Consider the following 57,671-nt stretch of genomic DNA (forward strand, 5'->3'; position numbering starts at 1 on the left):
GCGGACGAGGAGAGCCGTCTTGCGAGTTGAACTGGGACCCGTCGGCTACTGGCGGCACGAGCTGTCGCACTGCCTGCACACGACGGCCGGGGTCCTGCTGGGCTTCCACGGCCTGGACCCGGTGCAGGCGCTGGGCGCCGGCTGGGGCTTCGACTACCCGGCGGGCGACATCCGCCGCGAGGAGTACTACTTCCCGGGCGCGGCCGAGGACCTCTTCGGCGGGCTCGCCCCCTTCCACGACGTGCACTCGCGCTGGCACGAGCCGGCCGACGCCCGCGAGGGCTGGGAGCAGGTGCGGGCCGCGCTGGCGGCGGGCACCCCGGTGGCGGTGGCCGCCGACAACTTCCACCTGCCGTTCCGGCCGGCCTACCGCGACGTGCACACCAACCACCTGATGGTGCTGTACGGCTTCGACGACACCACCGGCGACGTGTTCGTGGCCGACCCGGTGCCGCCCGCCTTCCAGGGGACCATCCCGCTGGCCGCGCTGGGCGCCGCCCGGGACTCCGGCAACCCGGTCCACCACGACCGGGACCTGTTCTTCACCGCGAACCCGATCGGCAACCGCTGGCTGGAGCTGCGGATCGGGCAGGACCAGCCGGCCTTCGACCCGGAGTTCGTGGACCGGGTGACCGCCGCGAACCTGCGCGCGCTGCGGGCGGAGCCGGCCGCCGCCGACGCCGCCTCGGGGCACCTGCGCGGGCTCGCGGGGCTGCGCACCTTCCTGACGGAGGCCTTCGACCGGCTGCCCGAGGACCCGGCCGTCGGGGACGAGGTCTTCGTCGTCATCGGCCCCGTCCTCGCGGTGACCGGGCTGCACGCCGAGTTCCTGCGCGAGGCCGGGCGGCGCTTCGGCGAGCTGCGGCTGGCCGAGCTGGCCCGCGAGGTGGACCGGGTGGCCCACCACTGGTCCGCCCTGCGCATCGCGGTGGCCACGGCGGGCCCGGACCGGGCCGCGGCGGTGCCGGGGCTGCTGCGCCGCACGGCCGCGCTGCTCGATGCGTACGACCGGGCCCTGGAGGGACTCCAGAGCCGTCTCGAAGCCCGCGGGCACGCCCTTCGGGGCGCGTAGGGGTTATCCCCGACTGACTGCGCGGGACCCCACCCGGCAGGCTCGACCTGCGGTGGAAACGCCCGCGGAAAACATGCCGAATACCGCATGGAAAGGAATGCTGTCTTGCTCAAGGAAGCATGCCCGGAATGCACCGGAGACGTCTCCGTCGCTCCCGAGGTGGAACTCAACGAAATCGTCGAGTGTGCGGAATGCATGGCGGAACTCGAAATCGTTTCGCGCGAACCGCTGATCATGGCCCTGGCCCCCGAGGCCGAAGAGGACTGGGGTGAGTAGTTGAAACCTCCCCGTCATGAAGGACGGGGATTCCTGGCTCACTTTGCCCAGCCCCTGGCAGGGGCAGGTCTTACAAGATCAGCACCAGCCGGGTTGAGACCAGCCCGGACGAGCATCACGCGAGCGGAGTTCTTATCCCTGGGGGACACCGCTCCGCACGCGGTGCACGTATACGTTCTCTCGGAAAGAGGTAGTGCGTGCTTGGCTCTCGCTCCGCACTGCGCGCAGTCCATGGTGGTGTGCGCGGGGTGGACCAGGTGGATGGTCCGGCCGTGCTTGCGGCCCATCTCGATCAGGGCCGTCTTGACGGTACCGATCGCGGCGTCCGCCGCCTTGCGGGCCATCGTGGTGCGGCTGAGGAACTTCGGCTTGAAGTCCTCGACCGCGATGTGGTCGAAGTCCCTGGCGACCGTCTTGGCCCACTTGCGGGCGGTGTCCTGGCGCTGCCGGGCGATCTTCTTCGACACCTTCGCCGCAGCCTTGCGGGCCTTGCGGTAGGCAGCGGTGTCGGGCCGGTTCTTCGGGGTGCGACGGCGGGACATCATCCGCTGGTAGCGGGCGAGCTTGGGGGCGGTCTTCTTCCCGTGCTCGGAGTGCGGGAGGTCGTGGGCGCCGGAGGTGGTGGTCGCGGTCTCCTTCACGCCCCAGTCCACACCGATCACCGCTCCGGTCCCCGGCAGCGGCTCGATGGCGGCTGCCACCACGAAGGAGGCGTACCAGTGGCCGAGGTTGTCCCGGTACACGCGCACCGACGTGGGATCGGACGGCAGCTCCCGCGACCACACCACGGTCAGCACGATCCCGCCCGCCAGGTGGAGACGGCGGTCCTTGATGGAGAACCCGCGCCGAGTGTAGTTCAGCGACGGGGCGGCCTCGCGCTTGCGCTTGACGCGGGGCATCCCGGCCCGCTGCCGCATCGGCAACCCGGCCTTGCTGTCCTTCAGAGCCTTCGCCCTCGACTTCGCGAAGTCCCGGATGATCTGCTGCTGCGGCACCGAAGCACCCTCACGCAGCCAGCCCATCGACCGGCGGGCTTCCGTCAGCATCCTGTCGAGCTGCGTCGGCCCACACGTGATCTTCTCCGTGGCGTTCTTGTTGAGGACGTGAACCTTGCGGGACAGCGCCACGCACTCGTTCCACACCCACCGGCAGCGCGCCCACTCGGCTTCAAGCCGGGCAAGCGCGGTGGACGACACCCGAAGCCGGTACGTGTACCGGGCGATCCCGGTCACGTCGTCGGCCAACTTGGTCGTCGTCACGACCGCAACGTAACAGTCCTCACTGACAACCAGAGAAGGTGCAGGTCAGGCCAGATGTGCAGAGAACACCGGCGCTCCGCGCCTGTGAGCCTCGAAGGAGAAATGCGGTGATCCGCGCCGGGATCGTCGGTGGGGCCGGGTACATCGGGGGCGAACTGCTCCGGATGCTGCTCGGCCACCCCGAGGTCGAGGTCGTGGCCGCCACCTCGACCCGCCTGTCCGGCAGGCGGGTCGACGGCAGCCACCCCAACCTCCGGGGTCTGACCGACCTCAGCTATGTCGCGCCGGAGCAACTGCCCGAGTGCGACGTCCTCTTCTTCACCGCGTCCAGCCTGGACGACCCCGCCGGGCGGGCCGAACTCGCCGCCCGCGGCAAGGTGGTCTTCGACCTCAGTGCCGACCTGCGGCTGAAGGACCCCGCGCTGTACCGCAGGCACTACGGCCGGGAGCACCCGGTGCCGGAGCTGCTCGCGGACGCCGTGAGCGGCCTGCCCGAGTTGCACCGCGAGAGCCTGCGCACCGCCGACCTGGTGAGCGTGCCCGGCTGCATGGCGAGCGCGTCGATCCTGGCGCTGAACCCGCTGGCCGCGGCGGGCCTGATCGAGTCCCGGGTCACCGTGGACGGCCGGGTGGGCTCCAGCGGTTCGGGCGCCTCGGCGGGCGAGATGAACCTGCACTCCGAGCGCAGCAACGTGCTGCGGGTGTTCGCCCCGCTCAATCACCGCCACCAGGCCGAGATCAGCCAGGCCACCGGCCTGGACGCGCTGATGACGGCCACCGGTGTGGACGCCGTCCGCGGTGTGCAGGTCGTCATCCGGGCGACCGCGCAGCCGGGGGTCACGGAGGCGGCGATCCGCGCCGCCTACCGCACGGCGTACGCGGGGGAGCCCTTCGTCCGCGTCGTCGCGCAGAAACGCGGCAACTACCGGTTCCCGGAGCCGAAGCTGCTGCTCGGCTCCAACTACTGCGACGTCGGCTTCGCCTACGACGCGCCGAGCCGCCAGCTGCTGGTGATCGGGGCGCTGGACAACCTCGTCAAGGGCGGCGCGGGCAACGCCGTGCAGAGCATGAACATCCGCATGGGCTGGGACGAGCGGACCGCCCTGGGCTTCCCGGGACTGCACCCGATCTAGACCGTGCCGGGCCCTGTACGAGGCCCGTACGCCCGCACCGGCGCCGGCGGGACTCCCCCGGCGGCGCCGGGCCCCCGCCCGCCCGGCCGACGCGGCCGGCCCCGTTCCGATCCGAGAGGCAGCGACACATGATTCACCCCGTCACCGTCGTCAAATGCGGTGGCAGCCCGGCGATCGACCGGGAGGCGATGTGCGCCGACATCGCCTCCCTGGCCGCCGCGGGCCGCCGTGTCGTGCTGGTGCACGGCGGGGCCGCCGAGGTCGACCTGCTGGCGGAGCGGCTCGGTGTCCCCCAGCGCCGGCTGACCACGCCCAGCGGCTCCTCCAGCCGCTACACCGACCCCGCCACCCTGGAGGTCCTCCAGCTGGCGCTCGCCGGCAAGGTCAAGCCCGCCCTGGTGGCGGCGCTGGGCCGCTACGGCGCCCGCGCCGTCGGGCTGACCGGCCTGGACGGGGGCACGGTCCGGGCCCGGCGGACCGCCGCGCACCGCGCGGTGCTCGACGGCCGCACCGTCATGATCCGCGACGACCACAACGGCCGGATCCGGAGCGTGGATCCGACCCTGCTGACCCTGCTGCTGGAGCACGGCATCGTGCCCGTGCTCTCGCCGCCGGCCCTCGCCGAGGACGGCACCGCGGTCAACGTGGACGCCGACCGCACCGCCGCCGCGGTCGCCGCGGCCCTGGGCGCCGAGCGGCTGGTGCTGCTGACGGGGGCGCCGGGCGTACTGGCCGACCACCGCGACGAGTCCTCGCTGCTGCCCGAGTACCGGGTGCCGGCCGAGGGGCCCGTCGGGGACGCGGCCGTGGGCGGCATGAAGGCCAAGCTGCAGGCGGCCCGGGAGGCCCTGCTGGGCTCCGTGGCCGAGGTGGTGGTGGCCGACGGCCGGGTGAAGCACCCGGTCTCCGTCGCGCTCGGCGGCGCGGGGACCACCGTACGGCTGGCCGCCGTACACGAGACGGGCGGCGCCGCGCCGCTGACGACGACGGGGAGCTGACGGCGATGGTCGAGACGACGACCGGAACGAGCGCAGGGCCGACGGCCGGTACGGGAACGGCGGCGGCCGGCGCGGGTGCGCGCAGCCTCGCCGACACCCGCAAGGCGCTGCTGGCGCTGCGCGAGCGCCAGCGGACCACGGTGCGGGCGACGAGCACCTCGATCACCCCGGCGGCCCGGGACCGGGCCCTGCCGCTGTCGTTCACCCAGCAGCGGCTGTGGTTCCTGAACCAGTGGTCCCAGGGCAGGCCGGTCTACAACGCGCCGTCCGTGCTGCGCCTGCGGGCGCCGCTGGACCTGCCGGCGTTCCGGCGGGCGCTGACCGCCCTGGTGGGGCGGCACGAGATCCTGCGCACCCGCTACCCGGAGCTGAACGGGGTGGCCTACCAGCACGTCGATCCGGCCCCCGCCGAGGTCGCGCTGCCCGTCACCGACCTCGGCGCGCTCGCCGGCGCGGAGCAGGAGGCCGCGGTCGAGGCCCACGTACGGGCCGAGATCCGGCACTCCTTCGACCTGGCCGCCGAGCACGCGCTGCGGGTGTCGCTGGTCCGGCTCGGGCCGCAGGAGCACGTCCTGGTCCTGGCCATGCACCACATCGCCACCGACGGCTGGTCCACGGACATCCTGACCCGCGAGCTCGTCGCCCTCTACCGGGCCGAGGCGGCCGGGTCCGCCCCCGTACTGCCCGAACTGCCCGTGCAGTACGCCGACTTCGCGGTGTGGCAGCGCGGCCACCTGACCGGCGAGGTGCTGGACAAGCAGCTCGCGTACTGGCGGGAGCGGCTGGCGGGGGCCGCGACCCTCGACTTCCCCGCCGACCGGCCCCGGCCCGCGGACCCCACCCGCGACGGCGCCACGCTGACCGAGATGCTGCCGGACGAGCTGCTGCGCGGACTGCACCGCACCGCCCTGGCCGAGCGGGCCACCCTGCTGACGGTGGTGCTCGCCGCGTTCACCGCGCTGATGTCCCGCTACACCGGCCAGGACGACATCGTCCTCGGCTCGGTGTTCTCGGGCCGCACCCGGCCGGAGATCGAGAACCTCATCGGCTTCTTCTCCAACACGCTGGTCCTGCGCACCTCCACGGAGGGCGACCCGACCTTCCGCGAGCTGCTGCGGCGCACCGGCGAGACCGTGATGGGCGCCCACTTCCACCAGGACCTGCCCTTCGGCACCCTGGTGGACGAGCTGGCCCCCGAGCGCGACCCGAGCCGCAACCCGCTCTTCCAGACCTGCTTCACCCTCCAGCACGCGGCGGCCGCCGAGGCCGAGGCGGGCGGGCTGTCCGCCGAGCCGTACCCGGCCGACCCGGGCACCGCCCGCTTCGACCTGGCCGTGCAGCTGACCGAGGTGCCGGGACAGGGCCTGCGGCTGTGGGCCGAGTACTCCACCGAGCTGTTCGACACGGACCGGATCGAGCGGCTGTTCGGGCACTACGCCCGGCTGCTGCGCGCCGTCACCGACGACCCTGAACTGCGCCTGAGCGAGCTGCCGCTGCTGACGGACGCGGAGCACCGGCAGCTGGTCCGCGGCTGGAACGACACCGCGCGCACGTACGGCACGGAGGAGCTGTGCCTGCACCAGCTCGTCGAGTCCGTGGCCGACGCCCACCCGGACGCGGTGGCCGTGGTGTACGAGGGCGCGGCGCTGACCTACCGGGAGCTCGACGAGCGGGCCGACCGCCTCGCCCACGCGCTGCGCGCGCAGGGGGTCGGGCCCGAGTCGGTGGTGGGCGTGCTCGCGCGGCGCGGCCCGGCGCTGCCTGTGGCCTTCCTCGCCGTGCACAAGGCGGGCGGCGGCTACCTGCCGCTCGACCCGGACCACCCGGCCGCCCGCTGGGAGCTGCTGCTGGAGGAGGCCGGCGCCCGTACCGCCGTCACCACGGCCGATCTGGCCGGGGAGCTGCCGGCCTCGGTCACCGCCGTGCTCGCCGACGATCCGGCGCTCGCCGACGGGCCCGCGCCCGGCCGGCTGCCGGCCTCGGCGGGTCCGGAGAACCTCGCGTACGTGATCTTCACCTCGGGCTCGACCGGGCGCCCCAAGGGCGTGCAGGTGGAGCACCGCTCGATCGTCAACTTCGCCCGGGCCATCACGGAACTGTTCCGGATGGGACCCGGGGACCGGGTGCTGCAGTTCGCCAACCCGTCCTACGACGTCAGCCTCTTCGACTTCTTCTCCGCGCTGACCAGCGGCGCCGCCCTGGTGCAGGCGCCGCGCGAGACGCTGCTGGACCCCGACCGGCTGACCGCCCTGATGCGGGACGAGCACGTCACGGTGGCGGACCTGCCGCCGGCGGTGCTCGGGGCACTCGACCCGGCGGCGCTGCCGGAGCTGCGGATGCTCTTCGTCGGCCTGGAGGCCTTCCCCGGCGAGCTGGTCAACCGCTGGAACACCGGCGGGCGCGAGTTCCACAACGGCTACGGGCCCACCGAGGCCACGGTCGCCTGCATCGACTACGCGTGCCCGCGGACGGTGCACGACTCGATGCCGCCCATCGGCACCCCGCTCGCCAACTACACGGCGCACGTGGTGGACCGGTTCGGCGCCCTGGTGCCCGTCGGGGTGCCGGGCGAGCTGCTCGTCGGCGGCGTCGGGGTGGCCCGCGGCTACCTGAACAGCCCGGAGCTGACCGGGCAGAAGTTCGTACCGGACCCGTACGGGGACGGCGGCGACGGCGGGGACGGCGGCACGGACCCCGGGCGGCTCTACCGCACCGGCGACCTCGTGGTCCGCCGGGCCGACGGGAACCTGGAGTTCCGCGGCCGCGTCGACCAGCAGGTCAAGATCCGCGGGTTGCGCATCGAGCCCGGCGAGATCGAGCAGGCGCTGACCGCGGAGCCGGAGATCGCCGAGGCGGTCGTCGTGGCCCACGGCGAGGGCGCCGACGCGCGGCTGGTGGCGTACGTGGTCCCCGTCCCGGGTACGGCCGCGCCGGACGAGGGGGAGCTGCGCCGCCGCCTCGGCGGACGGCTGCCCGCGCACCTGGTGCCCGCGCTCTTCGCGGTCCTCGCCGAGCTGCCGCGGGCGGCGAGCGGGAAGCTGGACCGGGCCCGGCTGCCGGAGCCCGAACAGGCCGCGGCCGCGGTGGAGTTCGAGGCCCCCTCGACGCCCACGCAGCTCGCGCTGGCGGGCATCTGGGAGGAGATCCTGGGCCGGGGCGGCTTCAGCACCCACGACGGCTTCTTCGCCGTCGGCGGCAACTCGCTCAAGATCACCCAGTTCGCGGCACGGGTCCGGGAGCGCTTCGGGGTGGAGCTGGAACTGCGCGACCTGTTCGTCAACAGCACCCTCGGGCAGCTCGCCGACCTGGTCGAGGAGCGGGAGCTGGCCTCGGCCGACGATGCCGAGCTGCTGGCCCTGCTGGAGCGCGCCGAAGCGGCCGAAGCGGCGGGAGCCGCCGGAGCCGGTCAGGGCGGTGCGCTGTGACCGGCGGACACCCGGGCGCCCTCACCCCCGCCGAGGAGGAGTTCCGCGGGCAGGTGCGCGCCCTGCTGGCCGAGGAGCGCGTACGCGCCCTGGCCGCCGAGATCGCCGCGTACCCGCCGGACACCGAGGCCACGCACCTGCCGGTGCACCGCTGGCTGGGCGAGCGGGGCTGGCTGGCCCCGAACTGGCCGCAGGAGTACGGCGGGGCGGGCCTGGGCGCCGCCGAGGCGGCGATCGTCACCGAGGAGATGACGCTCGCCGGGATCCCCGACGACGTGCACGTCCTCAGCATCGACATCGTCGGGCGGTTCCTGCTGGAGGTCGGCACCGAGGAGCAGAAGAAGCGGCACCTGCCGGCGCTGGCCGCCGGCGAGGAGATCGCCACCGTGCTCTTCACCGAGCCGGACGCCGGATCCGACCTGTCGGGGCTGCGCACCACCGCGCGCCGCGACGGCGACGGCTGGCGGCTGTACGGCCAGAAGGTCTACAACATGAAGTCGCAGTACGGCGAAGTGGCGCTGTGCGCGGCCCGCACCACCGAGTCACCGGTGGCGATGCACGGCATCACCCTCTTCCTGCTGCCGCTGCGCTCCCCCGGCGTGCACGTGGAGCCCGTTGCGACGCTGTGCAACGACCGGTTCAACCTGGTCGTCATCGACGGGGTGCGCCTCACGGAGGCCGACGTCCTCGGCGAGGTCGACAACGGCTGGGCCCTGATGAACGAGCTGCTCCAACTGGAGCGCACCGGGGTCGACTTCCACGCCAAGGCCCGTCGCCTGCTGGACCTGGTGACCGAGCGGGCCGCGGCCGCCGGCCGGCTGGCGGACCCGGCGTACGCGCTGCCGCTCGCCGCGCTCGACGCCCGGCTGCGCGCCGGGCACGCCATGGCCTGGCAGCAGGTGCGCAACCTCGGCGCGGGCCGCCCGGACCCGGTCGGCTCGGCGATGGCCAAGTGGTACGTCACCGAGCAGATCCGGCCGGTGCTCGACCTCGGCCTGGAGGTCTGCGGGCTGGAGGCGGTCCTCACCGCCTGGGACGGCGCCGCGCCGGACGGCGGGGTGCTGGAGGCGGGGCTGCGGATGGGCCCCTCGCACCGGCTGGCCTCCGGGACCTCCGAGGTCATGCTCACTCTCATCGCCACCAACGGTTTGGGGCTGCTGTGACGACGGCCGTGCTCGACGAGCTGAGGGAACTGTTCGGGCTGGAGCTGGCGCCCGTGCTGCGCCGGCTCGGGGAGCGGCCGCGCGGCGCCGCCGCCGGGCCGGCGGCCCGGCTCGGGGAGGAGGACGCGGGCACCCGGGACGCCGTGTGGGCCACCCTGGCCGAGCTGGGCGCCTTCGGCCCGCACACGGAGGACGAACGGGCCGCCGTCGCCGAGCTGATGGGCGCGGCCCTGTACCAGAGCCCGTACGCGGACACCGTGACGGCGGCCGCGCTGCTGGCCGCCACCGGGGATCCGGCGTACGGACCGCTGCTGGAGCAGGTCGCCCGCGGCGCGGAGCGTCTGGCTCTCGCGGCCCGCGAGGACGGGCTGACCGGGCCCGCCCGGCCCGGCCCGCTCACCGTGCACCGGGAGGGGGACGGGTACGCGGTCACCGGCCGCCGGCCCTTCACCGCCTTCGCGGCCGACTGCGGCCACCTGGCGGTGGTCGGTACCGGGCCCGACGAGGAGCCCGTACTGGCCCTCGTACCGCGCGAACAGCCCGGGGTGCGCCTGACCCGCCGCGACGACATCGGCCGCGGGGACCTGTACGCGGTGGACCTGGACCGGGCCGCGGTGTCCGGGGCGCTCCACCCGGTGGGCGCGGCCTGGCCGGCCGTGCTGGCCGCGGCCCGGATCCGGCAGGCCGCCGCGCTGGCGGGAGCCGCGCGGGCCGCGGTGGAGCTGGCCGCGGAGCGGCTGAGGTCCCGGCAGGCCTTCGGGCAGCCGCTGGCCCGCCGGCAGGCGCCCGCCCACCGGCTGGCCGCGCTGGCCGCGGAGGCGGCGACCGTACTGGCCTTCGCCCGCTCGGGGGCCACGGCCGCCGACCGTGGGCAGGACGTACGCCGCACCGGCGCGCAAGTGCTGTACCTGGCGGGCGATCTGGCCCGGCGGGCGGCCGCCGAGTCGGTGCACCTGCACGGCGCGTACGGCATGACGGAGGCCTGCGACGCCCAGCTGTTCCTGCGCCGCGCCGCCGTGGACTCCCAGTGGCTGGGCACGGGCACCGAGCTGCTGCGGGAGGCGGCGCCCCCTGCACCCACCCCGAACCCCCGCTGATCCGAAAGGCCGCCCCATGCACGACTCCCACCTCCTGGACCCGGTGCCGCTGCTGCGGGACCTGATCCGGATCGAGACCGTCAACCCGCCCGGCGACGAGGGCCGCCTGGTCGCCCACCTCGAACGGCTGCTGATCGCCGAGGGGATCACGGACTACAAGGTGGTCGGCCCCAGCGCCGAGCGCACCAACCTGGTGGTGCGCTTCCCCGGCCGGGGCGAGGCCCCGCCGCTGCTGCTGCACGCGCACTCCGACGTGGTGCCGGTGACGGGCCAGGAGTGGACGCACCCGCCGTTCGAGGGCCGCCTCGTGGACGGGGAGGTGTGGGGCCGCGGCGCGATCGACATGAAGGGCGGCCTCGCCATGATGCTGTCCGCGCTCTTCCGGCTGCGCGCGGCCGGGGAGCGGCCCGCGGGGGATGTGGTCCTCGCGGTCGTCGCCGACGAGGAGGACGGCAGCGGGGCGGGCGCCGCCTTCCTGGTCGAGCAGTACCCCGAGCTGTTCGAGGGGGTGCGGTACGCCATCGGCGAGGAGGGCGGGGCCGGGATCGAGCTGGCCGGGATCCGCTTCCACCCGGTAGTGGTGGCCGAGAAGCGGCCGGGCTGGCTGCGGCTGACCCTGCGCGGGCCCGGCGGGCACGCCTCGCGGCTGGCCGCGCCGGGCAATCCGACGGCCCGCCTCGGCGCGGTGCTGACCGCGCTGAGCGGGGCCCGGCTGCCGCGCCATCAGATGCCGGCCGCCGACCGGATGCTGGCCGCGCTGGCCGGGGCGCTGCCGGAGCCGCTGGCCGGGGCGGTGACCCGGCTGCGGGAGGACCGCGGGGGCGACGCGCCGCCGGCGGGACTGCCGCTGAACGAGGCGCTCCAGCTCGACTCGGTGCTGCGGCACACCGTCAACCCGACGGTGGTGCGCACCGGACACAAGATCAACATGATGCCGGCGGAGATCACCGTCGACGTCGACGGGCGGATCCTGCCCGGGGAGTTCGAGGTGGCCGACCTGGTCGCCGAGATCCGCGCCCTGATCGGCGGGGATGGCGAGGACGCCGACGCGATCGGGATCGAGCTGCTGCACGAGGACCCCCGGGTCCGCCCCGAGCTGATCGCGGAGCCCGAGTTCGGGCCGTTCTACGACCGGCTGGAGGCGATCTTGCGCGAGGCCGACCCCGAGGCCGTGCCGCTGCCGGTGATGAGCCCGGCCACCACCGACGCCACCGTCTTCGCCCGCCTGGGCATCCGCTGCTACGGCTGGCTGCCGCTCCTGCTCCCCGCCGGGGCCCCGCACCGCCGACTGCTGCACTGCGCCGACGAGCGGATCCCCGTGACCGCCCTGGAGTTCGGCACCCGCTGCCTGACCGAACTGCTGCGCACCTACCCCTGAACCGCCGGTCCCCTGACGACGAAGGCCAGTGACGCCATGTCCTCCGAGTTCCTCTCCCCGCAGCGCGCCGCGCTGCTCGCGCAGCTGCGCCGCGGGCGCGGCCTCGGCTCCGCGCCCGGCGGCATCACGCGCCGGCCCGACCCGGCCGCCCCCGCCGCCCCGTCCTCCGGGCAGCGCCGGCTGTGGTTCTTCGACCAGCTCCAGCCGGGCAGCGCCGCGTACACCATCGCCTGCGGCGTGTGGCTGCGCGGCCGCCTCGACCAGCCGGCGCTGGAGCGGGCGCTGACCCGGATCACCGAGCGGCACGAGGTGCTGCGCAGCGTCCTGCGCGCCGATGGCGAAGGCGGCGTACAGGCGGTGGTCCTGCCCGCCACGCCCGTCGCCGTCCGCACGGTGGATGCCCCCGGCGAGGCCGGGGAGGAGCTCGTACGGCGGGCCGGGCGGATCGCCGCCGAGCCCTTCGACCTCGCCGCCGGACCGCTGCTGCGCTGCACCCTGCTGCACGGCGCCGGCGATGCCCGGCTGCTTGTCCTTGCCATGCACCACGCCGTGTCCGACGGCTGGTCGCTCCAGGTGCTGATCCGCGAACTGGTCGAGCTGTACGGGGCGCAGGCCGAGGGGCGCGAGCCGCGGCTGCCCGAGCTGCCGGTCCAGTACGCCGACTACGCGCTGTGGCAGTCGCAGTGGCTTTCCTCCCCGGCGGCGGCCGCGCAGCTTGAGCACTGGCGGGGGCGGCTCGACGGGGCCGTCCTCGCCGACCTGGCCACGGACCGGCCCCGGCCGGCCCGTTCCGACTTCTCCGGGGCGCACGCCCGCTTCGAGGTGGGCGCGGCGGCCGGGGCCCGGATCGGCGCGCTCGCCGACCGGCTGCGCACCACGCCCTTCACCGTGGCGATGGCCGCGTTCGCCGCTGTCCTCGCCCGCTTCACCGGCCAGGACGACCTCGTGGTGGGCACGCCGGTGGCGGGCCGCGGCCGGGCCGAGACGGCCGCGCTGGCCGGGTTCTTCGTCAACACCCTGCCGGTGCGCATCGACCTGTCGGGCGACCCCTCGCTGGAGGAGCTCGTCGGGCGGATGCACGGCGAGGTGCTGGACGCGCGGGCCAACGCGGAGGTGCCCTTCGACCACCTGGTCGAGGAGCTGCGCCCGCAGCGGGACGCGGGCGGCCGCACCCCGCTGGTGCGCTACCTGTTCCAGTCCGACGAGCAGGCCCAGGAACCGGTCGTGGTGGGCGGCCTGGAGATGCTGCCGGTCCGGCTGGACACCGGCACCGCCAAGTTCGACCTGGCCGTGGACCTCTCCCCGCGCGCCGACGGCGGCTTCGACGGGCTCGTCGAGTACAGCACCGAGCTGTTCGACCCGGCCACCGTGGAGCGGATCGCGACCGCGCTGCGGCTGGTGCTGGAGGAGGCCGGGCCCGCGCGGGCCGCCGCCGCCCTGTCGGAGCTGCCGGTCATGACGGCGGCGGACCGCGCCGGGCTGCTGGAGCGGTGGAGCGGGGCGGGCGTGCCCGCCGTACCGACGGACACCGCCACCGTGCACGGGCACATCGAGGCCCAGGCCGACCGCACGCCGCGGGCCACCGCCGTCCAGTACGGCGAGGAGCGGCTCAGCTACGCCGAACTCGACGAGCGGGCCAACCGGCTGGCCTGGGAGCTGCGGGCGCGCGGCGCCGGCCCGGGCGCGCTCGTCGGGGTGGCGCTGCCGCGCGGCCTGGACCTGATGGTGGCGCTGCTCGCGGTGCTCAAGTCCGGCGGCGCCTACCTGCCACTGGACGCCGGCTACCCGGCGGCCCGGATCGAGATGATGCTGGAGGACGCCGGGGCCCGGGTCCTCGTCACCGACACGGACGCCGTACCCGCGGAGCTGACGGCCGCGGCCACAGCCGCGGGGGCGCGGGTGCTGTGCGTGCGGCGGGACGCGGCTGCGGTCGCCGCCCGTCCGGCGCACCGCCCACAGGCCGGCGCCGGGGCCCGCGACCTCGCGTACGTGATCTTCACCTCGGGGTCCACGGGACGGCCCAAGGGGGCCATGAACGAGCACGGCGCCGTCGTCAACCGGCTGCTGTGGATGCACCGGGCGTTCGGGCTCGCCGAGGGCGAGGGCGTGCTCCAGAAGACACCCATCGGCTTCGACGTCTCCGTGTGGGAGCTGTTCTGGCCGCTGATGGTGGGCGGCCGGTGCGTGCTCGCCCGGCCCGGCGGCCACCAGGACCCCGAGTACCTCTGCGACCTGATCGCCTCGGCCGCGATCACCACCGTGCACTTCGTCCCCTCGATGCTGGCCGCTTTCACCACCGCCGGCCGGCTGCCCGCCGTACGCGACACCCTGCGCCGCATCGTGTGCAGCGGCGAGGAACTGCCCGCCGCGCTGGTCACCGAATGCGCCGGACTGCTGCCGGACACCGGGGTGTTCAACCTGTACGGGCCCACCGAGGCCGCCGTGGACGTGACCTGGTACCCCTGCGCCGAGGGGTACGGCAGCCGGGTGCCGATCGGCCGCCCCATCGACGGCGCGCACGTGTACGTCGTCGACCGCGCGGGCCGGCCCGTCCCCGTCGGCGTGGCCGGCGAACTGCTCCTGGGCGGCCCGGCCGTGGGCCGCGGCTACTGGCGCCGGCCCGGGCTGACCGCGCAGCGGTTCGTACCGGACCCCTTCGGCGCGCCCGGGGCCCGGCTCTACCGCACCGGCGACCTGTGCCGGTGGCGGGCGGACGGCACCCTGCAGTACCTGGGCCGGATCGACCACCAGGTCAAGCTGCGCGGGATGCGCATCGAGCCGGGCGAGATCGAGGAGGCGCTGCGCACCCACCCGGGCGTGGACTCGGCGGTGGTCTCGGTGCGCACCGGCAGCTCCGGAACCCCGGTGCTGGTGGCGCACGTCCGCCCCGCCGAGGGCCCGGACGCACCGGACGCGAACGGGCTGGCCGCCGTCCTGCGCGCCCACCTGCGGGAGCTGCTGCCGGCCCACATGGTGCCCACGGCCTTCGCCGCCGTCGCCGAGTGGCCGCTCGGCCCGAACGGCAAGCTCGACCGGCGCCGGCTGCCGGACCCGGAGCCCGCCGCCCCCGACGCCGGCCGGGCCCTGCCCGCGACGCCCGTGGAGAGCGAGCTGTGCGCGATCTGGGCGCAGGTGCTGGGCGTCCCCGCCGTCGGCGCCACCGACAACTTCTTCGACCTCGGCGGGCATTCGCTGCTCGCCACCCAGCTGCTCGCCCGGATACGGGCGCGGTACGGGGTGGAGCTGCCGCTGGGCCGGCTGTTCGCGGCGCCGACGGTGCGCGCGACGGCCGAGGCCCTGGCCGCGGCCGGGCGCCGTCCGGCGTCCGCACCGGCCCTGCGGCGCATCGACCGGTCCGCCTACCGCGTACCCGCCCCTTCGATTGCGGAGTGAGTCCTTAAATGACCGACACCGAGACGACCGAGACCGAGACACGTGAGGAACTGTTCGCCCTGCCCGCCTCGTTCGGGCAGAAGCGGATGTGGCTGCTGGAGCAGGCGGGCAGCGGGACCGCGCTCTACACGATGCGCGCCGCCCTGCGGCTGCGCGGCCCGCTGGACCACGGGGCGCTGGAGCGCGCCCTGACCGAGGTGGTCGCCCGGCACGAGGTGCTGCGCAGCGTGCTGCGGCTGGACGGCAACGACATCGCGCAGGTGGTGCTCGCCCCCGGCCCGGTGGCCCTGCCCGTCGTGGAGGTGCCCGGCGGCCCGGAGGCGGCCGTGGCCCTGGCCGCGGAGCTCAGCCGGGAGCCCTTCGACCTGGCCGCCGGCCCGCTGCTGCGCTGCTCGCTGCTGCGGCTGTCCGACGAGGACCACGTACTGCTGGCGCTGGTCCACCACAGCGTCTGCGACGGCATGTCGCTGGGCGTGCTGCTGCGCGAGCTGACGGCCCTGTACGAGCCCTGCCTGCACGGCACCGCGCACCCGCTGGAGGAACTGCCGCTCCAGTACGCGGACTACGCCGTCTGGCTGCGCGAGCAGGTGGCCTCCGGCGCCCTGGAGGAGCAGCTGGCCTACTGGGGCGAGCGGCTCGCCGGGGTGCGCGAGCTGCGGCTGCCCGCGGACCTGCCGCGCCCCGCCGTACGGGCGTGGTCGGCGGTGTCGGCGCCGGTGAAGGCGGCGGCGCCGGTGGTGCGCCAGCTGCGGCTGACCGCCCCCGGCGGCGGAGTGACCGCCTCCATGGTCGCGCTGGCCGCGTACGCGGTGGTGCTGTCGCGGTGGAGCGGACAGAACGACCTGGTGGTGGGCCTGCCCGTGGCCGGGCGGCCCGAGGTGGACCTCGAACCGCTGGTCGGGTTCTTCGTGAACACCCTGCCGATCCGCGTCGACCTGTCCGGGGACCCGTCCTTCGGCGAGCTGCTTGCCCAGGTCCGGGACCGGTGTGTGGAGGCGTACTCCCGGGCCGACGTGCCGTTCGAGCTGATGGTGGAGCGGGCGCACCCGGACCGGCGGGCCGGCCGGCTGCCGCTCGCGCAGACGCTGCTGAACGTGCAGCAGTCCGTACCGCCGGTCCTGGCCGCGATCACCGGCGTGACGCTGGAACCATTCGAACTCCCCGACACCGCGCTGCAGTTCGACGCGGTCGCGGACCTGGTGGAGCAGGGCGACGCGGTGACCGGGCACGTGTCCCTGTCCGCGGACCTCTTCACCGCCGAAACGGCCGCCCTGGTGGCGCGCTCGCTGTCCTCGGTGCTGCGGGCCGCCTCCGCGGCTCCCGGCACCGCTCTGTCGGCGCTGCCCTGCCCGGTGGCGGACGCCCGCGCGGCCGCGCCCGTCGAGGCGTACGAGGCGTACGAGGCGTACGAGGAAGTCCGTACGGCCGTCCCGGCGGGCGGCGGGAAGCCGCAGACCCCCGGCGAGCACCTGCTGGTCGCGCTGTGGCGCGAGGTGCTGGAGGTCTCCGAGGTCGGGGTCCACGACGAGTTCTACGCCCTGGGCGGGAACTCGATGCGGGCCGTACGGATCGTGACCGCCGCCCGGGAGCAGGGGTTGGAACTTCCCCTGGACCGGATGCTCGGCCAGCACACCATCCGCGAGGTCATCGCCCACACCGAGGCCGCCGCCGCGGCGGCCGGGCACCGCACCACCGCCGCTCCCGCGGCCGCCTGACAGGAGAGACCCACCCCGTGACCACCCAGACCACCGCCGCCGGGGCGCACAGCGCACCCGCCGGCAAGGACTACTCCGTACCGGTGCTGCCCGGCACGGGGGACACGGACTACGCCCGCTACATGCGGACCGACACCCTGCTGTCCCTCCAGCGCCGCCCGGAGGAGGTCATCCACCGCGACGAGCTGCTCTTCCAGGTGGTGCACCAGTCCACCGAGCTGTGGCTCAAGCTCGCCTGCCAGGAACTCACCGACAGCACCCGGCTGATCGGCGAGGGCTCCTTCGACACGGCCGTACGGCTGCTGGAGCGGGCCCGGCTCGGCGTCCGGCTGGCCACCGACCAGCTGGAGATGATGCGCCGGCTCTCCCCCTGGGACTTCCAGACCATCCGCACCGTCCTGGGCCACGGCTCCGGCTTCGAGTCCCCCGGCTGGGCGGCCGCCCGGCGCGCCACCGCAGTGCTCGGCGAGGCCTTCGACCGCGCCGTCGAGGAGCGGGGCGTCGACCTCGCCGAGGTCTACCGCACGCAGCCCGACACGCCCGTGCACCGCCTCGCCGAGGCCCTGATCGGCTGGGACGAGGGGATCTCCCTGTGGCGGGTGGAGCACTGCAAGATGGCGCTCCGCCTGCTGGGCGAGGACGTCCTGGGCACCAAGGGCATCCCCATCGGCGTGCTGACCAAGCTGATCGGCCACCAGTTCTTCCCCCGCCTGTGGCTCGTGCGCACCGAGCTCACCCGCACCGGCCCGATGGGCGACGCCGCCCCGACCGCGCCCCCGGCGGCTCCCTGCCCGGCGGCCCCCCTTCCCGAGGAGAAAGACCGCAAATGAAAGCGCTCACCGACTGGCTCGCAGCGCCCGAGCCGGACCGTTTCCCCTACGCCGGCGTGGTCGCGGCCTACCGGGAGGGCGGCAAGCACTTCGTCTCCGACTCGCTGCTGGCGCTGCTCGACCGGGCGCGCGGGGAGCTGACCGCCGCGCCCGCCCCGGCCGGGGCCGGCCAGGAGGCCGCGCGCGAGGTGCTGGACCGGTTCCTGGACACCGCCCTCGACAAGTACGACGGCCGCTACGACTACCCCACCTACACCGCGCTGTCCCTGCTGGCCCCGCCCGCCGGAGCCGGTCCCGAGGAGATACGCGGGCACCGCGACCGGCTCGTCGTACACCTCCTGGGCGACCTCGCCCGCTTCGAACTGGCCGCCGTGGCCGGGGAGAGCGCTCTCCTGCCGGAGCTGCGCCCGTCCCCGCTGCTGGTCGGCAAGCGCCACCGGCTGGCGCTGCGGGTGGCCGCGCCGGCGCTGGCCCGCCTCGGGCTGCCCGGCCCCGTACCGGGCGATGAGCCCGAGAAGGCGGCGCGCCGGCTGTGGGAGACGGCCGACGCGTCCATGACGGCTCGGGAGCGGCTGGTGCTGGACCTGAGCATGCTGCCGGTGCACGTCACGCACGACGAGTACCTGTTCATCCGCGTGCTCCAGGCCTTCGAGGCCACCTTCACCCTGCTGGCGGCCGAGTTGCGGGCGGCGATCGAGGCCCTCGACGCGGGCCGCGGGCCGGCCGCCGCGGACCGGCTGCGCCGCGCGGCGACCGCCCTGACGGAGTCCGCGCCGCTGTTCTCGCTGCTCGCCACCATGCAGGCCGAGGCCTTCCGGGTGTTCCGGGAGTTCACCGAGGGGGCGAGCGCCATCCAGTCGCGCTCGTACAAGCTGGTGGAGTCCCTGTGCCGGACCCCGGACGCCGAGCGGCTCCACTCGCACGCCTACCGCTCCGTGCCCGAGGTCCGCGAACAGGTGCTGGCCGGGCAGCGGACCCTGGACGACGCGTACGCGGACGCCCTGGCCGGGCCGCGCGCCGGCCGCGGCTGCGTGCTCCCGGCCGCCGCCGCGATGGAGGAGTTCGCCTCCGCGCTGCGCCGCTGGCGCCAGACCCACTACCGGCTCGCCGTACGGATGCTGGGCAACCGCAGCGGCACCGGATACACGGAGGGGACCCCCTACCTCGGCGAGGTGCGGAAGATCCCCGTGTTCGACTCCGTGCACCGCGCTCAGGAGTCGGAAGCCTCCTCCGCGGCCTGATCCGCGGCCTGATCCACGGCTGGCCGCTCCGGGATGGCGCGCAGCGTGCGTACGGATCGTCCGGCGATCGGCGCGACCGAGAGCAGCAGCAGGACCGGTGCGACGGCGAGGGCGGTACGGGCCCCCGCGTACTGGGTGAGCAACCCGGCGCAGGTGGTGCCCAGTGTGAGCATCCCGAAGCTGATGAGCCGGTAGGTGGCGGTCATCCGGGCGTACAGGTGCGGGGCGGTCAGCCGCTGCCGCATGGTCACCGCGATCACGCTGCCCGCGGAGGCCCCTCCGGTGCCCAGCAGGTAGGCGAGGGCGCTCACGGGCAGGTCGGCGCCGCCGCCGTCGGCGGTGAGCAGCAGCAGGTAGGGCGTGGTCGAGAAGGCCAGCACGGTCAGGAAGGCCGGGCCGAAGCCGAGGCGGCGCAGCAGCGGCGGGGCGGTGAGCGCCCCGGCCACGGCGCCGAGCCCGCCGGCGACCATGACGAGCCCGAAGTCGGCGCTGTCGTGGCCGAGTTCGCGGACGAAGCGCATCAGGAAGGCCAGGTTGAGCAGGGCGATGCCCGCGTTGTAGATGCCGGCGTGGACGGCGACGGCGCGCAGCGGCGGGTTGTCGAGGACCGAGCGCAGCCCCTCCCCCAGTTCCCGGCGCAGGTCGCGCGGGGCGGCGGAGCGGACGGTCTTCTCGCGGTGGCGTACGAGCATCAGGGCGCTGGCGGAGGCCAGGTAGGACAGGGCGTCGAAGACGAGGGTGGCGGCGGGGCCGAAGAGCGCGGCGAGCCAGCCGGCGAGGCCGGGCCCGGCGGTGCCGCCGACGGCCTGGTTGGCCGTCACCAGGCTGTTGGCGGCCGGGAGCTGGGCGGCGGGCAGCAGTCGTGGCAGGTAGGCGGTGGCGGCGATGTCGTACACCGCGCTCAGGGAGCCGCCAAGCAGGGCGATCAGCCACACGTGCCACAGCGCGAGCCCGCCGAGCAGCGCGAGGACGGGGACGGCCAGGACGAGCGCGAAGCGGGCGAGGTCGGCGGCGATCATCACGGGGCGGGCGGGGCGGCGGTCCAGCCAGACCCCGGCGAACAGCGGCAGCAGGAAGAACGGCGCCATGTAGAGGGTCTGGAGCAGGCCGACCTGGGTGCCGCTCGCGTGCAGGCCGGTGACCATCAGCAGCGGCAGTACGAACTCCGTGATCTTGGAGCCGAACTGGGAGACGGCGTCCCCCGCCCACAGGGCCCGGTAGTCGCGGGTGGTGCGCAGCGGATGGCGGGGGCGGACCGCCCCGGGGCCGGGCTCGGTGCGTGGCTCGGTACTCGTCATGGGTGACCTTCCCCAGGTTCTCGGCGTTGTCGGCGTTCTTCGGCGTTCTTCGGCGTTCTTCGGCGTTCCTCGGCGGGCTGCGGGAGTCCGGGGTACGGGCACCCTGACGGACTCTCACAGCCCCTACGCGCACGGGGCAGTCGGGGAAAGCCCCGATCGAGGCGGGACCGGCGACTGCGCCAAGGTGTGCACCGTTGACCACGGTGTGATCGAGGTGAGGTCATTACATGAACTGGCGAGACGTACTTTCCGGTACGGCACAGGAGCGCCCGCACGCGACGGCCTTCCGCTTCCACTCCGAGGAGCCGGGCGAGCCCGAGGTGCTCGACTGGGCCGGGCTCGACGCCCGGGCCCGGGCCGTCGCGGCGCACCTGGCGGACCTCGGGCTGGGCGGGCGCAGTGCCGTCCTGCTGTTCCCCGCCGGACTGGACTACGTGGCCGCCTTCTTCGGCTGCCTGTACGCGGGGGTCGTCGCGGTCCCCGCTTACCCGCCGAGCCGCAACGCCCGCTCCACCGAGCGGCTCGCCGCGATCGTGCGCGACAGCGGCGCGGAGGTGGCCCTGACGACGGCGGTGATCCGCGACCGGCTCGCCCCGCGCCTGGCCTCCGCCGACGGGGTGCCGCCGCTGCGGCTGGTGGCGACCGACGCGATGAGCGCCGAGGACGCGCCGGCCTGGCGGGCCCCGCGGATCGGCGAGGACGCCACGGCCTTCCTCCAGTACACCTCCGGCTCCACCTCGACGCCCCGCGGCGTCGTCCTCAGCCACGGCAACCTGCTGCACAACACCGCGATGATCGCCCGGGTGTTCGGGCTGGACACCGGGATGCGCGGGGTGTCGTGGCTGCCGATGTACCACGACATGGGCCTGATCGGCTCGGTCATGGGGACCGTCCGCGCGGGCGGCACGATGTCGCTGATGGCGCCGAGCACCTTCGCCCGCGACCCGCTGCGCTGGCTGGGCGTGGTCGCCGAGGAGCAGGCGACCGTCACCGGCGGCCCCAACTTCGCGTACGACCTGGCCGTCGAGCGCACCACCGAGGAGCAGCGGGCCGCCCTGGACCTGTCGTCCTGGCAGGTGGCGTACAACGGGGCCGAGCCCGTCCGCCCGGCCTCGCTGCACCGCTTCGCCGAGGCCTTCGCCGTCTCCGGCTTCCGCCCCGAGGCCTTCCTGCCCTGCTACGGGCTGGCCGAGGGCTCCCTGCTGGTGACGGGCGGGCCCGCGGGCACCGGCTTCCGCACCTGCGAGCCGCCCGCGGGCTCCGGCGTGGCCGGCGAACTGGTCGCCTCCGGGGTGCTGCCGCCCGAACAGCGGCTGGAGATCGTCGACCCCGAGACCCGGCTGCCCGTGGCCGACGGGGAGGTCGGCGAGGTGTGGGTGGCCGGCCCGAGCGTGGCGCGCGGCTACTTCAACCGCACCGACGCCGTCGCCGACACCTTCGGCGCGCTCGTCGAGGGCGGTGACGGCACCGGCTTCCTGCGCACCGGCGACCTCGGCTTCCTCTCGGGCGACGGCGACGGCGACGGCGACGCACGCGAGCTGTACGTGACCGGCCGCCGCAAGGACCTGATCATCGTCCGCGGCCGCAACCACTACCCGCAGGACATCGAGCTGACCGCCGAGCGCTGCTCGCCCGCGCTGCGCGGCAACGGCGGCGCCGCCTTCTCCGTCACCGGCGCCGACGGCGCCGAGCAGCTGGTCGTCGTCCAGGAGTTGATCCACGGCCACGGGCTGGCGGACCCGGCGGAGCTGGCCCGCACCGTGCAGGCCAGGGTCGCCGAGCAGCACGAGGTGCGCCCGCACGCCGTGGTCCTGATCCGTACGGCCTCGCTGCCGCGGACCTCCAGCGGCAAGGTGGCCCGGCACGCCTGCCGCGCCGCCTATCTGGCGGGAGAGCTGCTGGTGACGGCGGTCCACGCCGACGAGGAGCAGCCGGCCGCCGCTGCCGGGGACGCGGCCGCGGACCTGCCCGTACCGGCCGCCGGCGATCGCGAGGCGGTCCTGGCCCACCTGCGGCGGGTCGCGGCCGTACTGCTGCGGACCCGGCCCGAGGAGGTGCCCGCGGACGCCTCCCCGGCGGCCCTGGGCCTGGACTCGCTGGACTCCGTACGGCTCCTGCACCGGCTGCAGCGGGAGTTCGGGCTGGAACTCGGCCCGGAAGAGGCCTTCTCGCTGACCCTGGCCGAACTGGCCGACGCCATCGCCGTCGCCGGCGCCGAGGCGTCGGGCGCGGCGCCCGCGCCGCTCGCCGACACCCCGCCCGGGGACGGCGAACTCTCGCACGGGCAGCGGGCCATGTGGTTCATGCACCGGATGGACCCGGACAGCTCCGCCTACCACCTCGCCGCCGCCGCCGAACTGTCCGGCGAGGTGGACCCGGCGGCGCTGCGCCGCGCGCTGGCCGCCGTCGTACGCCGCCACGCGGCCCTGCGCACCACCTTCCCCGAGGTCGGCGACGGTCCCGTACAGCGCGTCCACGCCGTACTGGAGCCGGAGTTCACCGAAACCGACGCGAGCGCGTGGCCCGCGGAGCGGATGCGGGCCGAGCTGACCGCGCTCGCCTACCGGCCCTTCGACGTGGAGGCGGGCCCGCTGCTGCGGGTGTCCCTGCTGCGGTGCGGGCCCGGCCGGCACCGGCTGGTCGTCTCCCTGCACCACCTGGTGTCCGACCTGTGGTCCCTGGAGATCCTGCTGCGGGAGCTCGGCGCGCACTACCGGGCCGAGACCGGCGGGCCCGCCCCCGACGCGCGGGCCGTGCCCGGGTTCGGCGCGGCCGTACGCCGCCAGGCGGGACGGCTCGCCGGGTCGGAGGGCGAGCGGCTGTGGGAGTTCTGGCAGCGCGAGCTGGCGGGCGCCCCGACCGTACTGGAACTGCCCTCCGACCACGTCCGCCCGGCCCGCCGGCGCGCCCCGGCCGGGGCGCGGCGCTTCCGGCTGGAGCCGGGGACCGCCGCCGCGCTGGGCGCCCTCGCCCGCGCCGAGGGGACCACCCTCTACACCGTCCTGCTGTGCGCGTACCAGCTGATGCTGGGCCGCACGGCCGGGCAGGCGAGTCTGCTCGTGGGCTCCCCCGTACACGGCCGGGAGCACGCCGACACGGCGGAGGTGGTCGGACCGTTCCTCAACACCGCGGTACTGCGCGCCGACCTGGTGCCGGGCGAGTCGTTCACCGCCCTGCTGCGGCGGGCAGCGCGGAGCGTACCGGCCGCCCTGGGGCACAGCGCGATGCCGCTGTCGCTGCTGGTCGAGCGGAGCCGGGTGGCGCGCGACACGAGCCGCACCCCGCTGGTGCAGGCGCTCTTCACGCTCCAGTCGGGCCCCCTGGCGGCGTTCGTCCTGGGCGATCCGGCCTCCCGGTTCGATCTGGGCGGTCTGGAGATGCGGCCGGTGCCGCTGGACCAGCCGCACGCCCAGATGGACCTCCAGCTGACCTTCGCCGAGGTGGACGGCACGCTCAGCGGGCTGCTCCAGTTCGACCGCGCCCTGTTCGAGGACGCCACGGCCGAGCGGATGGCCGCCGGGCTGTGCGCCCTGCTGGACGCCGTCGCCGCGGACCCGGAGCGCCCCGCCGCCCTGCTGCCGCTGATGCCCGCCGCCGAGCGGGCCGCCGTCCTGCAGGGCCTGGGCGACACCGCCGTGCCCGGGACTTCGGACATCCCTGTGCACGAGCTGGTGGCCGCGCAGGCCGCCCGGACGCCCGACGCGCCCGCCCTGGCCTTCGACGACGCCGAGTACGCGCTCGGCCCGGCCGGGCCGGCCCCGGACGCGGACCGGGTGCGCGACACCCGGACGCTGAGCTACCGGGAGCTGGACGCGGCCGTGAACCGGCTCGCCCGGCTGCTGCTGGTGCGGGGGCTGCGGGCCGAGGAGACCGTGGCCGTGCGGCTGCCGCACGACGAGACGATGGTCGTGGCGATGCTCGCGGTGCTGCGGGCGGGCGGCAGTTATCTGCCGGTCGACCCGCACCTGCCGGCCGAGCGGATCGCGTACCTGCTGGCCGACAGCGGCGCCCGGATCGTGATCACCGACTCGTCCGTGGACACGGCCGCTGCGGCCGGCGGCGCCGACGGCGCCGCGGCCGGCCCGGTCCGGCTGGTCCTCGACGAGCTCGCCGGGGAGTTGGCCGCGCTGCCCGCCTCCTCCCCCGCCGTCTCCGTACGCCCCGACCAGGCGGCGTACCTGCTCTACACCTCCGGCTCGACCGGCCGCCCCAAGGGGGTGCAGGTCCCGCACGGCGCCCTGGCCAACTTCCTCGCCGCGATGGTCCGGCTGCTGGGGCCCGCCGAGGGCGGCCGGCTGCTGGCCGTGACCACGTTCTCCTTCGACATCTCCGCCCTGGAGGCCTACCTCCCGCTGATCACCGGCGGCTGCTCCCACATCGTGCCGCGCCGGATCGCGGCCGCCGGGGAGCAGCTGCGGGTGCGGCTGGAGTCCGGCGCCTTCTCGATGATGCAGGCCACCCCCGCGACCTGGCGGCTGCTGTGCGAGGCGGGCTGGACCGGCACCCCGGGCCTGGCGATGGCCAGCGGCGGCGAGGCCCTCTCCCCCGGGCTGGCCCGCACGCTGCTGTCGTTCGCTGCGGGCACCCTGTGGAACCTGTACGGGCCGACCGAGACCACCGTGTGGTCGACCGGTACGCAGGTCACCGCGGTGCCCGGGGCCGCCACCCCGCTGGGCGCGCCCGTCGCCAACACGCAGGTGTACGTGCTCGACGCGGCGCTGGAGCCGGTACCCGCCGGCGCGGCCGGCGAGCTGCTGATCGGCGGCGCCGGGCTGGCCCGCGGCTACCTGGGCCGGCCGGGCCTGACGGCGGCGGCGTTCGTACCGGACCCGTACGGGGACACCCCGGGCGCCCGCCTGTACCGGACCGGGGACCTGGCGCGGACCACCGCGGACGGCCGGACCGAGCTGCTGGGGCGGGTCGACAACCAGGTCAAGGTCAACGGCCACCGGATCGAACTGGGCGAGATCGACGCGGCGCTGAGCCGGCTGCCGGAGCTGAGCCAGGGCGTGGCCGTGGTGCACCGGCCCGCGCCGGACGCCCCGGCGCTGCTGGTCGCGTACGTCCGCTCGGGCCGGGACGCACGGGCAGCGGACTTCGACGAACGCGAAACCTCCCGCGCCCTGCGCGAGGAGCTGGCGCGGGTGCTGCCCGCGTACATGGTGCCCGCCCGGTTCGTGTGGGTGGACGGCTTCCCGCTGAACACCAGCGGCAAGGTGGACCGGGCGGCGCTCAAGCCGCCCGCGGCGGAGCAGGACGGGCCCCGCGCGGAGCCGGTCACGGCGACCGAGCGGGAGCTGGCGGGGATCCTCGCCGAGCTGCTCGGCACCGGGGCGATCGGCCGCACGGACAACCTCTTCGACCACGGCGCCCACTCCCTGCTGATGTCCCGTTTCGCGGTGCGGGTGCGGGAGTCGCTGGGGGCGCAGCTGCCGTTGCGGGTGATGTTCGAGACGCCGACGCTGGAGCACCTGGCGGCGGCCGTGGACGCCCTCGCGACGGCGGACGGGCCGCCGCAGCCGGGCGGCGGGGCGGGCCGGATCACCCGGATCGACCGCACCCGCCAGGTCGGCCTCGTCGCGCCGGGAGCGGCGCCGGGCGGGGGCAAGGACGCGTTGCGGGCCCTGCGGGCCGCACGCCGGATCGGCAGCCAGAGCGGCTCATGACGTACGTGGAGAATCCGATGGCCCTGATGCACCCCGAGCAGATCATGTTCCCGGCGACGCACGCCCAGCAGCGGATCATGATCATCGAGCAGCTGTACCCGGGCGGCTCCGCCTATCACGTGCCCTTCGCGGTGCGGCTGCGCGGACCGCTCGACACCGCGGCCCTGACCGGCGCCGTCCGGGAGGTGGTGCGCCGCCACGAGTCGCTGCGCACCGTCTTCCGCACGGTCGACGGGGTCCTCGGCCAGATCGTGGAGGAGGACCACCTCGTCGAGGTGCCCGTACGGGACCTGACCGGCCACGCGGCCGCGGCCGACCCCGAGGAGCTGGCCGCCCTGGTGGCCGGGGCGGCCGCTCGCCCCTTCGACCTCACGGGACGGCTGCTGCGCGTCGAGCTGCTGCGGCTGGCCGCCGAGGACCACGTCCTGGCCGTCACCATGCACCACCTGGTCTCCGACAGCTGGTCCTGCGGGATCTTCGTCGGCGAACTGGCCGCGGCGTACCCGGTGCTGCGGACCGGCGGGCGGCCTCAGCTGCCCGAGCCGGAGGTGCAGTACGTCGACTACGCGGCCTGGCACCGCGAGCAGCTCGACGCGGAGCGGACCGAGGAGCTGCTCGGCTACTGGCGCGAGCGGCTCGCCGGGATGCAGCCGGTGCTGGAGCTGCCCGCCGACCGGCCGCGGCCCCCTGTGCAGTCCTTCCGCGGGGCGACCCTGCCGGTACGGCTGTCCCCGCGGACCTCGGCCGCCGTACGGCAGGCCGCCCGTACCCTCGGGGTCACCCCGTTCACCGCCCTGCTGGCCGCCTTCCACGCGGCGGTGGGCCGCTGGACCGGCGGCGAGGACATCACCGTCAGCAGCGGGGTCGCCAACCGCACCCCGCAGGTGGAGCAGGTCGTCGGCTGCTTCATCAACGTGCTGCTGCTGCGGGCCTCGCTGGCCGGCGACCCCAGCTTCGCCGAACTGGCCGCGCAGGTGGGCGAGACCGTACTGGACGGCCTGCAGCACCAGGACCTGCCCTTCGACCGGCTCGTGGAGGAACTCGCGCCCAAGCGGGACCTGAGCCATCAGCCGCTGGCGCAGGTGATGTTCCTGCTGCAGAGCGCGCCGCTGCCGGACGTGGCGCTGGACGGTCTGGAGCTGTCGACCGTCCCGGTCCGCCGCAAGGCCACCCACCTGGACCTCAACGTGCAGCTGTGGGACTCCGGGGAGTGCTTCGAGGGGGTCGTCGACTACAGCACCGACCTCTTCGACGAGGCCACCGTCGCCCGTATGTGGACCCAGTACGAGACCCTCCTGGCGGCGGCCGCGGCCCGCCCGGGGGACCGGATCGGGGAGCTGCCGCTGCTGCGCCCCGAGGACGAGCACACCCTGCTCACCGAGTGGAACCGGACCGCCGCCGAGGTCCCCGCGGAGCTCACCCCGGCCCTGGTCGAGGCCCGGGCGGCCGCCCACCCGCAGGCCCCGGCCGTGGTCGGCGACGCGGGCACCCTCACGTACAGGGAGCTGAACGAGGCCGCGAACCGGCTGGCCCGGCTGCTGATCGAGCGGGGCGCGGGCCCCGAGCGGACGGTGGCGCTGATGCTGCCGCGCTCGGCCGAGACGGTGACGGCCGTGCTGGCCGTCCTCAAGTCCGGTGCCGCGTACGTCCCGGTGGACCCGGTGCTGCCGCCCGACCGGATCGCGTACCTGCTCTCCGACGCGGCGCCGTCGGCCGTGGTCACCACCACGGCCGTCCCCGCGGCGGCGACGGGCGCGGCCGAGCGCCTCGACCTGGACGCGCCCGACACCCTGGCCGCGCTGGCCCGCTGCGCCGCCGGCGACGTCACCGACGCCGACCGGCGGGCCCCGCTGCGCCCCGACCACCTGGCGTACGCCATCTACACCTCCGGCTCGACGGGCAGGCCCAAGGGCGTCCTGATCAGCCACCGCGCGCTCGCCGACTACCTGGCCGCCTGCCGCCGGGACTACCCGGGCCTGGCCGGTTCGGCGCTGCTGCACTCGCCGGTCTCCGTCGACCTGTCGGTGACCACCCTGCTGGGGCCGCTGACCGCGGGCGGCCGGATCGTGCTGGGCGGGCTCGACGGCCGCACCGACGAACTGCCGGGCGGGGAGGGCCGGCTGTCCCTGCTGAAGGTCACCCCGAGCCACCTGCCGATCCTGCTGGGGCTGCCCGAGGCGTACTCGCCCACCGGGGACCTGGTCATCGGCGGCGAGATGCTGACCTCGGAGGTCCTGGACCAGTGGCGTACGCGCTTCCCCGGCGCGGTGGTCACCAACGAGTACGGCCCCACCGAGGCCACCGTGGGCTGCGTGGCCCTCCAGGTGGGCCCCGGCGAGGTGCTGGCCCCGGGCCCGGTCCCGATCGGCCGGCCCATGGCCAACTCCCGCGCGTACGTACTGGACCGCGCGCTGCGGCCGGTGCCGGTCGGGGTGGCGGGCGAGCTGTACGTGGCGGGCGCCGGGCTGGCCCGCGGCTACCACGGGCGGCCCGCGCTGACCGCGTCCGCGTTCCTGCCCGACCCCTTCGGGGAGCCCGGGCAGCGGATGTACCGCACCGGGGACCTGGCCCGCTGGACGGCCGGCGGCGGCCTGGACTACCTCGGCCGCATCGACGACCAGGTCAAGGTCCGCGGGTTCCGCATCGAACTCGGCGAGGTCGAGGCGGCCCTGGCGGCCCTGCCCGGGATCCGGGAGGCGGTCGTCAAGGCGGTCCGGGAGACCGGCGACACCACCCTCGCCGCCTACTACGTACCGGACGGCGCCGCGGAACTGCCGGTGGGCGGGTTGCGGGAGCAGCTGCGCCGGACCCTGCCCGAACACATGGTGCCCGCGCACTTCGTGGCGCTGGAGCGCCTGCCGCTCGCGGTCAGCGGCAAGGCCGACCGGGGGGCCCTGCCGCCCGTCGGCAGCGCCCGGCCGGCCCTGGACACCGGGCGGCTGGCCCCCCGTACCCCGGTGGAGTCGCTGCTGGCCGAGGTGTGGGGCAGCGTGCTCCACGTCGACGGGGTGGGCGTACGGGACGACTTCTTCGAGCTGGGCGGCTACTCGCTGGCCGCGACCCGGATCGCCGCGCTGACCGCGGAGGTGTTCGGGGTGGAGATCCCGCTGCGGGAGGTCTTCGCGGCCACCGACGTGGAGAGCCAGGCGGCCCTCGTGGAGGCGGCCGGCCGGGACCAGGGCGTGGACGTCGGGGCGATCGCGCGCCTGGCCCTGGAGATCGGCGAGCTCAGCGAGGACGAGGTGGAGGAACTGCTGGCCGGCCGGGACGGATCCGGGCCGGCGGACACGGACGCTGGAGGCGGTCGGTAATGATCGGACAGGCATGCCTGCACGAGCTCGTGCAGGACTGGGCGCGGCGGATCCCCGAGGCGCCCGCGCTGCGCTTCGAGGGCGAGCAGTGGAGTTACGGGGAGCTGAACGGGCGGGCCAACCGGCTGGCGGCGCACCTGCGCCGGATGGGCGTGGGCCGGGAGTCGGTCGTGGGCGTGCTCATGGAGCGCGGCCCGCAGCTGCCGTTGGCGATGCTCGCGATCCTCAAGGCGGGCGGGGCGTACCTGCCGATGGACCCGGCGCAGCCCGTGGAGCGGCTGGGCTACCTGATGGGGGACGCGGGCTGCGAGATGGTCGTCACCACGACCGCCCTGGCCGGGCAGGTCCCCGAGGAGGCGGCTGCGGTCTGCCTCGACGACCCGTTCACGGCGGAGATGCTGACCGGGCTGTCCGCGGCCGACCCGGAGCTGCCGGCGCACCCGGACCAGCTGGCGTACGTCATCTACACCTCGGGGTCGACGGGCCGCCCCAAGGGGACCCTGCTGCCGCACCGGGGCGTGGTCAACCTGACCTCGCACATGGCGCGGCAGTTCACGATCGGTCCGGGCGACCGCTGGCTGCAGCTGACCACGCCCTGCTTCGACGTGAGCGTCCTGGAGATCTTCGGGGCGCTGACCACGGGCTCCTGCCTGGTGCAGGGTTCGGCGCTGACCCTGCTCGACCCGCGGGCGCTGGGCGCCCTGATGCGCGACGAGGGCGTCACGATCGGGGTGTTCACCACGGCGATCCTGCCCCTGCTGGACCCCGAGCAGCTGCCCGAACTGCGGGTGCTCAACGTGGGCGGGGAGCAGCTGAGCCGCTTCCAGGCGGACCGCTGGTCCTCGCCGACGCGGATCGTCAACAACCAGTACGGGCCCACCGAGGCGACCGTGGCCTGTACCGAGCAGCGCCATGATCCGCGGCTGGGCCGGCCCAAGCCCCTGATCGGGGAGGCGATGCCGAACCTGGAGGCGCACGTGGTGGGCCCGGACGGGGCGGAGCGGCCGCCGGGCGGGTTCGGGGAGCTGCTGATCGGCGGCGTGTGCCTGGCGCGGGGCTACCTGAACCGGCCGGGGCTGACGGCGCTGAAGTTCGTACCGGATCCCTTCGGCGGACACGGCGCCCGGCTGTACCGGACGGGCGACCTGGTCCGCTGGACGGTGGGGGACGACGGCCTGGAGTTCGCGGGGCGGATCGACACCCAGATCAAGCTGCACGGGCACCGGATCGAGCCCGGCGAGATCGAGGAGGTCCTGCTGAAGCATCCGCGGGTCAAGGACGCGGTGGTGGACCTGGTGCGGCCGCAGGAGGGGGGCGAGGGCGTGCTGACGGCCTTCGTCACCGGTACGGACACCCCTTCGCTCGCGGAGGTCCACGCGCACCTGCGCGCGGTGCTGCCGGTGTACATGCTGCCGGGGCGGGTGGTCGTCCTGGAGGAGATCCCGCTGACCCCCAACGCCAAGGTGGACCGGCGCGCACTGGCCGCCGCGCTCTGACCCGAGGAGGCCCGGCCCGCGGTGTGCGGGCCGGGCCCTGTCGGCTGCGGGGCGCTCAGAGAGCGGGGGCCTCCTGGCCGACCCGCAGCCGGGCGTCCCACAGGAACTCGTAGAACGGCCGGTGGTGCGCGGCGAACCGCGCGAGCTCCGGGTTGTTCTCCGCGGTGTGCCGGTAGGCGGTGCGGCTCTTGGAGAACCCGGTGCTGTTGGCGACGGCGACGTGCCAGCGGTCGGTGCGCTGCCATTCGCCGCGGGCGGTGGCGTCCCAGCTGAGCGTCTCGGGCCGGAAGGGGATGCCGACGGCGGCGCAGTACGCGGCCATCGTGGCGGCGGGCCGCTCCACCAGGTCGTCGGAGTCGACGACCACGGGCGGCTCGCCCCCGGCGGCGAGGACGGCCAGGTACATCTCGTGCAGGCCCTCGATGCCGACGTCCGAGAGCTCCATGTCGGGCTGGAGGGCGTAGAAGGAGGAGACGATCTCCTCGGGACGGCGCAGCAGGAAGGTGTGCCGGGTCCCGGCGAGGAACTCCTTGTCGGCGAGGACCTCGGCGTAGCGGTGGTCGGTGGTGTCCTTGAAGAACACCGGCCGGTGGCGGGCGAGTTCGCCGATCGCGTCGATCAGCTCGCGTTCGGAGCGGACGGCGGCGCCCTCGACCTCGGTCTCCCCGAAGTCCGCGACGTTGCAGAACGGCTCGTGCAGGGCGGTGATGTCGCCGTGCTGGAGCATCGACCGGAAGAACGCGGTCGAACGTGATCGTGGTGCCGCCCAGAGCGCTGTCGCCGGCATGTCCCCGCCTTCGTGTCCGGAAAAACCAAGGGTGATGTGCGCCGGGTCCGCCGCTGCGGCGTCCCCGGGTGCCCCACTCAACCGCGGGCCGCTCCCGGCCCGCTATCGGCCCGCTGCCGGGCCGCTCCCCGGGCCGACGGCCGGCCAGTAGCGAACGAATAGCGGAACGACTGTCGGGAGATTCCCCGGCTTATGCCCGGGCGGTGCGACTGCGACCGTCGGGAGCGCAGAGTTCCGCCGAGCATGGGAACGGAAGACATGAGCGATGTGATGGATCCGCTGACCCGGCCCGGCGCGCCGGGTGGGGAGGACCCCGGCGGCACCCCTCGGGAGGACGGGCCGCCGGAGGGCGGGCCCGATGAGGTGCGGGCCGCGCCGCGGCGGGGCTCGCGCCGGTGGCGCAGGGTGCGGGTGACCGCCTGGTGCCTGGCGGTGCTGCTGGTGACGATGGCCTGCGTGGCCGGTCTGGCGGCGACCCGGATGGTGCGGGCCTCGTACCCGCAGGTGTCGGGCGAGCTGTCGGTGCCCGGCCTGCACGGGCCGGTGACGGTGGCCCGGGACGCCTCGGGCGTCCCCCAGATCTACGCGGGCGACCCGCACGACCTGTTCCTCGCGCAGGGGTTCGTGCACGCCCAGGACCGGTTCTGGGAGATGGACGTCCGCCGGCACATCACCTCCGGCAGCCTCGCCGAGCTGTTCGGCGAGAGCCAGGTGGAGACCGACTCCCTGATCCGCACGATGGGCTGGCGGCGGGTGGCCGAGCAGGAGGTCGCCCTGCTGGACCCGCAGTCGCGGGCCAACCTCGACGCGTACGCGGCCGGGGTGAACTCCTACCTCGCCGGCCACGAGGGCGCGGACCTGGGGGTGGAGTACCCGCTGCTGAAGCTGGGCGGTCTGGACTACAGCCCGGCGCCGTGGACGCCCGCGGACTCGGTGTCCTGGCTCAAGGCCATGGCCTGGAACCTCAACGCCACCCTCTCGGACCAGGTGCGGCACGCACTGCTGGCCGCGACCCTGACCGACGCCCAGGTCGACTCCCTCTTCCCGACGTACGACTTCTCCCGCTGGCGGCCGATCGTCTCCCCCGGCGACAGCCAGGGCACCGTGCCCGAGGCGCCGACCGGTCCGGCGGCCGCGACGGGCACGGCCACCGCGGCGGCCGCGTACGGGCCGATGGCGGGAGCCTCCGACGCCCTCGCCGGAGTCGACAAGGTGCTCGGGCCGCGCGGTTCGGGCATCGGCTCCAACTCGTGGGTGGTGGCCGGCAGCCGCACGACGACCGGCAAGCCGCTGCTCGCGAACGACCCGCACCTGTCCCCGTCCGTGCCGGGCGTCTGGTACCAGGGCGGCCTGCACTGCACCACGACCGGCCCGGCCTGCCCGTACGACGTGTCGGGCTTCGGCTTCGCCGGGATGCCCGGGGTGATCGTCGGCCACAACGGCGACATCGGCTGGGGCGTGACCAACCTGGCCCCCGCCGACACCGACCTGTTCGTGGAGCGCATCACCGCCTCCACGTACGCCTACAAGGGCGAGCAGCGGCCGCTGGAGACCCGGCAGGAGGTCCTGAAGGTCGCGGGCGGCCCGGACCGCAGCATCACCGTCCGCTCCACCGTCCACGGCCCCGTCATCTCCGACGCCTTCCCCAAGGCGAAGACGCTCGCCACCGAGGGCCGGATCCCCGGCGTCGAGCGCGAGAGCGGCGGCGGCGCCGAGTACGCGGTCGCCATGCGGTGGAGCGCCCTGGACCCGGGCCGCACCATGGACGCGGTGTTCCAGCTGGACACCGCCAAGGACTGGGACTCCTTCCGGGCCGCGGCGGCGCTGTTCTCCTCCCCCGCCCAGAACCTGGTCTACGCCGACCGCCAGGGCCACATCGGCTACCAGGCACCCGGCCGGATCCCGGTGCGCGGCAAGGGCGAGGGCCGCTGGCCGGTGCCCGGCTGGACCGGCGAGTACGACTGGCAGGGCTTCGTTCCCTTCGACGCGCTGCCGCGCTCCTTCGACCCGGCGTCGGGCTACATCGTCACCGCGAACAACGCGGCGGCCGGCCCGCAGTACCCGTACGACCTGACCCGCAACTGGGGCGACGGCTACCGCAGCGAGCGGATCGCGCAGCTGATCGAGAAGGCGGGCAAGCTGGACGCCGCCGCCATGCAGCGGATCCAGCTCGACGACCACAACGAGAACGCGGCCGCCCTGACCCCGTACCTGCTGGCGGTCACCCCCGGCAAGGACGCCCGCGCCGCCCAGGACCTGCTGCGCGGCTGGGACTTCGGGCAGGGCGCGGACTCGGCGCCGGCCGCGTACTTCAACGCGGTGTGGAGCAACCTGCTGAAGCTGACGTTCTACGACGAACTCGACGGCAACAAGGCCCAGCTGCACGTCGACGGCGGCGGCCTCTGGTACGACGTCGTCCGCAAGCTGCTGTCCTCGCCGGACGACCCCTGGTGGCGCAACGCCAAGGACCCGCGCGGCCTGCGCACCCGTGACGACGTGCTGCGGGCCGCCCTGGACGACGCCGCCAAGGAGCTGTCCGGCCGGCTCGGCGCCGACCCGGCGAAGTGGCGGTGGGGCGCCCTGCACACCCTGACCCTGCGCAACGACACCCTGGGCACGGGCGGGCCCGCGCCCGTGCAGTGGCTGCTGAACCACGAGCCGGTGGAGGTCGGCGGCGGTTCGGCGACGGTCGACGCGACCGGCTGGGACGCCTCCAAGGGCTACGAGGTGAACTGGGTGCCCTCGATGCGGATGGTCGTGGACTTCGCCGACTTCGACGCCTCGCGCTGGATCAACCTGACCGGCGCCTCCGGACACGCCTTCAACGACCACTACGACGACCAGACGGAGCTGTGGCGCAGGGGCGAGACCCTCCCCTGGCCCTCGACCCGGTCCGCGGTCACCGCCGCGACGAAGGACCGCCTGACCCTCCGCCCCGAAGGAGCGTGAGCAGACCGATGACAATCGTGACAACCCTCCCCGCGGCCCCGCCGCAACCCGGCGCCCGGCCTCAGCCCGAGGCCCGGCCTCGGCCCGAGGCCCGGCTGTGCACCTGCTGGCCGGGGGCCACCGTGTGGCTGACCGGGCTGCCGAGCGCCGGCAAGACGACGATCGCCGAGGAACTGGCCGGGCGGCTGCGCCGGGAGCACCGGCGGGTGGAGGTCCTCGACGGGGACCAGATCCGCAAGTTCCTCTCCGCCGACCTCGGTTTCTCCCGGGACGACCGCAACACCAACGTGCAGCGGATCGGCATGGTCGCCGAGGTGCTGGCCCGCAACGGGGTGCTCGTCCTGGTCCCGGTGATCGCGCCGTTCACCGACAGCCGCGAGGCCGTCCGGGCCCGGCACCGCGCCGCAGCGACCCCCTACCTGGAGGTGCACGTGGCCACCCCGGTCGAGGTGTGCTCCGTACGCGACGTGAAGGGCCTGTACGCCAAGCAGGCGGCGGGCGAGATCTCCGGTCTGACCGGCGTCGACGACCCGTACGAAGCCCCGCGCGCCCCGGACCTGCGCATCGAGTCCCACACCCAGACCGTCCGGGAGTCGGCCTCGGCCCTGCACGCACTGCTCACCGAAAGGGGTCTGGCATGACGGCGACCGTCCGGGCCGCGGAGGCGGCCGGCTCGCTCTTCGCGCTGAGCCATCTCGACGCCCTCGAATCGGAGGCCGTGCACATCTTCCGTGAGGTGGCGGGCGAGTTCGAGAGGCCGGTGATCCTCTTCTCCGGCGGCAAGGACTCCATCGTCATGCTGCACCTGGCGCTCAAGGCCTTCGCGCCCGCGCCGGTGCCCTTCACGCTGCTGCACGTCGACACCGGGCACAACTTCCCCGAGGTCCTCGACTACCGCGACCGCGCCGTGGCCCGGCACAACCTGCGCCTGCACGTGGCCTCCGTCCAGGAGTACATCGACGCCGGCAAGCTCCGCGAACGCCCCGACGGGGTCCGCAACCCGCTCCAGACCGTCCCGCTCACGGAGGCGATCCAGCGCCTGAAGTTCGACGCCGTCTTCGGCGGCGGGCGCCGCGACGAGGAGAAGGCCCGCGCCAAGGAACGCGTCTTCTCCCTGCGCGACGAGTTCTCCCAGTGGGACCCCCGCCGCCAGCGCCCCGAACTGTGGCAGCTCTACAACGGCCGCCACGCACCCGGCGAGCACGTCCGCGTCTTCCCGCTCTCCAACTGGACCGAACTGGACGTCTGGCAGTACATCGCCCGCGAGAACATCGAACTGCCCCAGATCTACTTCGCCCACGAACGCGAGGTCTTCCAGCGGAGCGGCATGTGGCTGACCGCCGGCGACTGGGGCGGGCCGAAGGACGGCGAGAGCACCCACAGGCGCCTCGTCCGCTACCGCACCGTGGGCGACATGTCCTGCACCGGCGCCGTCGACTCCGACGCCGCCACCATCGACCAGGTCATCACCGAGATCGCCGCCTCCCGGCTCACCGAGCGGGGCGCGACCCGCGCCGACGACAAGATGTCCGAGGCCGCGATGGAAGACCGCAAGCGCGAAGGGTACTTCTAGCCATGACCTCCACCACCGAGCAGTTCACCGACGCTTCGACGACGACGCTGCTGCGCTTCGCCACCGCGGGCTCCGTGGACGACGGCAAGTCCACCCTGGTCGGGCGGCTGCTCTACGACTCCAAGTCGGTCCTCGCCGACCAGCTGGAGGCGGTGGAGCAGGCCTCCCGCGGCCGCGGCCAGGACGCCCCCGACCTCGCGCTGCTGACCGACGGCCTGCGCGCCGAGCGCGAGCAGGGCATCACCATCGACGTCGCGTACCGCTACTTCGCCACCGCCCGGCGCCGGTTCATCCTCGCCGACACCCCCGGCCACGTGCAGTACACCCGCAACATGGTCACCGGCGCCTCCACCGCCGACCTCGCCGTGGTCCTCGTCGACGCCCGCAACGGCGTCATCGAGCAGACCCGCCGGCACACGGCGGTCGCGGCCCTGCTGCGGGTCCCGCACCTGGTGCTCGCGGTGAACAAGATGGACCTGGTCGGCTACGACGAGTCCGTCTTCGCCGCCATCGCCGCGGAGTTCGCCGACTACGCCCGCGGGCTCGGCGTCCCCGAGGTCACCGCCATCCCGGTCTCCGCGCTGGCCGGGGACAACGTGGTCGAGCCCTCCCCGCACATGGACTGGTACGGCGGCCCGACCATCCTGGAGCACCTGGAGACGGTCCCCGTGGACCACGACCCGCAGGGGGCGCCGGCCCGGCTCCCGGTGCAGTACGTGATCCGCCCGCAGAGCGCCGAGCACCGCGACTACCGCGGCTACGCGGGCCAGATCGCCTCCGGCGTGCTGCGCGTCGGAGCCCCGGTGACCGTCCTGCCGTCCCGGCTCACCACCACCATCGAGGCCATCGACACGCTCGGCGGCCCCGCCGAGGCGGCGTGGGCCCCGCAGTCGGTGACGGTGCGGCTGGCGGACGACATCGACGTCTCCCGTGGGGACATGATCGCCCCGGCCGACTGCGCCCCGCCGGTGACCCGCGACCTCGCGGCCACCGTCTGCCACGTCGCGGACCGGCCGCTGCGGGTGGGCGACCGGGTACTGGTCAAACACACCACCCGTACGGTCAAGGCGGTCGTGAAGGCGATCCCGTCCCGGCTGGCCCTGGACGACCCGGCCCGCCGTACGGCCGTCGAGGAGCTGCGGGCCAACGACATCGGCCAGGTCGTGATCCGCACGGCCGAGCCGCTCGCCCTCGACGCGTACGCGCGCTCCCGCCGTACCGGGTCGTTCCTGCTGATCGACCCGGACGACGGGACCACGCTGACGGCCTGCATGGCTACGGAGCCGGCCTGCTGACGCCGCTGACCCCCGCGCCGAGGGCCCCCGCCACCAGGGCCACCAGCTGTTCCTCGCGCCCCTGGAGGTAGAAGTGGCCCCCGGGGAACACCCGGGTGCCGAACTCCGCCGTGGTCAGCTCCCCCCAGGTCGCCAGCTCCCCGGGCGGGCAGCCCGAGTCCCGGTCGCCGCCGAACGCGGTGACCGGGACACCGGTGCGTGCGGGCTCGCGGACCGGCACGTAGTCGGTCAGCAGCCGGAAGTCGGCGCGCAGCGACGGCAGGAGCAGCTCCCGCAGCTCGGGTATCTCGTACACCTCGGGCTCGGCGCCGCCCTGCCGGCGGGTGTACGCGACCAGCGAGTCGTCGTCCAGCGCGGGCAGCTTCTCGCGGTCGCGGTGCGGAGCGGCCGTCCCCGAGACGAACAGGTGCACGGGGGCGGCGTGCGGGGCGTACCGGGCGAGCCGGATGGTGGTCTCGTACGCCACGAGCGCGCCCATGCTGTGGCCGAAGACGACGGTGGGCAGTACGGGCAGTGCGGCGAGGGCCGCGGCGGCTGCGCCGGCGCTCTCCTCCATCGTCTCGCTGCACGGCTCGGCCAGCCGGTCCTGGCGGCCGGGGTACTGCACGGCGAGCAGTTCGACCGCGGCCGGGAGGTGGCGGGCCCAGCCCTGGTAGGCGCTCGCGCCGCCGCCGGCGTGCGGCAGGCAGACGATGCGGGCGCGGGCGGGCCGCGGAGCCGGGGCCTCGGGGACGGTGAGGCGCTTGAGCCAGCGCGATCCGTCGGCGCCGCCGGTCGAAGTGGCGTGCGCCGTCACCCGAGTTCCCCGCGCTCCACGCAGAACTCGTTGCCCTCGGGGTCCGCGAGGGTGACCCAGCCGCTGCCGTCGGGGCGGGTCCGGTCGGCGACCAGGCGGGCGCCGAGCGCCTGTACCCGGGCCACCTCCTCCTCGCGGGTGCGGCCGTGCGGCTTGAGGTCGAGGTGGATGCGGTTCTTGGCCGCCTTGCCCTCGGGGACCCGTACGAACAGCAGGGTGGGGCCGCCCTCCGGGTCCTCGATGACCGCCTCGGGGTCGCCCGGCTTGTCGTCGTCGGCCAGCGGGCGGCCCAGCAGGCCGCTCCAGAACAGGCCGAGGTCGTACGGGTCGCCGGTGCAGTCGAAGGTGATCGTGCGGATGCTGGGGTACATCGTGGTTCTCCGTGGGCAGTTGGGGGTGGGACCGGCCGGCCGGCCGATCACCCGGATGGTCTCAGGATGCCCCGGCGAGGGACTTGGCGCGGGCCCTTGGGCGGGCGACCACGGTATTGCGGCCGATCATGTTGGCGATCTCCGCGCGTGAGGAGACCTCCAGCTTGGCGAAGATCCGGCCCAGGTGGGTCTCCACCGTCTTGTGGCTGACCCCGAGGGTGCGGGCGATCTGCCGGTTGGTGCAGCCCTGGCTGACCAGTTGGGAGATCTCGTACTCGCGCTGGCTGAGCATGTACGCCTCCTCGGCGGGGGCGGCGGCCACGGCGGCCTCGGCGGTGGCGGCGGCGACCTCCCGGCCGAGCCGGGCCGCCGAGCAGGCGGTGGCCGTGTACGCGGCGGCGGTCAGGTGGCGGTCGGCCTGTTCCGGCTCGCCGAGCCGCATCCGGGCCCGGGCCAGGGCCACGCGGGCCCAGCCCTCGTCGGCGGCGTGCCCGCAGGCGGCGGCCGCGGAGAGGGCCTCCTCGGCCGGGACGAGCGCCTCGGCGGGGCCGTCGGCGAGGGCCGCCGCCAGCAGCAGCGCCTGGACGCGGAGCCCCGCGAGGCCGGTCCGCGCGGCGAGTTCGCGGGCCTGGTCCGCGGCGGTCTTCGCGGCGTCGACGCGGCCTACCGCGAGCCGGGCCCCGCACAGGGTCTCGGCGAGCGCGAGCCGCTCGGCGGCGGGCAGGGGCGCGGAGTGCGGGTCGGCCAGTTCGGCGCCCGCGAGGGTCTCCAGGGCGCCGAGGGCGTCCCCGGCGGCGAGTTCGGCGGCGGCCAGCACCAGCCGGGAGCGGTGCCACCAGGCCCCGTCGGCGGCGGCCAGCGTGCAGGCGGCCCGGGCCACCGCGACGGCAGTCTCGGGGGTGTGGACCTCCAGGGCGACCTGGGCGCGCACGCACAGCGCCAGCGCGCGCGGCTCCTGACCGCCCGCCAGTTCGGAGCAGCGTACGGCTTCTTCGGCGCGGGCGGCGGCCTGCGGGAAGCGGCCCTGGCGCAGCAGCAGGGCGGCCAGGCCGGCGGCGAGCGCGGTGGCGGCCGGCCACTGGCCGGTGGAGCGGGCGGTGTCGAGGCCGCGGGTGAAGTGCCGTACGGCGGGGCCGTACTGCTCCAGTTCGGTCTCCAGGCGGGCCAGGCAGTCCAGGGCGCCGAGGCGCGGGGCGAGGGCGCGGTCGGTGAGGGTGTCGGCGATCCGGGCCGCGGCGCGGGCGTCGCGCAGGGCGGCGGAGGCCTCCCCCGCGGCCAGGTGCAGGGTGCCGCGGACGGCGAGGGCGTGGGCGTGGAGGGCCTCGTCGGCGGCGTGCGCGGCGGTGGCCCGTACGGCCTCCTCGGCCCAGGCGGCGGCCTGCGCGGGGCGGTCGGCGCCGGCCGTGGCCGCGAGGGCGGTCCACAGGGCGGCGGCGCGGCGCGGGTCGCCGCCGCCGGGGGCGCGGCGAGCTCGGCGAGCGCGGCGTGGCGGATCTCGCGGGCCTGCGGGAGGTCCCCGGCCAGTTCGGCGAGGCGGGCGCGCGGTTCGGCGGCGTCCGCTCCTCCGAGGGCGTGCTCGCTCCCGTCGAGGAGCTCCTCGCGGGTGGCGAGGGCGGCGCGGGCCAGGTCGCTGCGGCCGCTGCGGACGGCGGCGGTGGCCGCGGCGGCGAGCAGCTCGCGGCGGCGGGCCCGGTGCGCGGGGGCGGCGGGCAGCAGCCGGGCGGCGGCGGTGTACCAGGCGGCGGCGGTGGCGGGGGCCGAGGCGAGCACCTCGTCGGCCGCGGCGACGAGTTCGGTCGCACCGGGCTCGTCCCCGGGCCGGCAGGCCTGCTCGGCGTGGCGGGCGCGGCGGACTGCCGGGCGGCCGTGGTTCCGGTGGTGCGTACGGGCGCGGCGGTGCGCGCCGAGCCGCCAGCCGCCGGGCACGGCGGTGTGCACGAGCCGGGCCAGCAGGGGGTGGCGGAACTCGACGTGGCCGGGGACGGCGCCGCTGCGCAGCACGTCCGCGGCGAGGAGCTCGTCGACGGCGGCGAGGACGGCGGCGCGGTCGAGTTCGGCGACCTCGGCGAGGGCGTCGGGCTCGGCGGGCTCGCCGAGCACGGCGGCGGCGTGCGCGACCAGGCGGGCGTGCGGGCCGAGCGCGGCCACCTCGGCGAGCAGCGGGGCCGCGGCGCGGGCGGCGAAGGGGCGTACTCCGGGGGCGTCCCCGGGGGCCTCGCCGGGGCAGGCGCCGGGGCCTTCGCAGGAGGCGGCGAGCAGGGCGAGCAGGCGGGGGTTGCCGCCGCCGTCCTGGTGCAGGGTGGCCCGGTGGCGGGCGCACAGCCCGGCCCCGGCGAACTCCTCGGCGCCGGCCCGGTCCAGCGGGACGAGGTCGAGGTGCTCGGCATGCCGGCCGGGGTGCGCCGCGGTCAGCGCGGCGAGCAGAGCGGGCGGGCACTGCCGCGGCCGGTAGCCGAGTACGAGCAGCACGCCGTCGCGCGGCGTCTCCAGCAACCCGGTCAGCGCCTCCCGGGCGGCCTCGCCGCACCGGTGCACGTCGTCGACGATGACGACGGCGGGCGCGGCGGTCAGGGCCGGCAGGGCCGAGAGGGCCTGTGGGAGGGCCTCCGGGTTCGTGCTGCACACGTGGGCGCCCGCCCGGGCGGCCCACGCGGCGATCTCGGCGAGGAGCCGCGTGGTGCCCAGGCCCGGATCCCCCGCGATACCGACGAGGGCCGGGCCGTCGCCGAGGGCGGCGAACCGCCGGCGGACGGCCGCGAGCTCCTCCCCACGGCCGATCAGCGGGCGTATCGAGCCTGTGGTCACCGAGGCCCCGCTCCGGCGGCGGCCCCGGCGTCCTGCGCCATGGCCTGACGCAGGCTGAGCGGCCGCATGTCCGTCCAGACCTCGTCCACGTGGGCCACGCATGCCTCCTTCGACCCGCTGAACCCGGTGGCGCGCCAGCCCGCCGGGATCTCGCGGATCTGCGGCCAGATCGAGTACTGCTCCTCGTCGTTGATCACGACGTCGTACCGGCCCTCGTCGTCGTCCTGGAACACGGTCCAACCTCCGGTGATTTGCGGTGCGGAATGTCAGGTCAGCCTTGTTCAGCGGAGCTCGCCGCCACAACGGACGTCCGATGGAGGGTGGCGAACCCTCCCATCGGAGAACCCGATCGGGCCCGGTCAGGGCCGCTGCCCGGACCGATCGGCGCATCCCCTCGCCGCGGCCGACCGGCGCGGCCATCGGCACGGGCATCGACACGGGCATCGACACGGCCGATCCCACGCATCGCCAACGCCGCACCGTGACCCCTGGCAGGGCCCGCCCGGCGGCCCATAGCCTGCCCGCGGCCGCCCCCGGACCAACGGGCCGCCGGGAATGGGGGATTCGCAGATGAACATCGGCCTTCTGGGTCCGCTGGAGCTCACACAGGACGGCGCACCGCGCCCCCTCGGCGGACCCCGCCAACAGATCGTCCTCGCGGCGCTGGCCCTGCACGCGAACCAGGTCGCCCCGCAGGAACTGCTCGTCGACGCCATCTGGGGCGAGTCCCCGCCGGAGACGGCGCGGACCCAGGTCCAGTCGGCGGTCTCCGCGCTGCGCAAGGCGTGCGCCCGGGCCGGGCGCCCCGACGCGATCGAGACGACCGCGGCCGGCTACCGGCTGCGGGTGGCGGACGAGGAGCTGGACGCGCACCGGTTCGCCCGGCTGCTCGCGCGGGCCCGCTGGTACGCGGCCGCCGGCGACCGGGCCGAGGCGGCGCGGCACCTGCGCGAGGCGCTCGCCCTGTGGCGGGGCCCGGCCCTGCTGGGCCTGGACAGCGATCCGGTGCGCCGGGGCGCGACCCTGCTCGACGAGCAGCGGCTGACGGCCCTGGAGGAACTGGCCCGCCTGGACCTGGCGCTGGGCCGGCACGCCGAGATGACGGGCGAGCTGTTCGCGCTGGCGGCGGCCGAGCCGCTGCGCGAGGGGCTGCACGCGAGCCTGATGCTGGCGCTGTACCGGTCGGGCCGGCAGGCGGAGGCCCTGGAGGTGTACCGCAGGCTGCGTGCCGTGTTCGCCGCGGAGCTGGGCATCGAGCCGGGCCGCGCCCTCCAGGACCTGGAGGCGGCCGTCCTGAACCGGGACCCCTCCCTGGACGCGGCCGCCCCGGTCGGCCCGTCGGGGGGCGGGGCCGTGGCGCAGCCCGCACCGGCTTCGGCCGCAGGCCCCGTACGACCCGAACAACTCCCGTCCGACCTGCCCGACTTCACGGGCCGTGGGGAGTACCTGGCCGGGCTCACGGAGTTCCTCGGGGGCGCGGACAGGGTCTCGGGCGGTACGGGTGAGCCCGTTCGCATCGCCGGGATCTGCGGCAAGGACGGCGTCGGCAAGTCGAGCCTGGCCGTGCACGCGGCGCACCGGCTGCGCGAGCGGTTCCCCGACGGGCGCCTGTACGCCGCGCTGGCCGACGGGGACGGGGGCGGCGGCGGGGGCGACGCCGGCGGCGACGCGCTCGCCGGGGTGCTGGCCGGGTTCCTGCGCGCCCTCGGCGTGCCCGCGCACGCGGTCCCCGAGGGCCGCGGCGAGCGCCAGGCCCTGTACCGCAGCCTGCTGGCGGGGCGGCAGGTGCTGATCGTGCTGGACGACGTGGCCGACGAGGCCGCGGTCCGCGAACTCCTGCCGGGCGACGCCCGTTCGGCGGTGCTCGTCACGGGCCGCTACCCGCTGACCGGCCTGCCCGGCATCCGGCAGATCCGCCTCGACGTCCTCGACGAGGCGCACTCGGTGGAGCTGCTCACCCGGATCGCGGGCGCCGAGCGGATCGCGGGCCAGCTCCCGGCGGCCCTGGAGCTGGCCGAGTTCTGCGGCGGGCTGCCGCTGGCGCTGCGGGTGGTGGGGGCGCGGCTGGCCTGCCGGCCGCACTGGACGCTCGACCGGCTCGTACGGCGCTTCCGCGACGAGGCGGGCCGGCTCGACGAGTTCTCGTACTGCGGGATGGAGCTGCGCTCGCACATCACGCTGGCCTACCGGGCGCTGGATCCGGAGCCGGCCCGGCTGCTGCGGCTGCTGACGCTGCTGGACGCGGCCGAGTTCCCGGGCTGGGCGGCGGCCGCGCTGCTCGGCACGGATCCGGCCGGGGCCGAGGACGCGGTGGAGGAGCTGGTCCACTCCCAGCTGCTGGACCTCGTACCCGGCGGCGACGGGGACGGGGACGGTGGTGGCACCGGTACCGGCACGGGGTCCTGCACCACGGCCCGCTACCGCTTCCACGGCCTGATCCGCGTCTTCGCCCGCGAGCAGCTGCTGGCGGCGGAGAGCGCGCAGGAGTCGGCGGACGCGGTGCGCCGGGTGCTGGAGACCTGGCTGTCGCTGGCCGCGCAGGCCCACCGGCAGGAGCACGGCGGGGACTTCCTCGTACTGCACGGCGGCGCCCCGTCAGCGCCGTACTCCCTGCCCGCCGCCGCGGCGGACGAGGTCCTGGCCGCGCCCGGCCGGTGGTGGGAGCGGGAGCACGACGCGCTGGTGGCGGCGGTGCGCCGGGCCGCCGGTTGCGGCCTGCACGAGGTGGCGTGGGAGCTGGCGGTCGCCTGCGCGGGGCACTTCGAGATCCGCGCGCACACCGAGGACTGGCGCGAGTGCGGCGAACTCGCCCTGGCCGCCTGCGAGGAGGCCGGGGACGCGCGGGGCGCGGCCGCGGCGCGTACGAGTCTGGCCGCGCTGCACCTGTTCCGGCACCGGGCCGCGGAGGCGGGGCCGCTGCTGGCCGCGGCCGCGGAGGTCTTCCGCGTACGGAACGACCGGCACGGGTCGGCCCTCGTACGGTGGCTCTGCGCGCGCGCGGACGCCGTACGGGGCGACCACGCGGCGGCGGCCGAGGGCCACGCAGCGGCCGCGGTGCTGCTGCGGGAGGCCGGGGACCGGGCGGGCGAGGCGCTCGCGCTGGCCGGGGAGGCCGCCGCCCGGCTGGAGCAGGAGCGGCCCGAGGAGGCGCGGGAGCTGCTGACCCGGGCGCTGGGCCTGAGCCGGGAGACGGGCTCGCCGCGGGCCGAGGCGGAGACGGTGCGCGGGCTGGGCGCCCTGTACCTGCACACCGGGGAGGGCGAGCTCGCCGCCCAGGCCTTCAACTGGGCGCTGCGGATGGACCGGGCGGCCCGCAACCGCACCGGCGAGGCGCACACGCTGCTGGGCCTGGGCCTGGTGCACCTGCGCGCGGGCCGCGCCGAGGCCGCCGAGGGGGCGCTGCTCCAGGCCCTGGCGCTGGCCCGGCGCACCGGCGACCGGGCGGCGGAGGGACGGATCTCACTCGCCCTGGGCCGGGCGGCCCTGGAGGACGGGGCCCCCGAGGCGGCGGTGGCCCATCTGGCGGCGGCGCGGGAGGTGTTCGGCGCCCTGGGCGGCTCCCGGGTCTGGCAGGGCCGCGCGGCCAGCGCCCTCTTCGACGCGTACGCGGCCGCCGGCGACCCGTCGGCGGCCCTGGCCGAGGCCTCCGCGGCCGAAGAGCTGCTGTCCCCCGACCCCACCCCGGCCGCGGCCCGCCTCCGCTCCGAACTCGCGGGCAAGCAACTCCTGGTACGGGGCTCCGCGGGCTGAGGAGGGCTTCCCCACGCTGGTCGGCACCCACATCCTGCCCTCGGGCCTGATCAAGAGTGAGGCGGTGTCAATGCCGAACAGCACAACGACCGACCGCATTCTGCGTGACACCTTGTCACGAGCTGCTGACGGAGCCATCGATACGATCACTGATGACGGCCGTCCGGAGCTCGGCACCGCCGGCCCGGCCCCGGCCGAGCTGGTGACCGACCTCGCGGAGCGGCTGTCCGTCGTCATCCCGGACGAGGAGACCGGTCGCCTCCACACGGTCGCGGACCTGCGCGCTCTCCTCGCCCGTCCCTCGGCCCCCAGCGGAACGGACGCATCGTGAGCCCTCGCCAGATCGAGCCCAAGCAGCGCGGATTCCTCATCGTCAACTCCCACCCCGAAGGGGCCGCACAGACCGTACGCCGGACATGGGCGGCGATCCCGGCCCGCACCGACGGCCGCAAGCCGGTCGCGCTCATCCTGGGACACTCCGCCGGCTACGGGCTCGCCACCCTCCTGGCCGGACTGCGCCGGCACGGCATCCGCGGCATCGGCGTCGCCTACGAGGCCGCCGACACCGGGCGCCGCACGGCGACAGCGGGCTGGTACCGCACCGCGGCCGCCGCCCGACTCGCCGCCGAGGACGGCCACGACATCCGCTTCGTGAACACCGACGCCTTCTCCACGGACGCCAAGACGCAGGTCATGGACCTGCTGGAGCAGCACTACGGACCGGTCGACCACCTCATCTACAGCCTCGCCGCACCCCGCCGCACCGACCCCGCCACCGGCACCGTCCACCACTCGGTGATCAAACCCCTCGGCGCCGCCTACGAGGCACCCGCACTCGACTTCTCCGGCACCGACCCGAAGGTCACCCGGGCCCGGATCGAACCCGGAACCGAGGACGAGACGCGAGCGACGGTCGCGGTGATGGGCGGGGACGACTGGGCCCTGTGGGTGCGCGCCCTGGCCGCCCGCCGGCTCCTCGCGGACAGGTTCACCACCGCAGCCCTCACGTACGTCGGGTCAGAGGTGACCGCGCCCGTCTACCGGCAGGGAACCATCGGCGCGGCCAAGGAGCACCTGGAGCAGACCGCCCACGACCTGAACAGCTCGGCCGTACTCAAGGAACACGACGGCCGCGCCTTCACGGTCGTGGCCGGCGCCGCCGTCACCCAGGCATCCAGCGCGATCCCCTCCATCGCGCTCTACACCGCTTTCCTGCGCACCGTTCTCGGCGAGCAGGGCTTCCGGACCACGGCCGAGCAGGCCGTGGACCTGTGGGACCAGTTGGAGGGCCGCACCCCGCTGCGCCTCGATGCGGCAGGACGGATCCGGCTGGACGGCTGGGAACTCGACGACCAGGTCCAAGACCGCGTACGCGACCTGTGGGCGGATCCCGAGCGCGGCCTCGAAGCGGCCCGGGCCGGCGCGGAGTGGTTCATGAGCCAGGTCCGGGAACTCTACGGCTGGGGCGTCGAAGGCGTGGCCTACGGCCGGCCGGTCGAGACCGACGTCGCCTGGCCGGCGGCCGGCGGACAGGGGGCAGCGGTCGGCGGATAGCGGGTGGGTAGTGGGCGGCGGCACGCTGCGGGGAACGGGGCAGGCGGCCCCGCTCGCAGGAAGGCGTCCGCATGCCCCGTACCGTCCCGCCGGTCCTCCCGCACGAGGCCGCCCTCTCGTACGAGGCCGCCGCCCAGGTCTGCGCGACGGCGGCCCGGACCCTGCTCGTGCCGCGCGTCAGCTCCGCGACCGTGCTGGGAACGGGCCCGGCCGTGGCGGCCCACCTCGCGGCGCTGGTGCGCGAGGTGCCCGGCCTCGGCAACATCACGGTGCACCCGGGCCCGGCCCGCTGGCCGCACCCCGAGGCCGCGGCCCTGGCGGCCGCGCAGGGCACGGTCCTGGCCACGGCCACCTCCCGCGACCGGGCGCTGCTGGGCGCGGACCTGGTCGTCCTGACCGGCCCCGCGCTCCCGGTGGACCGTACCCTCCTGTCCCCTTCGGCGGTCGTCGTCCAGGCCCCTCCGGCCTCGCCCTTGGGGCGGCCGACGCCCCTTTGACGACGCGCCCTAGAGCGGCTCGGCGGCTTCGGCGTGGGCGAGTTCGACGATGGTCTCGATGCCGAGTGCGTACGCCGGGACCCCCGCGGTGAGGAGCGCGGTCTCGGCGACGCCGATGAGGTCGGCGACGTCGGCTCCGGCGTGCAGTGCTCCCCGGGCGTGGATCCGCGCCGGGTCGGCCCGGCCGAGGGCCAGCAGCTGCCCGAAGTGGACGAGCTGCTGTACGCGCCCGCCGAGCGCGTTGTCCGTGAGGACGATGTGCCGCAGCTCGCCGACCGCCTCCTCCGTGTGGAGCCGGCCGTGGGCCAGGGCCAGGTCCAGACGGGCCTCCACTCCGGCCGGGACGGCGCCGAGCGTGGCGCGGTGGCGGTCGCGTACGGCCTCGGCCCGCCGGGCGAGGTCCTCGTCCGCCGCCGTCACGACGCCACCCGCGCGATCGCGGCCCGTACGGTCTCCAGCGCGCCCTCGGGGAAGTCCACGGCCCCGCCGATCGCCGCCGCGGCGAGCTCCGCCTCGGCGCTCTCCTCGATGGCCACCACGAGGTGCGCGGTGTCCGCGGGGTCCGGGCCGAACACCAGGAGGCCGTGGTTGGCCAGCAGGACCGCGGCGGTCGTGGGGCTGTGCGTCAGCGCGTCGACAACGCCCCGTACCGATACGTCCGACCCGCGCGGCCCCCACGGCACCACCGGCACGTCCTCGGCCTGGCCGAACCGCAGCATGGGCTCGGTGCGGCAGGGCAGCGGCCGGTGGGCCACGGCGAAGGCCGTCGCGGAGGGCGAGTGGGTGTGGATGACCGCGCCGACCTGCGGGCGGGCGCGGTAGACGGCGCTGTGCATGGCGATGATCTCCATGCTGACGGAGCGCAGTTCCCCTTCGAGGACCTGCCCGTCGAGGCTCACGGTCGCCAGGTCCTCGGGCCGCAGACCGCGGACGAAGCCGGGCGTCAGCATGAAGCGGTCGGCGTCGAGCCGGACGCTCAGGTTGGCGTGGCCGGAATGCGACATCACCCCCGCCTCGAAGAGCCTCCGGGAGGCCTCCACGAGCTGATGGGCCTCGTCCGGTATCCGGCGTACGTCCGTGGTCATGTCTTCGTCTCCCAACGCTGTGGCCGGCGGCCGCTGTTGTGCGGCCGTCCCGTACGCGGCCCACTCTTCAACTTGAACTAAGGTTCAAGTCAAACGACAGGGAGGAGTTCGGACGTGCGCATGACGATCGGGCAGCTCGCCGGGGCCACCGGGGTACCCGCCTCGGCCATCCGGTACTGGGAACGCCACGGGCTGCTGCCCCAGCCCGAACGCCAGAGCGGGCAGCGGCGCTATCCGGCGGGCGCCGCGGAGCGGATCGTGCTGCTGCGCAAGTGCCAGCAGGCGGGCCTGACCCTGGCCGAGATCCGCGAGCTCCAGCAGGACCAGCCGCGCCGGCAGGCGATGATCCGTACGAAGGTCGCCGAGATCGAGCAGCGCCTGGTCGATCTCGACCACGCCCACCAGCTCCTGACCCACGCCCTCCAGTGCAGCAGGACGGACATCGTCAGCTGCCCGAACTTCGGGGAGCAGATGGCCGCGTGGCGTGCGCCGTCCTCGCCCTGACGCACCGCCGAATAGGGGTGCGCCCCGGGCGTGTTGTTTGACAAGCTGCACCCAATGAACCGTGAACAGATTTCCGAAATCGCCCACACCGACCATCCGATCAAGGCCCCGCTCGACGACGACTCCGTACGCGGACTGCTGGAACGCGGGCTCCCGCGGGGCGACGAGCGCGTGCTCGACCTCGGGTGCGGCAGCGGGGAATGGCTGCTGCGCGCGCTGACCGCACGGCCGCTCGTACGCGCCGAGGGCGTGGACATCTCCGAGGAGGCCCTGGCGCTGGCCGGGAAGACGGCGCGCGAGCTCGGCGTCGAAGACCGCCTGACCCTCCACAAGACGCCCGCCGCGGACTTCGCTTCTCCGCACCCCTTCGACCTGGTGCTCAGCGTCGGGTCCACGCACGCCTTCGGCGGGCTGCTCCCCACCCTGGCGGCGGCGCGCGAGCACCTGGCGCCCGGCGGCCGCGTCGTCATCGGCGACGGGTTCTGGGAGCGCACGCCGTCCCCGGAAGCCGTCGACATGCTCGGCGAGTTCGCCGACCTGGCGACCACCGTGGACCGGGTCGTCGCCGACGGGTGGACGCCCGTCGAGGGGCACGTCAGCACGCGCGCCGAGCTGGACGCGTACGAGTGGTCCAACTGGGGTTCGCTGGCGTCGTGGGCCCTGGACCACCCTGACGATCCGGACAGTTCTTCCGTGCTGGAGACGGCGAACATCCGGCGCACCGAATGGCTGCGCACCTACCGGGAGACCTGGGGGTTCGTCTCGCTGGTCCTGCGCCGGACGCCGGGACGCTGAGGCCTCCGGCTCTCCTTCGCGGCGCGTCTTCGCCGTTGACGTGTCCCACGCCACGGGTGCGGTATACGTCCTGAGGGGCTTTACCCGATGCCGGCGAAGGGAGTGGTTGCCGTGGAGCGTACGGCCTGCTGTGTGGTGGGAGGCGGGCCCGCCGGGATGGTGCTGGCCCTGCTGCTGGCCCGGGCCGGGGTGGAGGTCACCGTGCTGGAGAAACACGGTGACTTCCTGCGCGATTTCCGCGGCGACACCGTGCACCCGTCGACCCTGTCGCTGCTGGACGACATCGGCCTCGCCGAACGGTTCGCCCAGCTGCCACAGCGGCGGGTGACCTCGGTGCAGCTGCCCATCGGGCCGGACCGCTCCCTCGTCACGGTCGGGAACATCGGGGCGCTGCACGGCAAGTACAACTACATCGCGATGGTGCCGCAGTGGGACCTGCTCGACCTGCTCGCCGACGAGGCCGGCAAGGAGCCGTCCTTCCGCCTGCGCATGGACACCGAGGCGACGTCCTTCCTGATGGAGCGGGGCCGGGTCGCGGGCGTGCGGTACCGCACCGCGGACGGCGCCACCGGCGAGCTCAGGGCCACGCTGACCGTGGCCTGCGACGGCCGCGGGTCCTTCGCCAGGGTGCTGCCCGAGCTGGGCCTGGAGAGCTTCCCGTGCCCGATGGACGCCTGGTGGTTCCGGCTGCCGCGCCACGAGGACGACCCCAGCGGGCTCGTGGGGGGCCTGGGCGAGCGGTTCTTCAGCGCGCTCATCGACCGCGGCGACTACTGGCAGATCGCGGGGCTCATCCCCAAGGGAACCGATGCCGAGCGCCGCGCCGAGGGCGTGGACCGCTTCATGGCCCAGTTCACGGACGCCGTCCCGTGGCTGGCGGACCGGGCGCACGCCGTCACCTCGTGGGACGAGGTCAAGCTGCTCGACGTACGGCTGGACCGGCTGCGCCGCTGGCACCGGCCGGGTCTGCTGTGCATCGGCGACGCCGCCCATGCCATGTCACCGGTGTTCGGCATCGGGATCAACCTCGCCGTGCAGGACGCGGTGGCCGCGGCCCGCTACCTCGTGCGCCCGCTCCGCGAGGGGACCGTGGGGCTCCACGACGTACGCCGCGTACAGCGCCGCCGCATGCCCACGACGGTGGCGACCCAGGGCCTGCAACGCGTGGCCCACGCCCAGGTCATCGAGCCGCTGCTGGCCGGCCGCACCGCGTTCGGCCATCCCCGGCGGGCGAAGCGGCTCGCGGAGCTCGTCACCGACTCGCGGTGGCTGAACCGGGTTCCGGCCTACTTCATCGGGTACGGGGCGCTGCGCGAGCGCCCGCCGGCCGAGTCGCTCCGTCGCGGCGCCACGGTGCGGGAGGTGTCGTGAGCGAGCAGCCGGTCCCCCTCCCCTACGGCGACCCGGCCTTCGTCGCGGACCCGTTCCCGCTGTACAGGCAGCTGCGCGAGGACGGCCCGGTGCGCCGCGTCGTCATCGCGGGCGCCCTGGATGCCTGGCTCGTCACCCGCTACGAGGACGGGCTCGCGGCCCTGTCCGACTCCCGCCTGAGCAGCGACATCCGCGACGCCGCCGACACCCGGCTCCTGCGGCAGCTGCCGGACACGGAGCGCGAGTCGATGCTGGGCAACATGCTGCGCAGCGATCCGCCCGACCACACGCGGCTGCGCCGCCTGGTCTCCAAGGCGTTCACCGCCCACCGGGTGGCCGAGATGCGGCCGCGGATCCAGGCGATCACCGACGGGCTGCTGGACGCGGTCGTCGCGGCCGGCCGTGCCGATCTCGTCGCGGACTTCGCGCTGCCGCTCCCGGTCACGGTGATCAGCGAACTGCTCGGCGTACCGGTGGACGAGCGGCACGAGTTCCAGCACTGGACCGACCGCATGCTCATGCGGGGCGCGGAGCCGCCGGACCCGGCCGTGGTGAACGAGGCGTGGCGGCACATGCGCGCGTACGTCACCGAACTCATCCGCGCGAAGCGGGCGGAGCCCGGCGAGGATCTGCTCAGCGCCCTCATCACCGCCCGGGACGAGGAAGCGCGGCTCAGCGAGGACGAGCTCGTCGCCATGGTGTTCCTGCTCCTGGCCGCCGGCTACATCACCACGGTCAACCTGATCGGCGGTGGCATCGCGATGCTGCTCGCCCACCCCGGCCAGCTCGACCTGCTGCGCTCCGACCCCGGCCTGCTGCCGGGCGCGGTCGAGGAGTTCCTGCGCTACGACGGCCCGGTCAGCCCCGGCATCGCCCGCTTCGCGCGGGAGGACGTGGAGATCGCGGGCGTGCGCATCCCGCGCGGCGCGACCGTGCTGATCGGCTCGGCCGTCGCCGACCGCGATCCGGGGCGGTTCCCGGATCCCGACCGCCTGGACATCACCCGTCCGGACAACGCCCACCTGGCGTTCGGGCACGGCATCCACTACTGCCTGGGCGCTCCGCTGGCCCGCCTGGAGGGTCAGATCGCAATCGGTACCGCCCTGCGCCGCCTGCCCGCCCTCGCCCTCGCGGTCCCCCCGACGGAGCTCCCCTGGCGCCCGGGCGGCCTACGCGGCCCCCTGACCCTGCCGGTGACGTTCACCCCGGGCGGCTAGCGGACGGCTGTCACCCACACGGAAAACGCTTGGACGGCGCGGACGGCGTCGCGGGAGACTGCGATCTCCGTAACCGAGCGACTACGTAAGGTGGCCATGAAAGCGTCCGCATCACGAGGGGGTCCGCCAGGCAGGGGGCCGGTGGTCCTCGCACTCCGCTACTACGGGCGGGAGTTGGCGCGGATGCGCTGGCTCACCGCGCCCGCCATGCTGATGCCGGCCCTCGGCAACATCGGCATCAGCTACATCGCCCCGCTGGTCGTCGCCAAGCTCGTCGGCCGCATCGCCGACGACGCCGCCGGCAGCGGCACAAGCCTCGGCGCCGCGCTCCCGTACGTCCTGGGATTCGCCGGTGTCCTGCTGCTCTCCGAGGCGGCGTGGCGCCTCGGCCTGCACTGTCTGAACCGGCTCGACGCCCTCGGCATCGAGCGGCTGTACATCACCGGCATGGACGAACTGTTCGCGAAGGACGCCGCGTTCTTCCACGACAACTTCGCCGGGTCGCTGACCAAGCGGGTGCTGAGCTTCGCCTCCCGCTTCGAGGAGTTCGTCGACGCGCTGACCTTCTCGGTCGTGGGCCGGTTCGTACCGCTGCTGTTCGGGTCGGTGGTGCTCTGGCGCTACGAACCGCTGCTCGTCGTGGCGCTCCTGGCCATGATCGCGGTGACGGGGGCGTGCGTATTTCCGCTCGTACGGCGCCGCCAGGCGCTCGTGGACCGGCGCGAGGAGGCGATCGCCCGGGTGTCGGGGCACGTCTCGGACAGCCTGATGAACATGGACACGGTCCGCGCGTTCGCCGCGGAGGAGCGCGAGGCCGCCGAGCACCGGTCCCGGGTCGCGCACTCGCGCGCGCTGACGCTGCGCTCGTGGGACTACGGCAACCTGCGCATCGACACCGTCGTCGCGCCGATGTCCGTGGTGACCAACGCGCTGGGCCTGCTGATCGCCGTCACGATCGCCGGGAGCGGGGGCGGGGGCTCGGGCGCGGGCGGAAGCGGGCACGGGGTGGAGGCGGTCGTGGTCGCGTTCACGTACTTCTCCAACGCCACCCGGATCATGTTCGAGTTCAACCAGATCTACCGCCGCCTGGAGAGCTCGATGACGGAGGCCGCACAGTTCACGCAGCTGCTGCTGACGCCGCCGACCGTACTCGACCCGCAGTCCCCGGAGCCGGTGCCCGAGCCGGGCCGGGCGGGCGAGGTCCGCTTCGAGAAGGTGGACTTCGCCCACGCGGGCGCGGAGCCGCTCTTCGCGGGGCTGGACCTGGACGTGCCCAGCGGGGCGAAGATCGGGCTCGTGGGCCGCTCCGGCGGCGGCAAGACCACCCTCACCCGGCTGCTGCTGCGGATGACCGACGTCGACGCGGGCCGGATCCTGATCGGGGGCCGGGACATCAGCAGGCTGCGCCAGCGCGACCTGCGCGGCCTGATGGCGTACGTGCCGCAGGACCCGGCGATGTTCCACCGCACCCTGCGGGAGAACATCGCGTTCGCCCGGCCCGGCGCCACCGAGGCCGAGATCCGGCGCGCGGCCGAGGCGGCGCACGTCACGGAGTTCGCCGACGCGCTGCCCGACGGCCTCGACACCATGGTCGGCGAGCGCGGGGTCAAGCTGTCCGGCGGGCAGCGCCAGCGGGTCGCGCTGGCCCGGGCGATCCTGCGCGACGCGCCGATCCTGCTGCTGGACGAGGCGACCAGCGCCCTGGACTCCGAGAGCGAGATCCTCGTACAGGAGGCGCTGTGGCGGCTCATGGAGGGGCGGACCGCCCTCGTGGTCGCGCACCGGCTGAGCACGGTGGCGCACATGGACCGGCTCGTCGTCCTCGACCGCGGCCGCATCGTCGAACAGGGCACGCACCACGAGCTCCTCGCCTGCGAGGGCACGTACGCGAAGCTGTGGCAGCACCAGTCGGGCGGCTTCCTCGACGAGAGCGCCGAAGGCCAGGACAGCCCCGCACCTCCCGGACCCCGTCAGGGAGATTCCTGGAGGTAGGCGGCGATCAGGGCGAGGTCGTTGGCGATGGAGAGGACGCCGGCGGTGTTCGCGGTCGGCGTGGAGGCGCCGTTGACGCCCGCGTAGAAGGTGTCGAAGCGGCCGCCGCCCTTGTCGAGGTAGCCGGCGATGGTGATGGCGCCGACGGCGAGCCGGTCGTTGAGGGCGTCCCCGCCGACGGCCGCGCCGGTCTTCGCGAACACCTTCCCGCGCGCCGGGCAGCTGCGGCAGTTCTCGGCGAGCAGGCCGTCCACGCCGAGGACGGGCAGGGCCTCCCGGAAGCGCCGCGCGTCGGGGGTGCGCTGCCAGTACGCCAGCATCTGCACCAGCGCCTGCGGGGTGGCCCGGTCGGCGGGGTTGCCGCCCCGGCCGTCCATGAGCTCCACCTGCTCGCGGTCGACGCCGGCCCGGTCCAGGAAGGCGGCGAGCACCGGGAAGCCGTCCTCGCACTGCGTGCTGCCGGTGGAGATTGCCATCAGGCAGATGCCGAGGTTGGCGCCGAGGTTGTGGCTGACCTTGAGGATCAGCTTGGCGTACTGCTCGTACGGGGGTGAGGTGTACGCCGCCACCCGCGGGCGGCCGTCGTAGTCGCGCGGCAGCCGGGCGGCCGGGTTGGGGCCGGTCGGGGCCGCGGTGACCCGTACGCCGGCCCGGGCGAGGGCCTCGATCAGCGCGCTGCGGCCGAACGCGGCGGGATCGGTGACGGGAGCGGTGCGCAGCAGGGGCTTCGCGTCCGCGGCGATGGTGCCGGAAAGCAGGATCCGGGTGCCGCCGTCGGTGGCGGTCACCGTGACGTTCGTGGGCTTGCCTGCGGCGACGGTCTTCACCGTGGAGGTGACCGCGTACGGGGCGACCTTCGGCCGCCAGTCCAGCCGGGCGTCGGCGCCCGCCCGGTCTGCGGGCGTGGTCAGCAGGTCGATGAGGTTGTCGTTGATGATCAGGGGGGTCGGGGTGGGGTCGAGGACCGGGTCGGGGGCGAAGAGGCGGCTGTCGACTATGACGTCGCCGTCGACGCGGGTGATGCCGGAGTCGCGGACCTGCCGGGCCAGTTCGTCGATGCCGGCGAGGGGGTTCTCGGGGGTGAGGGTCGCGCCGGGGAAGTCGTTGGCGTAGGTGTGGTCGAGGTCGGTGTACGCGACGGTGCCGTCGGGGCGCGTACGGCCGCCGAGGGTGAGGTCGCCCTGGGCGACGAGGTCGAGGTCGCCGGTCAGCGTGGCGCCGGTGCGCCGGCCGACGGCGTAGACGGGGGTGACGAAGCGGTGGTCGGTGCCGAGGGTGCGCCAGGTGCCGGAGACGGCGAAGAGCTTCGCCGTGGAGCCCGGGATGAAGAACTGGCCGGGGTAGAGGCTGTGCAGCACCCGCCCGTCGTCGGGCCGGGTCTGCAGGAGCCCCCACTGGGCGTGCCGGTACTCGGGTTTGCGCATGATCTCGGCGATGCGCGGATCGAGCGCGGCCGGGGAGGGGGTCGGGATCGGGGTCGGGGAGGGAGCCGTGCCCGCGCCCGAGGCGAGGGCGACCAGCAGCAGGGCGCCGCAGGCGGCGGCCGCCCGGCGCCGCAGCGCCGCGACACGTATCGGACGTCCCACAGCACGCTCCGTTCGTCGCGGCTGCCATCTCCCGAGGCCTGCGAACAGGGTGGCACGCCCCCATCCGGCGCGCATGCGGGTGACCTGCGCGGACCCGCGCCGTGGGCTGGCTAGTCCTCCCGGGCCGGACGCAGCACCCGGCGCACGGCGCCACGCAGCCACTGGTGGGCTCCGTCGGCGGTGTGGCGGGGGTGCCAGGCCATGCCGATCGTCAGTGGCGGCAGCGGCAGCGGGATGTCCAGCAGGCGCAGTCCCAGCGCGTGCGCCGCGTCGCTGAGGGGTGAAGGGGGCTCGCCCGGCAGGGCCGTCGGCACCAGGCAGACCACGTCGCCGACCGCGGCCAGCGCCATCGCCGCCAGATGCCCGGGCAGGACGGCGCCGACCCGCCGGCTGAGCCCCTGCTCGGCCAGGGCCGCGTCCAGCGGACCGGTGAAACGTCCCCGGCGGCTGACCGCCACATGCTCGGCCGCGGCCAGCCTGGCGGGCGTCAGGGTGCCGTCGGCGAGCGGGTGCCCGGCCCTGACACCGGCCGCCATCCGCAGCGTGATCAGCTCCTCGACCCGGGTCTCCGGGTCGACGTGGTCGATGACCCCGATCTCCAGATCGACCCGCCCCTCGCGCAGCGCGGGGCCCGCCTCCCCTTCCTCGGCCAGCACCCGCAGCGAGACGCCCGGCGCCCGGCGGCGGGCCAGCCCGAGCAGACCCGGCGCCAGCGCCGCGCCGACCAGGTCCGAGGCCTGGACGGTGAAGGTGCGCCGCAGGGCGGCGGGGTCGACCCCGCCGCTCGGGGTGAGCAACGCCTCCAGCCGGCGCACCACCGCGGCGGCCTCGTCCCGCAGCGCCTCGGCGCGGGGTGTGGGGACCATCGCCTGTCCGGCCCGTACCAGCAGCGGGTCCTGGAGCACCCGGCGCAGCCGGGCCAGGGTGCGGCTCATCGCCGCGGGGGAGGTGTGCAGCCGCGCGGCGGCACGGGTGACGCTCTGCTCGCTCAGCAGGGCGTCGAGGGCGACGGCGAGGTTGGCGTCGAGGTTCGGGGCTGGGCTGCTCACCGGAATTATTCCGTTTCAGGCAATGATTGGATGCTGAAGTTCCCATTGTGGCAATGATGTGGGCGTCTGCACGATGAGGGGGCGTACAGATCCAACAAGAACCGCGAGGGTTTCATGATCGTCATTACCGCCCCCACCGGGAACATCGGCCGGCGGCTGCTGTCACTGCTGGTCGAGGCCGCGCCCGCACACGGAGAGGAGTTGCGCGTCGTGGTCCGCGATCCCGCGCGGCTCCCCGAGGCCGTGCGCGGACGGGTCGAGGTGGTCACCGGCTCACACGGCGACGCCGCGACCGTCGAGCGGGCCTGCACCGGGGCCGACGCCGTTTTCTGGCTGGTGCCGCCGGACGTCTCGGTCACGCCGGACGAGGCGTACAGCGGCTTCACCCGCCCGGCCGCGCGGGCGTTCGCCGCCCACGGCGTCGGCCACGTCGTCGGCGTCTCGGCCCTCGGCCGCGGCACCCCGCTCGCCGACCGGGCCGGGCTGGTCACCGCCTCCCTGGCCATGGACGACCTGATCGCCGGCTCCGGCGTCGCCTACCGCGCCCTGGCCAACCCGTCCTTCTTCGAGAACCTGCTGGAGGACGCCGACTCGATCCGCGAGGACGGCGTCTTCACCGACACCGTCGCCGCGGACCGCAAGGCCCCGCTGGTGGCCACCGCCGACATCGCCGCGGCGGCGGCCGGGCTGCTGCTGGACCGCTCCTGGACCGGCGCCGGCAGTGTTCCGGTGCTCGGCCCGCAGGACCTGTCGCCCAACGACCTGGCCCGCATCATGACCGAGGAGCTGGGCCGTCCGGTCCGCTACCAGCGCCAGCCGCTCGACGAGCTGCGTTCTGCCCTGCTCGGCTACGGCCTGGGCGAGGCGTTCGTCGAGGGCATGGTCGACATGAAGCGCGCCAAGGACCAGGGCCTGGACGCGGGCGTCGTCCGCTCGCCGCAGGC

At 75.0% G+C, this 57,671-nt stretch carries 42 protein-coding genes (2 of these 42 only partly in view); 30 read left to right on the forward strand and 12 right to left on the reverse strand.

All coding sequences use genetic code 11. The features are described from left to right. From OG509_RS40610 to OG509_RS40620, 3 genes are all read left to right on the forward strand, one after another. Positions 1-30 carry the final stretch of a hypothetical protein gene (locus OG509_RS40610; RefSeq protein WP_331741949.1) on the forward strand. The gene continues 552 nt to the left of window position 1, outside the view, so the window shows 30 of its 582 coding nt (coding positions 553-582); the start codon falls outside the window, past its left edge; the stop codon is at positions 28-30. After that, positions 20-1,072, forward strand: coding sequence for a BtrH N-terminal domain-containing protein (locus tag OG509_RS40615; RefSeq protein WP_331741952.1), 1,053 nt, complete (start codon positions 20-22; stop codon positions 1,070-1,072). The genes OG509_RS40610 and OG509_RS40615 overlap by 11 nt, the downstream gene beginning before the upstream one ends. Before the next feature lie 105 nt (positions 1,073-1,177). Then, positions 1,178-1,348, forward strand: a complete 171-nt coding sequence (locus OG509_RS40620; RefSeq protein WP_229335785.1) for a lysine biosynthesis protein LysW — start codon at positions 1,178-1,180, stop codon at positions 1,346-1,348. Positions 1,349-1,386: 38 nt separating this feature from the next. Here the strand turns inward: OG509_RS40620 and OG509_RS40625 are convergent, their stop codons facing one another. Beyond that, positions 1,387-2,607, reverse strand: a complete 1,221-nt coding sequence (locus OG509_RS40625) for a transposase (protein ID WP_331741962.1) — start codon at positions 2,605-2,607, stop codon at positions 1,387-1,389. Positions 2,608-2,714: 107 nt separating this feature from the next. Here OG509_RS40625 and argC point away from each other — a divergent pair, with 107 nt between their 5' ends. The 10 genes from argC (at position 2,715) to OG509_RS40675 (ending at position 18,980) form a co-directional block, all read left to right on the forward strand. After that, on the forward strand, positions 2,715-3,740 hold the full coding sequence (gene argC / locus OG509_RS40630; RefSeq protein WP_331741965.1) for an N-acetyl-gamma-glutamyl-phosphate reductase: 1,026 nt from the start codon (positions 2,715-2,717) through the stop codon (positions 3,738-3,740). Positions 3,741-3,868: 128 nt separating this feature from the next. After that, the gene (locus OG509_RS40635; RefSeq protein WP_331741968.1) at positions 3,869-4,738 is read left to right on the forward strand and encodes a [LysW]-aminoadipate kinase; all 870 of its coding nucleotides are present in this window, start codon (positions 3,869-3,871) and stop codon (positions 4,736-4,738) included. Positions 4,739-4,743: 5 nt separating this feature from the next. Further along, on the forward strand, positions 4,744-8,163 hold the full coding sequence (locus OG509_RS40640) for an amino acid adenylation domain-containing protein (protein ID WP_331741971.1): 3,420 nt from the start codon (positions 4,744-4,746) through the stop codon (positions 8,161-8,163). Then, positions 8,160-9,326: an acyl-CoA dehydrogenase family protein gene (locus OG509_RS40645; RefSeq protein WP_331741974.1), complete on the forward strand. Its 1,167-nt coding sequence runs from the start codon at positions 8,160-8,162 to the stop codon at positions 9,324-9,326. The genes OG509_RS40640 and OG509_RS40645 overlap by 4 nt, the downstream gene beginning before the upstream one ends. Next, positions 9,323-10,423: an acyl-CoA dehydrogenase family protein gene (locus OG509_RS40650; protein ID WP_331741976.1), complete on the forward strand. Its 1,101-nt coding sequence runs from the start codon at positions 9,323-9,325 to the stop codon at positions 10,421-10,423. The genes OG509_RS40645 and OG509_RS40650 overlap by 4 nt, the downstream gene beginning before the upstream one ends. 16 nt (positions 10,424-10,439) lie before the next feature. Next, positions 10,440-11,801: a M20/M25/M40 family metallo-hydrolase gene (locus OG509_RS40655; RefSeq protein ID WP_331741979.1), complete on the forward strand. Its 1,362-nt coding sequence runs from the start codon at positions 10,440-10,442 to the stop codon at positions 11,799-11,801. A gap of 36 nt (positions 11,802-11,837) precedes the next feature. Then, positions 11,838-15,194: an amino acid adenylation domain-containing protein gene (locus OG509_RS40660; RefSeq protein WP_331741981.1), complete on the forward strand. Its 3,357-nt coding sequence runs from the start codon at positions 11,838-11,840 to the stop codon at positions 15,192-15,194. Positions 15,195-15,202: 8 nt separating this feature from the next. Continuing rightward, complete coding sequence (locus OG509_RS40665) at positions 15,203-16,909, forward strand: condensation domain-containing protein (protein ID WP_331741983.1); 1,707 nt, start codon at positions 15,203-15,205, stop codon at positions 16,907-16,909. A gap of 83 nt (positions 16,910-16,992) precedes the next feature. Then, a complete protein-coding gene (locus tag OG509_RS40670; RefSeq protein WP_331742752.1) occupies positions 16,993-17,739 on the forward strand; it encodes a tryptophan 2,3-dioxygenase family protein in 747 nt (248 codons plus the stop codon). After that, positions 17,736-18,980, forward strand: coding sequence for a tryptophan 2,3-dioxygenase family protein (locus OG509_RS40675; RefSeq protein WP_331741987.1), 1,245 nt, complete (start codon positions 17,736-17,738; stop codon positions 18,978-18,980). Before OG509_RS40670 ends, OG509_RS40675 begins: the two co-directional genes overlap by 4 nt. On the opposite strand, the gene OG509_RS40680 is transcribed toward OG509_RS40675, so the two are convergent. After that, complete coding sequence (locus OG509_RS40680; RefSeq protein ID WP_331741991.1) at positions 18,950-20,278, reverse strand: MFS transporter; 1,329 nt, start codon at positions 20,276-20,278, stop codon at positions 18,950-18,952. The genes OG509_RS40675 and OG509_RS40680 overlap by 31 nt on opposite strands. Positions 20,279-20,505: 227 nt before the next feature. On the opposite strand from OG509_RS40680, the gene OG509_RS40685 reads away from it, so the two are divergent. Genes OG509_RS40685 through OG509_RS40695 form a run of 3 tightly spaced genes read left to right on the forward strand, consistent with a single transcriptional unit; the run spans position 20,506 to position 30,751 of the window. Beyond that, complete coding sequence (locus OG509_RS40685; protein ID WP_331741994.1) at positions 20,506-25,944, forward strand: amino acid adenylation domain-containing protein; 5,439 nt, start codon at positions 20,506-20,508, stop codon at positions 25,942-25,944. Further along, a complete protein-coding gene (locus OG509_RS40690) occupies positions 25,941-29,255 on the forward strand; it encodes an amino acid adenylation domain-containing protein (RefSeq protein ID WP_331741997.1) in 3,315 nt (1,104 codons plus the stop codon). Before OG509_RS40685 ends, OG509_RS40690 begins: the two co-directional genes overlap by 4 nt. After that, positions 29,255-30,751, forward strand: a complete 1,497-nt coding sequence (locus OG509_RS40695; RefSeq protein ID WP_331742000.1) for an amino acid adenylation domain-containing protein — start codon at positions 29,255-29,257, stop codon at positions 30,749-30,751. Before OG509_RS40690 ends, OG509_RS40695 begins: the two co-directional genes overlap by 1 nt. 55 nt (positions 30,752-30,806) lie before the next feature. Here OG509_RS40695 and OG509_RS40700 read toward each other — a convergent pair whose 3' ends face one another. Beyond that, positions 30,807-31,538 (reverse strand): sulfotransferase family protein, encoded by a 732-nt coding sequence (locus OG509_RS40700; RefSeq protein ID WP_331742003.1) that lies wholly within the window; start codon positions 31,536-31,538, stop codon positions 30,807-30,809. A gap of 258 nt (positions 31,539-31,796) precedes the next feature. On the opposite strand from OG509_RS40700, the gene OG509_RS40705 reads away from it, so the two are divergent. From OG509_RS40705 to OG509_RS40720, 4 genes are read left to right on the forward strand one after another with little or no spacing between them, the layout of a single operon-like run. Next, the gene (locus OG509_RS40705) at positions 31,797-34,487 is read left to right on the forward strand and encodes a penicillin acylase family protein (RefSeq protein WP_331742005.1); all 2,691 of its coding nucleotides are present in this window, start codon (positions 31,797-31,799) and stop codon (positions 34,485-34,487) included. 8 nt (positions 34,488-34,495) lie between these two features. Continuing rightward, the gene (gene cysC / locus OG509_RS40710; RefSeq protein WP_331742008.1) at positions 34,496-35,128 is read left to right on the forward strand and encodes an adenylyl-sulfate kinase; all 633 of its coding nucleotides are present in this window, start codon (positions 34,496-34,498) and stop codon (positions 35,126-35,128) included. Then, positions 35,125-36,060 carry a sulfate adenylyltransferase subunit CysD gene (cysD, locus tag OG509_RS40715; protein WP_331742011.1) on the forward strand — a complete coding sequence of 312 codons (936 nt, stop codon included), beginning with the start codon at positions 35,125-35,127 and terminating at the stop codon, positions 36,058-36,060. The genes cysC and cysD overlap by 4 nt, the downstream gene beginning before the upstream one ends. A 2-nt stretch (positions 36,061-36,062) precedes the next feature. Further along, complete coding sequence (locus tag OG509_RS40720; RefSeq protein ID WP_331742014.1) at positions 36,063-37,355, forward strand: GTP-binding protein; 1,293 nt, start codon at positions 36,063-36,065, stop codon at positions 37,353-37,355. Here OG509_RS40720 and OG509_RS40725 read toward each other — a convergent pair. The 5 genes from OG509_RS40725 to OG509_RS40745 form a co-directional block, all read right to left on the reverse strand. Next, positions 37,336-38,151, reverse strand: coding sequence for an alpha/beta fold hydrolase (locus OG509_RS40725; RefSeq protein WP_331742017.1), 816 nt, complete (start codon positions 38,149-38,151; stop codon positions 37,336-37,338). The two genes, OG509_RS40720 and OG509_RS40725, sit on opposite strands and share 20 nt — an antisense overlap. Then, positions 38,148-38,522 carry a VOC family protein gene (locus OG509_RS40730; protein WP_331742020.1) on the reverse strand — a complete coding sequence of 125 codons (375 nt, stop codon included), beginning with the start codon at positions 38,520-38,522 and terminating at the stop codon, positions 38,148-38,150. Before OG509_RS40730 ends, OG509_RS40725 begins: the two co-directional genes overlap by 4 nt. 61 nt (positions 38,523-38,583) lie before the next feature. After that, positions 38,584-38,964, reverse strand: a complete 381-nt coding sequence (locus OG509_RS40735; protein ID WP_406187934.1) for a response regulator transcription factor — start codon at positions 38,962-38,964, stop codon at positions 38,584-38,586. 221 nt (positions 38,965-39,185) lie between these two features. Continuing rightward, positions 39,186-41,327 carry a hypothetical protein gene (locus OG509_RS40740; protein WP_406187894.1) on the reverse strand — a complete coding sequence of 714 codons (2,142 nt, stop codon included), beginning with the start codon at positions 41,325-41,327 and terminating at the stop codon, positions 39,186-39,188. After that, complete coding sequence (locus tag OG509_RS40745) at positions 41,324-41,560, reverse strand: MbtH family NRPS accessory protein (RefSeq protein ID WP_053694625.1); 237 nt, start codon at positions 41,558-41,560, stop codon at positions 41,324-41,326. Before OG509_RS40745 ends, OG509_RS40740 begins: the two co-directional genes overlap by 4 nt. Positions 41,561-41,897: 337 nt before the next feature. On the opposite strand from OG509_RS40745, the gene OG509_RS40750 reads away from it, so the two are divergent. From OG509_RS40750 to OG509_RS40765, 4 genes are all read left to right on the forward strand, one after another. Then, the gene (locus OG509_RS40750; RefSeq protein ID WP_331742033.1) at positions 41,898-45,077 is read left to right on the forward strand and encodes a BTAD domain-containing putative transcriptional regulator; all 3,180 of its coding nucleotides are present in this window, start codon (positions 41,898-41,900) and stop codon (positions 45,075-45,077) included. Between the two features lie 70 nt (positions 45,078-45,147). Further along, positions 45,148-45,408: a hypothetical protein gene (locus tag OG509_RS40755; protein WP_406187895.1), complete on the forward strand. Its 261-nt coding sequence runs from the start codon at positions 45,148-45,150 to the stop codon at positions 45,406-45,408. Beyond that, positions 45,405-46,631 (forward strand): enoyl-[acyl-carrier-protein] reductase FabV, encoded by a 1,227-nt coding sequence (locus tag OG509_RS40760; protein WP_331742039.1) that lies wholly within the window; start codon positions 45,405-45,407, stop codon positions 46,629-46,631. The genes OG509_RS40755 and OG509_RS40760 overlap by 4 nt, the downstream gene beginning before the upstream one ends. A 71-nt stretch (positions 46,632-46,702) precedes the next feature. Then, the gene (locus OG509_RS40765; protein ID WP_331742041.1) at positions 46,703-47,128 is read left to right on the forward strand and encodes a hypothetical protein; all 426 of its coding nucleotides are present in this window, start codon (positions 46,703-46,705) and stop codon (positions 47,126-47,128) included. A gap of 9 nt (positions 47,129-47,137) precedes the next feature. On the opposite strand, the gene OG509_RS40770 is transcribed toward OG509_RS40765, so the two are convergent. Together OG509_RS40770 and OG509_RS40775 are read right to left on the reverse strand one after the other, a co-directional pair. After that, positions 47,138-47,548 carry a carboxymuconolactone decarboxylase family protein gene (locus OG509_RS40770; protein ID WP_331742043.1) on the reverse strand — a complete coding sequence of 137 codons (411 nt, stop codon included), beginning with the start codon at positions 47,546-47,548 and terminating at the stop codon, positions 47,138-47,140. Then, positions 47,545-48,213: a class II aldolase/adducin family protein gene (locus OG509_RS40775; protein WP_331742045.1), complete on the reverse strand. Its 669-nt coding sequence runs from the start codon at positions 48,211-48,213 to the stop codon at positions 47,545-47,547. Before OG509_RS40775 ends, OG509_RS40770 begins: the two co-directional genes overlap by 4 nt. Positions 48,214-48,333: 120 nt before the next feature. On the opposite strand from OG509_RS40775, the gene OG509_RS40780 reads away from it, so the two are divergent. The 5 genes from OG509_RS40780 to OG509_RS40800 all read left to right on the forward strand — a co-directional run bounded on the left by OG509_RS40780 (position 48,334) and on the right by OG509_RS40800 (position 54,092). Next, positions 48,334-48,717 (forward strand): MerR family transcriptional regulator, encoded by a 384-nt coding sequence (locus OG509_RS40780; RefSeq protein WP_331742047.1) that lies wholly within the window; start codon positions 48,334-48,336, stop codon positions 48,715-48,717. 54 nt (positions 48,718-48,771) lie between these two features. Continuing rightward, positions 48,772-49,512, forward strand: coding sequence for a class I SAM-dependent methyltransferase (locus OG509_RS40785; RefSeq protein ID WP_331742049.1), 741 nt, complete (start codon positions 48,772-48,774; stop codon positions 49,510-49,512). Between the two features lie 111 nt (positions 49,513-49,623). Then, the gene (locus OG509_RS40790; protein ID WP_331742754.1) at positions 49,624-50,883 is read left to right on the forward strand and encodes an FAD-dependent oxidoreductase; all 1,260 of its coding nucleotides are present in this window, start codon (positions 49,624-49,626) and stop codon (positions 50,881-50,883) included. Then, a complete protein-coding gene (locus OG509_RS40795) occupies positions 50,880-52,100 on the forward strand; it encodes a cytochrome P450 (protein ID WP_331742051.1) in 1,221 nt (406 codons plus the stop codon). Before OG509_RS40790 ends, OG509_RS40795 begins: the two co-directional genes overlap by 4 nt. A 96-nt stretch (positions 52,101-52,196) precedes the next feature. Continuing rightward, on the forward strand, positions 52,197-54,092 hold the full coding sequence (locus tag OG509_RS40800) for an ABC transporter ATP-binding protein (RefSeq protein ID WP_331742053.1): 1,896 nt from the start codon (positions 52,197-52,199) through the stop codon (positions 54,090-54,092). Here OG509_RS40800 and dacB read toward each other — a convergent pair. Then, positions 54,071-55,678 (reverse strand): D-alanyl-D-alanine carboxypeptidase/D-alanyl-D-alanine-endopeptidase, encoded by a 1,608-nt coding sequence (gene dacB, locus OG509_RS40805; protein ID WP_331742055.1) that lies wholly within the window; start codon positions 55,676-55,678, stop codon positions 54,071-54,073. The genes OG509_RS40800 and dacB overlap by 22 nt on opposite strands. Before the next feature lie 110 nt (positions 55,679-55,788). Continuing rightward, the gene (locus tag OG509_RS40810) at positions 55,789-56,736 is read right to left on the reverse strand and encodes a LysR family transcriptional regulator (protein WP_331742755.1); all 948 of its coding nucleotides are present in this window, start codon (positions 56,734-56,736) and stop codon (positions 55,789-55,791) included. 105 nt (positions 56,737-56,841) lie between these two features. Between OG509_RS40810 and OG509_RS40815 the strand changes: the two genes are divergently transcribed. After that, positions 56,842-57,671, forward strand: partial view of an NAD(P)H-binding protein gene (locus OG509_RS40815; protein WP_331742057.1) — the 5' portion only. The gene runs 88 nt beyond the window's last position; 830 of the gene's 918 nt are visible here — the first part of the coding sequence; it begins with the start codon at positions 56,842-56,844; the stop codon falls past the right edge of the window.

The sequence above is a fragment of the Streptomyces sp. NBC_01006 genome (genome assembly GCF_045162725.1).
Lineage (GTDB): Bacteria > Actinomycetota > Actinomycetes > Streptomycetales > Streptomycetaceae > Streptomyces.

What these genes read in the sequence shown, in the direction of transcription:
- OG509_RS40635 (WP_331741968.1), top strand. Translation starts at nt 3,869, where the DNA reads ATGATTCACCCCGTCACCGTCGTCAAATGCGGTGGCAGCCCGGCGATC.
- OG509_RS40640 (WP_331741971.1), top strand. Translation starts at nt 4,744, where the DNA reads ATGGTCGAGACGACGACCGGAACGAGCGCAGGGCCGACGGCCGGTACG.
- OG509_RS40655 (WP_331741979.1), top strand. Translation starts at nt 10,440, where the DNA reads ATGCACGACTCCCACCTCCTGGACCCGGTGCCGCTGCTGCGGGACCTG.
- OG509_RS40660 (WP_331741981.1), top strand. Translation starts at nt 11,838, where the DNA reads ATGTCCTCCGAGTTCCTCTCCCCGCAGCGCGCCGCGCTGCTCGCGCAG.
- OG509_RS40665 (WP_331741983.1), top strand. Translation starts at nt 15,203, where the DNA reads ATGACCGACACCGAGACGACCGAGACCGAGACACGTGAGGAACTGTTC.
- OG509_RS40675 (WP_331741987.1), top strand. Translation starts at nt 17,736, where the DNA reads ATGAAAGCGCTCACCGACTGGCTCGCAGCGCCCGAGCCGGACCGTTTC.
- OG509_RS40680 (WP_331741991.1), bottom strand. Translation starts at nt 20,278, where the DNA reads ATGACGAGTACCGAGCCACGCACCGAGCCCGGCCCCGGGGCGGTCCGC.
- OG509_RS40685 (WP_331741994.1), top strand. Translation starts at nt 20,506, where the DNA reads ATGAACTGGCGAGACGTACTTTCCGGTACGGCACAGGAGCGCCCGCAC.
- OG509_RS40690 (WP_331741997.1), top strand. Translation starts at nt 25,941, where the DNA reads ATGACGTACGTGGAGAATCCGATGGCCCTGATGCACCCCGAGCAGATC.
- OG509_RS40695 (WP_331742000.1), top strand. Translation starts at nt 29,255, where the DNA reads ATGATCGGACAGGCATGCCTGCACGAGCTCGTGCAGGACTGGGCGCGG.
- OG509_RS40700 (WP_331742003.1), bottom strand. Translation starts at nt 31,538, where the DNA reads ATGCCGGCGACAGCGCTCTGGGCGGCACCACGATCACGTTCGACCGCG.
- OG509_RS40705 (WP_331742005.1), top strand. Translation starts at nt 31,797, where the DNA reads ATGAGCGATGTGATGGATCCGCTGACCCGGCCCGGCGCGCCGGGTGGG.
- cysC (WP_331742008.1), top strand. Translation starts at nt 34,496, where the DNA reads ATGACAATCGTGACAACCCTCCCCGCGGCCCCGCCGCAACCCGGCGCC.
- cysD (WP_331742011.1), top strand. Translation starts at nt 35,125, where the DNA reads ATGACGGCGACCGTCCGGGCCGCGGAGGCGGCCGGCTCGCTCTTCGCG.
- OG509_RS40720 (WP_331742014.1), top strand. Translation starts at nt 36,063, where the DNA reads ATGACCTCCACCACCGAGCAGTTCACCGACGCTTCGACGACGACGCTG.
- OG509_RS40730 (WP_331742020.1), bottom strand. Translation starts at nt 38,522, where the DNA reads ATGTACCCCAGCATCCGCACGATCACCTTCGACTGCACCGGCGACCCG.
- OG509_RS40735 (WP_406187934.1), bottom strand. Translation starts at nt 38,964, where the DNA reads ATGCGGCTCGGCGAGCCGGAACAGGCCGACCGCCACCTGACCGCCGCC.
- OG509_RS40750 (WP_331742033.1), top strand. Translation starts at nt 41,898, where the DNA reads ATGAACATCGGCCTTCTGGGTCCGCTGGAGCTCACACAGGACGGCGCA.
- OG509_RS40755 (WP_406187895.1), top strand. Translation starts at nt 45,148, where the DNA reads ATGCCGAACAGCACAACGACCGACCGCATTCTGCGTGACACCTTGTCA.
- OG509_RS40765 (WP_331742041.1), top strand. Translation starts at nt 46,703, where the DNA reads ATGCCCCGTACCGTCCCGCCGGTCCTCCCGCACGAGGCCGCCCTCTCG.
- OG509_RS40775 (WP_331742045.1), bottom strand. Translation starts at nt 48,213, where the DNA reads ATGACCACGGACGTACGCCGGATACCGGACGAGGCCCATCAGCTCGTG.
- OG509_RS40780 (WP_331742047.1), top strand. Translation starts at nt 48,334, where the DNA reads ATGACGATCGGGCAGCTCGCCGGGGCCACCGGGGTACCCGCCTCGGCC.
- OG509_RS40785 (WP_331742049.1), top strand. Translation starts at nt 48,772, where the DNA reads ATGAACCGTGAACAGATTTCCGAAATCGCCCACACCGACCATCCGATC.
- OG509_RS40800 (WP_331742053.1), top strand. Translation starts at nt 52,197, where the DNA reads ATGAAAGCGTCCGCATCACGAGGGGGTCCGCCAGGCAGGGGGCCGGTG.